Source organism: uncultured Shewanella sp., assembly GCF_947497935.1.
GTDB lineage: Bacteria > Pseudomonadota > Gammaproteobacteria > Enterobacterales > Shewanellaceae > Shewanella.
In genome coordinates, this window is record NZ_CANMIO010000008.1 from 57,672 (window position 1) to 115,342 (window position 57,671).

Annotated in this window: 49 protein-coding genes, 3 tRNA genes and 1 other RNA gene (2 of these 53 cut by a window edge); 19 read left to right on the forward strand and 34 right to left on the reverse strand. The window is 43.4% G+C overall.

Features of this window, described 5'->3' with window-relative positions:
• Nucleotides 1-551, reverse strand: the 5' end (the start) of a protein-coding gene (locus Q1A86_RS11225; RefSeq protein WP_299806534.1) for a DUF885 family protein. Its footprint begins 1,282 nt before the window's first position; the window shows 551 of its 1,833 coding nt (coding positions 1-551); it begins with the start codon at nucleotides 549-551; its stop codon lies beyond the left edge, outside the window.
• 340 nt (nucleotides 552-891) lie between these two features.
• On the opposite strand from Q1A86_RS11225, the gene Q1A86_RS11230 reads away from it, so the two are divergent.
• Nucleotides 892-1,398 (forward strand): diguanylate cyclase, encoded by a 507-nt coding sequence (locus Q1A86_RS11230; RefSeq protein WP_299806536.1) that lies wholly within the window; start codon nucleotides 892-894, stop codon nucleotides 1,396-1,398.
• 94 nt (nucleotides 1,399-1,492) lie between these two features.
• Here Q1A86_RS11230 and Q1A86_RS11235 read toward each other — a convergent pair whose 3' ends face one another.
• From Q1A86_RS11235 to Q1A86_RS11280, 10 genes are all read right to left on the reverse strand, one after another.
• Nucleotides 1,493-2,740 carry a tetratricopeptide repeat protein gene (locus Q1A86_RS11235; protein ID WP_299806538.1) on the reverse strand — a complete coding sequence of 416 codons (1,248 nt, stop codon included), beginning with the start codon at nucleotides 2,738-2,740 and terminating at the stop codon, nucleotides 1,493-1,495.
• 2 nt (nucleotides 2,741-2,742) lie between these two features.
• A complete protein-coding gene (locus tag Q1A86_RS11240; protein ID WP_299806540.1) occupies nucleotides 2,743-3,363 on the reverse strand; it encodes an energy transducer TonB in 621 nt (206 codons plus the stop codon).
• Nucleotide 3,364: 1 nt separating this feature from the next.
• Nucleotides 3,365-3,769: a biopolymer transporter ExbD gene (locus Q1A86_RS11245; RefSeq protein WP_028768254.1), complete on the reverse strand. Its 405-nt coding sequence runs from the start codon at nucleotides 3,767-3,769 to the stop codon at nucleotides 3,365-3,367.
• A gap of 13 nt (nucleotides 3,770-3,782) precedes the next feature.
• Nucleotides 3,783-4,307 (reverse strand): MotA/TolQ/ExbB proton channel family protein, encoded by a 525-nt coding sequence (locus Q1A86_RS11250; RefSeq protein ID WP_299806542.1) that lies wholly within the window; start codon nucleotides 4,305-4,307, stop codon nucleotides 3,783-3,785.
• Entirely contained in the window at nucleotides 4,307-5,662 is a 1,356-nt protein-coding gene (locus Q1A86_RS11255) for a MotA/TolQ/ExbB proton channel family protein (RefSeq protein ID WP_299806544.1), read from the reverse strand. Before Q1A86_RS11255 ends, Q1A86_RS11250 begins: the two co-directional genes overlap by 1 nt.
• On the reverse strand, nucleotides 5,662-6,444 hold the full coding sequence (locus Q1A86_RS11260) for a DUF3450 domain-containing protein (RefSeq protein WP_299806546.1): 783 nt from the start codon (nucleotides 6,442-6,444) through the stop codon (nucleotides 5,662-5,664). The genes Q1A86_RS11255 and Q1A86_RS11260 overlap by 1 nt, the downstream gene beginning before the upstream one ends.
• Before the next feature lie 617 nt (nucleotides 6,445-7,061).
• Nucleotides 7,062-8,852, reverse strand: a complete 1,791-nt coding sequence (locus tag Q1A86_RS11265; RefSeq protein ID WP_299806548.1) for a putative 2OG-Fe(II) oxygenase — start codon at nucleotides 8,850-8,852, stop codon at nucleotides 7,062-7,064.
• A gap of 119 nt (nucleotides 8,853-8,971) precedes the next feature.
• A complete protein-coding gene (locus Q1A86_RS11270; protein WP_299806550.1) occupies nucleotides 8,972-11,683 on the reverse strand; it encodes a TonB-dependent receptor in 2,712 nt (903 codons plus the stop codon).
• Nucleotides 11,684-12,534: 851 nt separating this feature from the next.
• Entirely contained in the window at nucleotides 12,535-13,746 is a 1,212-nt protein-coding gene (locus Q1A86_RS11275; protein WP_299806552.1) for a porin, read from the reverse strand.
• A 233-nt stretch (nucleotides 13,747-13,979) separates the two neighbouring features.
• Nucleotides 13,980-16,376, reverse strand: coding sequence for a DNA polymerase II (locus Q1A86_RS11280; RefSeq protein ID WP_299806554.1), 2,397 nt, complete (start codon nucleotides 16,374-16,376; stop codon nucleotides 13,980-13,982).
• A 100-nt stretch (nucleotides 16,377-16,476) separates the two neighbouring features.
• Here Q1A86_RS11280 and dinG point away from each other — a divergent pair, with 100 nt between their 5' ends.
• From dinG to Q1A86_RS11310, 6 genes are read left to right on the forward strand one after another with little or no spacing between them, the layout of a single operon-like run.
• Nucleotides 16,477-18,549, forward strand: a complete 2,073-nt coding sequence (gene dinG, locus Q1A86_RS11285) for an ATP-dependent DNA helicase DinG (protein WP_299806556.1) — start codon at nucleotides 16,477-16,479, stop codon at nucleotides 18,547-18,549.
• Between the two features lie 8 nt (nucleotides 18,550-18,557).
• On the forward strand, nucleotides 18,558-19,331 hold the full coding sequence (locus Q1A86_RS11290; RefSeq protein ID WP_299806558.1) for a TSUP family transporter: 774 nt from the start codon (nucleotides 18,558-18,560) through the stop codon (nucleotides 19,329-19,331).
• A complete protein-coding gene (locus tag Q1A86_RS11295) occupies nucleotides 19,328-19,990 on the forward strand; it encodes a primosomal replication protein (protein WP_299806560.1) in 663 nt (220 codons plus the stop codon). The genes Q1A86_RS11290 and Q1A86_RS11295 overlap by 4 nt, the downstream gene beginning before the upstream one ends.
• A 9-nt stretch (nucleotides 19,991-19,999) precedes the next feature.
• On the forward strand, nucleotides 20,000-20,713 hold the full coding sequence (locus tag Q1A86_RS11300) for a DUF2057 domain-containing protein (RefSeq protein WP_299806562.1): 714 nt from the start codon (nucleotides 20,000-20,002) through the stop codon (nucleotides 20,711-20,713).
• 29 nt (nucleotides 20,714-20,742) lie between these two features.
• Entirely contained in the window at nucleotides 20,743-21,657 is a 915-nt protein-coding gene (locus Q1A86_RS11305; RefSeq protein ID WP_299806564.1) for a histone deacetylase, read from the forward strand.
• Between the two features lie 43 nt (nucleotides 21,658-21,700).
• Complete coding sequence (locus Q1A86_RS11310) at nucleotides 21,701-21,961, forward strand: late competence development ComFB family protein (protein WP_299806566.1); 261 nt, start codon at nucleotides 21,701-21,703, stop codon at nucleotides 21,959-21,961.
• A gap of 231 nt (nucleotides 21,962-22,192) precedes the next feature.
• On the opposite strand, the gene Q1A86_RS11315 is transcribed toward Q1A86_RS11310, so the two are convergent.
• From Q1A86_RS11315 to Q1A86_RS11335, 5 genes are all read right to left on the reverse strand, one after another.
• Nucleotides 22,193-22,408 (reverse strand): hypothetical protein, encoded by a 216-nt coding sequence (locus Q1A86_RS11315; RefSeq protein ID WP_299806568.1) that lies wholly within the window; start codon nucleotides 22,406-22,408, stop codon nucleotides 22,193-22,195.
• A gap of 480 nt (nucleotides 22,409-22,888) precedes the next feature.
• A complete protein-coding gene (locus Q1A86_RS11320; protein WP_299806570.1) occupies nucleotides 22,889-23,824 on the reverse strand; it encodes a hypothetical protein in 936 nt (311 codons plus the stop codon).
• Between the two features lie 186 nt (nucleotides 23,825-24,010).
• A complete protein-coding gene (locus tag Q1A86_RS11325; protein ID WP_299806572.1) occupies nucleotides 24,011-24,169 on the reverse strand; it encodes a hypothetical protein in 159 nt (52 codons plus the stop codon).
• 212 nt (nucleotides 24,170-24,381) lie between these two features.
• An RNA gene (gene ffs / locus Q1A86_RS11330) (signal recognition particle sRNA small type) lies at nucleotides 24,382-24,478 on the reverse strand.
• Nucleotides 24,479-24,652: 174 nt separating this feature from the next.
• Nucleotides 24,653-24,967: a ComEA family DNA-binding protein gene (locus Q1A86_RS11335; protein WP_299806573.1), complete on the reverse strand. Its 315-nt coding sequence runs from the start codon at nucleotides 24,965-24,967 to the stop codon at nucleotides 24,653-24,655.
• A 387-nt stretch (nucleotides 24,968-25,354) separates the two neighbouring features.
• On the opposite strand from Q1A86_RS11335, the gene Q1A86_RS11340 reads away from it, so the two are divergent.
• Nucleotides 25,355-26,749 (forward strand): DASS family sodium-coupled anion symporter, encoded by a 1,395-nt coding sequence (locus tag Q1A86_RS11340; protein ID WP_299806575.1) that lies wholly within the window; start codon nucleotides 25,355-25,357, stop codon nucleotides 26,747-26,749.
• Nucleotides 26,750-26,838: 89 nt separating this feature from the next.
• Here the strand turns inward: Q1A86_RS11340 and Q1A86_RS11345 are convergent, their stop codons facing one another.
• The 6 genes from Q1A86_RS11345 to pspA form a co-directional block, all read right to left on the reverse strand.
• Complete coding sequence (locus Q1A86_RS11345; RefSeq protein ID WP_299806577.1) at nucleotides 26,839-28,020, reverse strand: PLP-dependent aspartate aminotransferase family protein; 1,182 nt, start codon at nucleotides 28,018-28,020, stop codon at nucleotides 26,839-26,841.
• A 279-nt stretch (nucleotides 28,021-28,299) separates the two neighbouring features.
• Nucleotides 28,300-29,397, reverse strand: coding sequence for a TIGR01620 family protein (locus Q1A86_RS11350; RefSeq protein WP_299806579.1), 1,098 nt, complete (start codon nucleotides 29,395-29,397; stop codon nucleotides 28,300-28,302).
• A 20-nt stretch (nucleotides 29,398-29,417) separates the two neighbouring features.
• Entirely contained in the window at nucleotides 29,418-30,863 is a 1,446-nt protein-coding gene (locus Q1A86_RS11355) for a YcjX family protein (protein ID WP_299806581.1), read from the reverse strand.
• Between the two features lie 76 nt (nucleotides 30,864-30,939).
• Nucleotides 30,940-31,332 (reverse strand): envelope stress response membrane protein PspC, encoded by a 393-nt coding sequence (gene pspC / locus Q1A86_RS11360; protein ID WP_299806583.1) that lies wholly within the window; start codon nucleotides 31,330-31,332, stop codon nucleotides 30,940-30,942.
• 65 nt (nucleotides 31,333-31,397) lie between these two features.
• Nucleotides 31,398-31,625 carry an envelope stress response membrane protein PspB gene (gene pspB, locus Q1A86_RS11365; protein WP_299806756.1) on the reverse strand — a complete coding sequence of 76 codons (228 nt, stop codon included), beginning with the start codon at nucleotides 31,623-31,625 and terminating at the stop codon, nucleotides 31,398-31,400.
• Between the two features lie 28 nt (nucleotides 31,626-31,653).
• Nucleotides 31,654-32,331, reverse strand: coding sequence for a phage shock protein PspA (pspA, locus tag Q1A86_RS11370; RefSeq protein WP_299806585.1), 678 nt, complete (start codon nucleotides 32,329-32,331; stop codon nucleotides 31,654-31,656).
• 175 nt (nucleotides 32,332-32,506) lie between these two features.
• On the opposite strand from pspA, the gene pspF reads away from it, so the two are divergent.
• The 7 genes from pspF to fabV all read left to right on the forward strand — a co-directional run bounded on the left by pspF (nucleotide 32,507) and on the right by fabV (nucleotide 40,540).
• A complete protein-coding gene (gene pspF, locus Q1A86_RS11375) occupies nucleotides 32,507-33,595 on the forward strand; it encodes a phage shock protein operon transcriptional activator (RefSeq protein WP_299806587.1) in 1,089 nt (362 codons plus the stop codon).
• A gap of 64 nt (nucleotides 33,596-33,659) precedes the next feature.
• A complete protein-coding gene (locus Q1A86_RS11380; RefSeq protein WP_299806589.1) occupies nucleotides 33,660-35,288 on the forward strand; it encodes an ABC transporter substrate-binding protein in 1,629 nt (542 codons plus the stop codon).
• Nucleotides 35,288-36,319 (forward strand): ABC transporter permease subunit, encoded by a 1,032-nt coding sequence (locus Q1A86_RS11385; RefSeq protein ID WP_299806591.1) that lies wholly within the window; start codon nucleotides 35,288-35,290, stop codon nucleotides 36,317-36,319. The genes Q1A86_RS11380 and Q1A86_RS11385 overlap by 1 nt, the downstream gene beginning before the upstream one ends.
• Nucleotides 36,306-37,196, forward strand: a complete 891-nt coding sequence (locus Q1A86_RS11390) for an ABC transporter permease subunit (protein ID WP_299806593.1) — start codon at nucleotides 36,306-36,308, stop codon at nucleotides 37,194-37,196. The genes Q1A86_RS11385 and Q1A86_RS11390 overlap by 14 nt, the downstream gene beginning before the upstream one ends.
• A 4-nt stretch (nucleotides 37,197-37,200) precedes the next feature.
• The gene (locus Q1A86_RS11395; protein WP_299806595.1) at nucleotides 37,201-38,208 is read left to right on the forward strand and encodes an oligopeptide/dipeptide ABC transporter ATP-binding protein; all 1,008 of its coding nucleotides are present in this window, start codon (nucleotides 37,201-37,203) and stop codon (nucleotides 38,206-38,208) included.
• Nucleotides 38,189-38,974, forward strand: a complete 786-nt coding sequence (locus Q1A86_RS11400; RefSeq protein ID WP_299806597.1) for an ATP-binding cassette domain-containing protein — start codon at nucleotides 38,189-38,191, stop codon at nucleotides 38,972-38,974. The genes Q1A86_RS11395 and Q1A86_RS11400 overlap by 20 nt, the downstream gene beginning before the upstream one ends.
• 363 nt (nucleotides 38,975-39,337) lie before the next feature.
• Nucleotides 39,338-40,540 carry an enoyl-ACP reductase FabV gene (gene fabV / locus Q1A86_RS11405; RefSeq protein WP_299806599.1) on the forward strand — a complete coding sequence of 401 codons (1,203 nt, stop codon included), beginning with the start codon at nucleotides 39,338-39,340 and terminating at the stop codon, nucleotides 40,538-40,540.
• 459 nt (nucleotides 40,541-40,999) lie between these two features.
• On the opposite strand, the gene Q1A86_RS11410 is transcribed toward fabV, so the two are convergent.
• From Q1A86_RS11410 to Q1A86_RS11450, 9 genes are all read right to left on the reverse strand, one after another.
• Nucleotides 41,000-42,865, reverse strand: a complete 1,866-nt coding sequence (locus Q1A86_RS11410; RefSeq protein ID WP_299806601.1) for a SurA N-terminal domain-containing protein — start codon at nucleotides 42,863-42,865, stop codon at nucleotides 41,000-41,002.
• Between the two features lie 216 nt (nucleotides 42,866-43,081).
• A complete protein-coding gene (hupB, locus tag Q1A86_RS11415) occupies nucleotides 43,082-43,354 on the reverse strand; it encodes a nucleoid-associated protein HU-beta (RefSeq protein ID WP_012155904.1) in 273 nt (90 codons plus the stop codon).
• A 257-nt stretch (nucleotides 43,355-43,611) separates the two neighbouring features.
• On the reverse strand, nucleotides 43,612-45,969 hold the full coding sequence (gene lon, locus Q1A86_RS11420) for an endopeptidase La (RefSeq protein WP_299806605.1): 2,358 nt from the start codon (nucleotides 45,967-45,969) through the stop codon (nucleotides 43,612-43,614).
• A 148-nt stretch (nucleotides 45,970-46,117) separates the two neighbouring features.
• Nucleotides 46,118-47,395 carry an ATP-dependent protease ATP-binding subunit ClpX gene (clpX, locus tag Q1A86_RS11425; protein WP_299806607.1) on the reverse strand — a complete coding sequence of 426 codons (1,278 nt, stop codon included), beginning with the start codon at nucleotides 47,393-47,395 and terminating at the stop codon, nucleotides 46,118-46,120.
• A gap of 84 nt (nucleotides 47,396-47,479) precedes the next feature.
• Nucleotides 47,480-48,091: an ATP-dependent Clp endopeptidase proteolytic subunit ClpP gene (gene clpP / locus Q1A86_RS11430; RefSeq protein WP_299806609.1), complete on the reverse strand. Its 612-nt coding sequence runs from the start codon at nucleotides 48,089-48,091 to the stop codon at nucleotides 47,480-47,482.
• Between the two features lie 89 nt (nucleotides 48,092-48,180).
• Nucleotides 48,181-49,485 (reverse strand): trigger factor, encoded by a 1,305-nt coding sequence (gene tig, locus Q1A86_RS11435; protein ID WP_299806611.1) that lies wholly within the window; start codon nucleotides 49,483-49,485, stop codon nucleotides 48,181-48,183.
• A 255-nt stretch (nucleotides 49,486-49,740) separates the two neighbouring features.
• A tRNA-His gene (locus Q1A86_RS11440) sits at nucleotides 49,741-49,816 on the reverse strand.
• Between the two features lie 8 nt (nucleotides 49,817-49,824).
• Nucleotides 49,825-49,901 (reverse strand) — tRNA-Arg (locus tag Q1A86_RS11445).
• A 63-nt stretch (nucleotides 49,902-49,964) separates the two neighbouring features.
• A tRNA-Pro gene (locus Q1A86_RS11450) sits at nucleotides 49,965-50,041 on the reverse strand.
• 459 nt (nucleotides 50,042-50,500) lie between these two features.
• Here Q1A86_RS11450 and folD point away from each other — a divergent pair.
• The gene (folD, locus tag Q1A86_RS11455; RefSeq protein WP_299806613.1) at nucleotides 50,501-51,355 is read left to right on the forward strand and encodes a bifunctional methylenetetrahydrofolate dehydrogenase/methenyltetrahydrofolate cyclohydrolase FolD; all 855 of its coding nucleotides are present in this window, start codon (nucleotides 50,501-50,503) and stop codon (nucleotides 51,353-51,355) included.
• A gap of 169 nt (nucleotides 51,356-51,524) precedes the next feature.
• Here folD and cysS read toward each other — a convergent pair whose 3' ends face one another.
• A complete protein-coding gene (gene cysS / locus Q1A86_RS11460; protein WP_299806615.1) occupies nucleotides 51,525-52,904 on the reverse strand; it encodes a cysteine--tRNA ligase in 1,380 nt (459 codons plus the stop codon).
• 311 nt (nucleotides 52,905-53,215) lie between these two features.
• On the opposite strand from cysS, the gene Q1A86_RS11465 reads away from it, so the two are divergent.
• Both Q1A86_RS11465 and Q1A86_RS11470 read left to right on the forward strand, forming a co-directional pair.
• A complete protein-coding gene (locus tag Q1A86_RS11465; RefSeq protein ID WP_299806617.1) occupies nucleotides 53,216-53,710 on the forward strand; it encodes a peptidylprolyl isomerase in 495 nt (164 codons plus the stop codon).
• Between the two features lie 10 nt (nucleotides 53,711-53,720).
• Nucleotides 53,721-54,437 (forward strand): UDP-2,3-diacylglucosamine diphosphatase, encoded by a 717-nt coding sequence (locus Q1A86_RS11470; RefSeq protein ID WP_299806619.1) that lies wholly within the window; start codon nucleotides 53,721-53,723, stop codon nucleotides 54,435-54,437.
• A gap of 44 nt (nucleotides 54,438-54,481) precedes the next feature.
• Here Q1A86_RS11470 and miaE read toward each other — a convergent pair whose 3' ends face one another.
• Nucleotides 54,482-55,270: a tRNA isopentenyl-2-thiomethyl-A-37 hydroxylase MiaE gene (miaE, locus tag Q1A86_RS11475; protein WP_299806758.1), complete on the reverse strand. Its 789-nt coding sequence runs from the start codon at nucleotides 55,268-55,270 to the stop codon at nucleotides 54,482-54,484.
• Between the two features lie 220 nt (nucleotides 55,271-55,490).
• On the opposite strand from miaE, the gene Q1A86_RS11480 reads away from it, so the two are divergent.
• Nucleotides 55,491-56,087: a Yip1 family protein gene (locus tag Q1A86_RS11480; protein WP_299806621.1), complete on the forward strand. Its 597-nt coding sequence runs from the start codon at nucleotides 55,491-55,493 to the stop codon at nucleotides 56,085-56,087.
• A 125-nt stretch (nucleotides 56,088-56,212) separates the two neighbouring features.
• On the opposite strand, the gene glnS is transcribed toward Q1A86_RS11480, so the two are convergent.
• Nucleotides 56,213-57,671, reverse strand: partial view of a glutamine--tRNA ligase gene (glnS, locus tag Q1A86_RS11485; protein ID WP_299806623.1) — the 3' portion only. It continues 212 nt past the right edge of the window; only the last 1,459 of its 1,671 coding nucleotides appear in the window; the start codon falls outside the window, past its right edge — the gene reads right to left on this strand; the stop codon is at nucleotides 56,213-56,215.

Consider the following 57,671-nt stretch of genomic DNA (forward strand, 5'->3'; position numbering starts at 1 on the left):
TCTATAAATCCCTGTAAACGTTTTTCCCAATTGCGGTAGTCTTCTACAGTATTAAACGGCTGAGCACTTTCACCGCTGCCTAGCTGGACCATGCTGATAACAGTGCTATAAAACTGGTTCATAGGCATAAAGTGATTAGGAAATGTCTCATCAGCCAAGGCGACGTTACGATCATAATTAAACATGTCATAGCTTAGCTGTAATTCGCTTGATAGCTGAGCGCGATCGATTTTTTTTACTTCTTTTAAATATTGAGTGTTAAGTTGGTGACGCTCAGTTAGATAAGCATGGGATAAGCCATCACCAAATTGGTCGTTATAGTCATTGACACCAACAAAAGTGGCGTAGATAGGTTCAAGCTTCAGTAAATCTTTGAAGTAATTATCCACTAACAACAGGTAAGCCTGCTCAGCAGACTGCTCTTGACCAGACTGATTAGGTGCTACTTGGGTCGTTTGGTCTTTTGACTGTGTTTGCTTGGCATCATTTTCACCACATCCCGCTAACCCTAAAATTGCGCCAATAGACAACGCAAGAACCGCCTTCCTCATTTTATTATTCCTTTTCTTTATTGTTAGTCTTATATCTTTTCTATACTTAAACCAGAGACAAATACCCAAACAACTTCACGATGCAGGATTCAGCATGTCGAGAAGTGACAGAGTTCAAGGCATGAAATTGTAGGACTAGTTATTCTAATTCAATATTTCATAACACAGAAAAATGTTGCTTCTCGCCGTGCCCTACGGGAGTTCCCGTAGAATACCTGCACTGCGTTAGTGATATCGGTAAGGGAATAACCATTATCCTCAATCACGGCCTTGCCCAGCTATCCTACGGGAGCTCTGAAACGAGCACCTTGAGGTAGCTTGGGTATATAAGGAGCCTTTAATGATCTATTCATTCAGCAACTCTGGCTTTAGGGATCCTCAAACAGGCGTATATAACCAAACCTATTTTATGGAAGTCTTTAATCGTGAATGGCATCGCCATATGCGCGACCATCAGAGTCTGGCCTTATTGTATCTATGCCCACACATTCATGAAACTATTTCTCAACCACAATTGTTAGAATTATTCATGAAGCAGGTACAACAAGCCCTATTGCGATCCACTGATCTACTTGCAAGACTCGATAATCAGGCATTCGCATTGGGAATATTTGAAGTCGATGACTGTGGCGCTCATGTGGTCATAGATAGATTAGAGCAAACTATCGGTGACTTTAATCATAACCTTAAGAAGCAGCAACACAGCGAAATAGAGTATGAACTGGGGGGGTGTGTTTGTAGACCAAATAAAGATCTTTACCTAGAAACACTATTTGAGACAGTGGAACAACACACAGAGCAGATGCGTTTGCCACAAACAGTTGAACATAGATTGATCCACCTCTAAAACTTGTAGGGAGTCTACGGTGATAAAGTATCATTCACTAAATTCAAAAATAAAAAAGCCCCAATAAAGGGGCTTTTCTTTACGGCTGACTAAATTAAAGGGCAACGTTATGTACGCGAGCCTTTTCTTTAATATAACCGATATAACTCTTAGCTGAGCGCTCTGTCTTCTTATCGTTAGCAGCAAGTTTTGCATACTTATATGCACTCTTATATTGCTTAAGATTCAGATAAGCCAATGCTAGTTCAAACTGAGCTTCACCAGGGTTTTTAACACCAGCATCAAGAGACTTTTTCAGTGCTGTAATGGCAGACTTATGCTGTCCATCTAACGCTAAAATACGTCCTTGTCTAAGGTACAATTTACCACTGTTGTTTATCTCGGCAGCTTTACCATATGTCTGAGCAGCTTGTTTCATCTCCTTAGCATTTTGGTAAAAACCAGCGAGTGAAGTCAGCGTTTTCTCGTCTTCTTTGATTAAGCCCGATTTCATATGCTTAGTCATGATTTTTGCAGCGTAATACGGCGAGCCATCTGCCGCAAGAAGCTGTGACAATCGAGTAATATTCCCCGCAGTCTCTAAAAAACCATTCTTATAAGCTAAGTCGTATGTCGCAAGCGACTTACTATTATCACCGGTCAAAAGATAGAACTGAGCTAACTGAACCCAAAGACGCTTATCATCTGGAAATAATGGCACCATTATTTCCAAGACTTTTACTGAGTCTTTGTATTTCTTCTGGTTGTAGTACGCTGTCAGCTTTACCTGATATAACGTCTTATCAGGCTTTTCTGATATGGCTAGGCCCTTATCAGCTACAGCAAGTACTTTATCCCACTCTTTTTGCTCAGAATGTGCAATCGCTATACGTTTATAGACTTGTGCATCTTCTTTACAAGTAAACTCCATCCACTTGTAATACATTGGAATAGACTCTTTAAACTTCTTATCTCCAATCAGGAGATCAGCGTAGAGTCGTAGAGTTTGAGCGTGGTCAACACCGCCGAGGACATCCGCATCAACTGCAGACTTAAGGTACTTAATAGCCGTACCCATCTGCCCTTTTTCCGCATAGAAGTTACCTAACATACGGGCGATATAAGCTTTATCGAAATCGTTCTTGGCATTAGCCTCTAAGAGAATCGCAATTGCTTCATCAACATTACCTTCGGTATATGCTTCAAAAGACTTTTGCACTTTTTTAGAAGCGCTCTGACCAACGGCTTTCGATTTACGCTTTTCAATCGGGCACTTCTCTGCAGCATAGGCAGCTGGAGCTACCGCTACACTTCCACCTAAACAAAGTATTAGAGCGGCAGCAATTGTATTGATTTTAGCCATAATTATCTGCCTCCTTTGTCTAGTGTGAAATCAAGTTGAACTGTCATGCCAGGTTGTTTAAGGGCTTTGCCATCAACAATCTTTGGCTTGTACTTCCACTTTTTAAGTGCGCGACGAGCTTCTTTGTCAAATAAACGTTTAGGTTCAGCTTTGATGACTTTAACGTCTTCAACACCACCTAACTCGTTAATCGTAAAGCTAAGCTGTACCCAACCTTCTTTACCATCACGTGCCGCTTTAATTGGATACTGAGGCTCAATTCGAACGATAGGTGTAGCATCACCATCTCGTGTCATCATGTTGCCTAGCTTAAATCCAGTGTTTGCACCACCGGCTTCAACTCCACCCATGTTAAATGACATATTTGTATCAATGTCAGATGAACTATCTGGTGGCGTAGTATCCGGCTTTGGCGGCTGCTCTGGGGGTGTAGGCGGTTTAGGCTTAACCCTTGGCTTTTTCTGCGCTGATGCATCATCTTTGTTCATGGTGATTTCAATGACAGGTGTTTCTGTCGAGGAATCGTGGCGGGTTGGACCGCCACCTACCAAAAATGCCATGAAGACAAACAAAGCAAAAGTCACAGCAGCACCAATTATCAGTGATACTATTCCTCTCAGCATATTATTCGTTCCCCGCCGATACAGATATCTTATCGATACCCGCAGCTTTAACGTTATCAAGAACCTTAACCACTAAACCGTGTTTAGCTTCTTGGTCTGCTTGAATCAATACTGCAGCCTCTGGTGCTTCTGCAAGCATACGTTCTACGTTTGCAGTTACACGTTCGATATCAACTTGACGGTTTTCCATCATAATGATGCCGGTCTTGCTCACACCAATAAAGATGTTAGCTGAAGGCTTCTTCGTCGCTTGTGACGCTTCAGGCTTGTTATAGTCAAGGCCTGATGGCTTTACAAACGATGTTGTTACAATAAAGAAGATAAGCATAATGAACACGATGTCGAGCATCGGGGTCATATCAATCTCAGCTTCTTCTTCTACGCTTGAATGCTTTCTACGTGCCATGTTCAATCTCTCTCTAGTGGTGCGGCATGCTGTCTTTTAGCTTCGCTAAACTGATTTTCATTTTTGCATCAAGACGCGTACTAAAGAATACGCCTGATAATGCTGCAACCATTCCCGCCATTGTCGGCATGGTCGCCATTGAAATACCAGCTGCCATCATACGAGCATTACTCGTTCCATGAACTGCCATCACATCGAATACTGAAATCATACCGGTTACGGTACCTAGTAGGCCTATCATAGGACAGATTGCTACTAAGGTTTTAATAATCAGCATACGTGCCGTTAAATCTTGCTTCGCTTGGGATACCCAAGCTTCACGGATGCGGTGTGCATACCAAGAGGTTGAATCCTCTCGTGCTTCCCATGCGCTTATGATTGCTTTGTGCTCTTTTGGTGATACCCAATTTAGATACCAGTAGCGTTCAAGCATCAATACCCACATAACAAACAATACACCAGCCACTAACCAGAGGACGTCGCCTCCGGAGGCCATGAAGCCCCTGACGGAATCCCAGATATCCATCAGGAATAACATTAGGCTTTCCTCTTCTCAGCGTGTGAAGCAACAATACCTGCACTTTGCTCTTCAAGCACTTGTACGATTGACTTGCTACGTGCAATAACAACTGCATGCATAAGCATTAGTGGTAGAGCAGCAACTAGACCTTGAACCGTTGTCATCAGTGCCATAGAAATACCACCAGCCATTAGCTTAGGATCACCAGTACCGAATAGCTGGATGCTTTGGAAGGTTGCAATCATACCAGTTACAGTACCAAGTAGACCCATCATAGGTGCGATAGCCGCTAGAACCTTGATGATAGAGATACGCGTCTCTAGTGCTGGAGTTTCTTTCAGAATTGCTTCATCAAGTTTCAGCTCTAGGGTTTCAACGTCTACATCTTTGTTGTCTTGGTAAGCTTTAAGTACACGGCCAAGTGCGTTGTTACCTGGATTCTCGATATTCTTACGCTGAGCCTTAACCTTAGCACCGACAACACCTAGAGTGACTAGACGCTCGATTGAGATTAATGCACCAAGAACAAGTAGACCGATAATGATATAACCGATTGTACCACCCGCTTCGATACGCTCTTCAATGGTTGCTTTACCAGTGAAGATATTAAGCAGCGTACCTCTGATAGGATCGATATAAAGCTTTGATACACCAGATGTTGCAGCTTCAAACGCAGCGATAGGCTTTGTTTGGTAACCGTCAGGCTGCTGTGAAAGTTCCTGTACTAGGCCAAGCTCTGCGTTGTAAACAACATACTTGCCATCAGCTAATAAGTTAAATGGACCAACACGAGTAATGGTTGTGTTATTCACGCTACCATCGATACCCGTAACTGAACCTTCAAACTTAACAACTTTTCCAGACTCAGCCATTTCAAACAGTGCTTCTTCCCAGAAACGCTCTAGCTCATCAATTTTTGGAAGTTGCTTACGTGCACCAAGGTCTGCAATAAATACATCACGACCAGGATACTGTGCCGAAATGTTTGAGCTTGCTAGTTTGCCAGCGAAATCGCCCGCATCACCTTTAACAACACCAAACATCTCTCCCAAGTCACCTTGAGCAGTTTTTAAGTCTTCTTCTAACTGACCGATTTTACGCTCGTTATCCAAAAACGCTTGGTTTAAGTCTTTTCCGCGTTGACGCTCTGCTGCTAAAGCATTCTTTTCGCGCTTTAGCAATGCAGCTTTATCGCCACGTTCATTTTTAAACTCTTGCTCACGCTTTGCGTTTGTCTTAGATGCATTAGCACGATCAACTTTTACTTGGTTAAGTAGTTGGTCGATTGTTTTTGGTGCATCTGCAGCGCTAGCAATACCGGCCGATAATGACAGGCTCGCAGCAACGATTGCTGTAGTGATAAACTTCTTCATTATTGTGCAGCCTCCGCAGCAGGAATTGGTAACGAGAATAGATCCGGTGCGCCCTGTTTACGAGCGATACGGATACCTTTAGTTAGTTCGCGTAGGTAGCTATCATCTAGCGGATCCCAGCCTTTAGTTTCATCGTTATACATCCAAGCAGACTTACCGTCTAAGCTTTGTGCATATAGTGCAACACGACCTAGGTTAAAGAAGTCTACAAGTACTTCTTTACCGTCAAGCTCTAGCTGACCCGTTTTAACTGCAACGAAGCTGCCGTATTCACGCTCAATAGAATAAGCATCTAGAATTAGACGATACTTTTCAGCAAGCGTTACTTCTGCACTATTTAGAAGGTTTTTAAGGTTGTTAACACGCTCAACACGTGTTTCAGTGTTAAATGGAAGATCAAGAGCGACAAATTGCTCTAGAGCATCAACCATCTTGAACATCAATGGCACTACGCCTTGACGTAATGCATCAACGCCGTTGATGTCACCTTGAATAGATTTCATGGTAGCTTCTTGGTCTGCAACCAGACCTGCTACGTAATCGTTATAAGATTTTAGTGATTCACGTTCATCAGCAACTGAACCGTACTCGAACAACATGTCCTGAGCCTGGTCAAAATACTTATCAACTTTTTTCTGAGACGTTGCAGCTTCAGCGTGAATTTTAGCGTCAGCTTTCTGAGCGTCAGAAAGAGGATCGGCAATCACTAAGTTGCTGCCTGCTAAGGCTAGTGCGCCAATGAGCGCTGTAGCGATTTTTGTTTTATTGCTTACCTTGGACATAGTTCCCAACCAATTTGAAGTGATTAAAAAAGCTTTAACTTATCGACAACAGGGTGCATGCGCTTATTTTGCTTTAGTTCCCTATTGCCTAAGCCTGTCTTTCTATTGTGATTGTTAATTATTATCTTCCCTTTTCTACATCTTCGAGGATGTAGACCCGCTGGCATCATTTCACAAAATGTTGACCTGTGTCAACATTTGAGCAAGCCCAAAACTTGTGAAAAAGGAGTCTAAAGGATGAAAAAGCAACCGAAGGCTGTTTTTTGGACAAATGTGTAATTGAAATATTAAAAAACTAGCGCGATGCAACCCCAAGTAAAACAATTAAAAGCTTGTTATTTATAACGTTACCAACAGATAAGCCAACAGCACACCAGTTAACAAGGTGTTAACAATTGGGCTCGATATTAAAACGATTTCAACTACATCGACACACGAACATCCAGAGCAATCATTACCCAAACCCGAGAATCAAAAATGAACTATAAAATCAGATCCTCAGCATCAAAGAACAACCAAAGATTAATTGATAGAAGTAAGCTACTCGACAGTCAATTTTAACTTTAATGATGTTTTAAGACTTTGCAACCCTTGAAAATTATGATGTCATCCGATGACTATGCTCTAGCTTTAATATCAAAAGCTATCGTCGTTCGTTCACTTTCCTCAATCAACGGATTAGTACCATGCCACATATAGGAAGGAAAAATAATCAGACAGCCAGGTTCAGGTTTAACGCAAAAGTCAGGCTCTAAATTCAACCACCGGCTTAATTCAGGCTGACCTAAATTCAACCACCCCTGTCCATTTCGATTTACAACATCAGGAACTTCTACATAGTAACAAGCGCTAAATGTGCCTTCACTATGGAAATGATTTTGATGGTGCCCACCTTGCCTCAGCAAAACAGACCATGATCCAGCAAAGGAAAAACTCTCTGATATATTTTGTAAGTATACGCCCTTATCTTTAGAAGATAGTCCGTTCAGAAAGGTTTTGACCTCAATAGCTATCTCCTCTCTTAGCTCTTCAACTAACTTTATATTCATATTAAAAAGCTGCCCTTGAGTTTGGGTACCTTTTCTTAACGATTGATCTATGGGGTGATTTTTCGTCTTATGTAATATGTCTAGTTCCATTTTTAGTTTCTGATTAAAATTACTATCAATGATAGAAGATAAAGGTATAAATTTTATCAAGCTCTGATAATTATACAGTTGCCCGTATTCTTTTACATTACCGTTTAACTTTAGGCTTGTCGCAAGTAATGCTCTTCCGCCTTGATTATTAGGATATAACTCAAGCAAGAGCTTTGAGACTCTTACAGCGTCTGAAAACTGATTAAGGCACAAGTAAGTTACAGCTTCTTCATATAAAGCTGGAGCAAGAGTCTGGTCTTGTAGATGAATGCTCTTTAAGGTTTTTAATGAGGCTTGAAAATCTCCAAGCTCTCGTTCTAGGTGCCCTTTAATCATTAGCGCCTCTGTATAGCTAGGACTACTACAAAGAAAGACCTCTATCTTCCTAAGTCCCAATTGTAATTCATCATTTTTTATAAGTTTCTTAACTAACTCGATGACTAAACTATTTGCAGGGTCAGACTCACAGGCTAGCAAATAATATCTAAATGGTTCACTCATACCGTTTAACCAAAGAAGGTTAAAAAGTACATCATGAACATGGTGATCGAAAGGAGTTTTCTCTAGCATAGTAATCAGTACGCTCACAGCGTTATTTATTTTACCAAGCCCTTGTAATACTTTCGCATATTCAAATGAGTAATCTCGATTATCAGGTGATAATTCGATACATTTTAAAAGAGCAACTTCAGCAGCTTCTTTATTATCTTCTTCATACAAAGACGCTAGAGAGTAGAGCACTTTAGCAGTATTCGGGAAGTTGACTAAAAAATCTTGGTAAATGGATATAGCCAGTTCTCTATTATTCATTTGTACTAAACACTGTCCATAGCCTAAACAAGCATCTGCATGTGACGGGTTAAGTCTAAATGCTTTTAAATAAGAGTCCCTAGCCTCTTCGTAAGAGCCTGTAATCTGTTTTGCTCTTCCTAAGTTATAATGAGAATCAAAGTAATTAGGGTCAATATCTATAGATTCATTGAGTAGCTTTTTTGCCTTTGAATATAACTGTTCATCTATAAGCATGTTTGCGTAGGTACAAAAATAGCCAGGATGCTTATGTGCGCTGATCAATTTATCAAAAAAGATCGTACTCTTTTGTATCTGTTTCAGTTGCCTGTAGTTCTGAGCTATAAATAGCAAGGAATTAGGCTCTCTTGACGCAATGCTATGAATTGGAAGTAATAAAGAAAGTGATTCTTGGTGGAGCCCTTTTTTATACAAGCCTATACCTGTATGTAGATTTTGATTAGCACGAGTTCGATCCATATTAAGTACTCGGTAGTTACATTTCACGGTTCAAATTTAAACCCACCTCAAGACGGACAGACAGTGTCATAAAAAAGGCCAGCATATGCCTGGCCTTTTTATCTCGAACGACTAACAATTTAGAAAGTTACATTAACTCTCGCATACCAATACTGACCAGCAGTATCGTACGACACAGGAATAGTGTTCATATCTTGGTTGTTAGTAATATAAGGCGCTTCTTCATCAAACAAGTTCTTAATACCCATAGTTAATGAAGTATTATCAAGAACGAAGTAAGTAGCTTGGATATCATGATAGAAAATTGCATCTGCAATATTATCTAGGTTATCTTCACTTGCGAAGTAATCTTCACCTTCAGACTGATAACGAGTCTGCCAAGTTACGCTCCAATCGTCCATTGCATAGTTTAGAGTCAAGTTGGTACGCCACTGAGAGAATACCGCAAGTGTCGTTTCCCACTGATCCGCAGCAACTTTACCTGCTGTTTCAACTTGTTCAGCCCCATCAAATGGTGTGTAGTTATACTTATCTAGGTAGGTACCATTAAGTACTGCACCGAAATCACCAGAACCAATTTCTGTATTATAAGAGATATCGAAATCAACACCGCTTGTTTGGAACGTTGATAAGTTAGCATTTGTAAGAACAACGCCAGCAACGGGACCTAATGCGGTACGGTATGGAGATGTTGCGTGAGGAGCATCACCGGTACGTCCTGGACCTTCAACAAAGTCACATAGTGGGCTAGAGAAGTTTGCACTTTCCCAACAACCTGATACGACATTATCAGTACCTGCCGTACCAATACCATTAGTGATTTCGATATCGAAGTAATCAATACCGATACTGAATCCACTGTCATGGCTATAAACCATACCAACGGTCAAACTATCAGACTCTTCAGGCTTAAGATCCGGACTACCACCAACAATGGTACTTGACTGGTTAGAAGATAGTTCGAAGTCTCCTGGCAGACCTTCAGCTGCACAGTTAGCTTTAACTGTCGCACTTTGGCTTCCGCTTCCATATCCTTCACATGGATCGTTATAAGCTAAGTTCGTTTCAGATTGTGGCGAAAATAGTTCTGACACGCTTGGTGCACGGAAACCAGTAGCTAACGTAGAACGAAGTAGTAAACCTTCGATTGGAGCCCATTCTAGACCAAACTTAGTGTTTGTGGAGCTATCGTCTAAGAAATCAAAATCAGAGTAGCGAACTGCAGCCGTAAAGCGTAGAGACTCAGCAAAAGCTACACCTGATAGAATAGGGAAATCCATTTCTGCATAAAGTTCATCTACTGAGTATTCACCTTCGGTAGCTTCACCTGCCACACTATAGATCTGGCCAATTGAAGCTGCGCCATCCGGAGTGCTTGAGTATTCTTCCCAACGCTTCTCATAACCAGCACCAAACATAACCTCGCCGCCAGGAAGTTCTAGTCCAAATAGGCCACCAGAAATGTTTGCTTGTAGTTGACGAGTCTCACCACGAACGATTGGAGAGTTCGGAACGAATGCGTAGTTGATCATATCTTCTGTGAGCGTACCCGCTTCAGTAATATTCCAAATTCCTGGACAGTCAGAATCAGCATCACATAGCGCTGGATCAAGTAACGTATCTACACGGTCAGGGTTTACACGACCTTCATCTAAACGCGCATCAACGTATCGAGCGAAATTATAAGAAACATCCCAGTCAAAGTCATCGAATACAACGCCTTCTAGACCCGCAACCATTCTGTAATCAGAAAAATCCTGTGTAAATGCACGACCAGCAGTTTCACGTAAACGACGAACTACGAAAATATCTTCCCCTACAGGGTTGTAAGGGTTAGTTGCTGGCATAGTTGGTCCCCAGAAAGTCCCCTCTGGTGCCATAAGCTGATCTGATTTACGGTTTGTGAAACCACCTTCCATGAAGGCAGTTAAAGTATCTGAAATATCGAAATGACCCGAGCCATTAATACTAAATACTTCTTGAGGAGTTACCATGTAACTAGTTGTTGCATAGTTAAAGCCGTCAATTGCTTGGTCAAAAGGACGAACTTCACCAGTCACAGGATCTTTTACATGACCGCTGTAGTTATCATTGAAGAATTGACCATATGGGATGGTACCAGAACCACCACATACTTTCTCGCCATCTCGCTCAAATATCGGGCATTCAGAGAAATCACGATCACCCTGAAGAATTTTCTTACGGTCTGTATACTGAAGAGATAGTACAACGTTACTGCGGTCGGTTGATGCCCCAGTTGTCATAGATAACAGTGACTTTTCACCATCACCTTCACTTGTCGTATCATATTGCGCTTGGAATTGAACACCTTGGAAATCTTGCTTAGTAATAAAGTTAATCACACCCGCAATAGCATCTGAACCATAAATTGTCGATGCGCCATCACGTAAAACTTCCACACGTTCAACATAAGCAGTTGGAATTGAGTTCAAATCGCCAGAAGCGAAACGGCGTCCGTTAATTAGAATAAGCGTACGACCAGAACCTAAACCACGAAGCGATGCAGTTGCGAAACCACGGCTACCATTGTTAACTGAAGAACCTTCAGCACCACCGTTAATAGCAGGAATAGTCTGTACGAAATCCTCCATTGTAGTGACACCTGTTGCGGCGATATCGGCTGCTGAGAAAACTGAAATTGGACTAGCGGTTTCAAGGTCAGTTCTCTTAATACGTGAACCAGTAACTTCAATACGTTCAACTGAATCTTCTTCTGCAGCGTAAGCAGCAGGAGCGGTAAATGCAGCTGTCATTGCACCACTAACAAGTGCTAGGCGCACTGAGTTTGTTAGAAAGTTATTCTTATACATTGTAAATCTCCCTGGACTCTCTTTTATTTTTTTAGCAACACGCTTATTAATAAAAAGTTGCACATTTGCGCATTTGCACACAAATAAAAACACACTGGAAACATATTTACAACATTTGAAACGCGTGAAGCGCGTAATGTTACAACTAGATGGGGAATGACCTCATTTAGGCAGGTATTGCTTGAATTTGCTGCAAGTGCTGCTGGCTAACTTGCTCTATGGATTTTAGAAATAAATGTTCATGTCTAGCTTCATACCACCATTGACTAATAGACAAATACAGGGAAATCAAATTCCCGAAAAAACAATGTGTTATTTAAAAGGTGAGTCGCAAAAGGATTAAAGCTAAAGCTCTACAACTTGATTTATTTTGATCGCAACAGATGAGAACAAAACAAAAGTATTAACCAGAAAAATTGAATGGTTAACTAGTTGTAGAGGCTATTTTTGTTCGGAATATGTTTAAATATTAGGTAGGAGGGTTGGAGGTGTAAACTATTATTTCCAGCTAACCATGTCTGAACAAAACGGATAACTATTAAGTAAGCCGTTGATTTTAAACAACATAAGCATTCATTAAAAGCAAAAAGGTGTTGAGCGAAAAAAAATATTGAAAACAAGTTAAATGAGCACTTTTCAAACAGAATCATGAATTATCTGTTCAACAATGTGGATACCAACACTAAACAGTTGAATATTACCGAGCCCGAAGCTCTTCAACATTTCCACGTTCAAAATACAATTTTCCAATCATTTATAACTAGATTGAATAAACAGATGAATACTCCAACAAAGTTGAAGCCAAAAAAAAGCGCCTTAAGAGGCGCTTTAATCACTTTAAAAGAGACTTATTAAAGTGTGTAACGGATACCAATTGCGATACCGTCATCTTCAGAAACTTCCATCGCAGCTTGTTGTTGCTTATCAGCGCTAGTGAAGTCACTAAAATCTTTACGACCTTCTATATAAAGAACTGTGCTTGAGTCCCAAACATAGTGAACGCCAGCAACGGCAAACTGACGCTTAAATACATCACCATTGTAAGCCGCTTCGTATTCGTCGCCTGCTTCTAGGATGTTATAAGAAACGAAAGTACGGATACCGTTATCGAACTTGTAAGATGCGATTGATTCTAGACCCCATGCATCTTGGATCATACGGTTTAGGTTATCAGTATCGTGGAACTCTTGCTTGTTTACGTTAAATGCTGCGTATACACCTTCACCGCCCCAGTTACCCCAGCTCGCACCTAGACCATAGATAGAGTCAGTTTCAGTTAGACGCTTACCTGTTGAAGTTGTTGCTTCAAACTCGCCCAAGTTGAAACCAGCTGTAACTACTAAGTTTTCAGTTACGTTGTAAGTCGCAGAACCACCGTATGTGTTGTTATATTCAACTGTTGTTACAGCATCTGAATTGTTAACACCTGCTACTTTAGCTGGTGATGGGAATATTGCGCTTGCACCAGTAGCAGTTTCATTTACAGTAAACTCGTCCTGCTTTAACTGAGCTTGTAGAGCAAAGCTAAAGTCACCGAATGCATTACGGTATTGAACAGTTTTGTCGCCGCGACCCGTACCGTTTACAGCACCGTCAGCTTTGTTGTATGTGTAAGTACCTGACGCGTTACCATCCCATACGAAGCCGTAGTTAGTGTTATAAACTACGTCATACCATGCGCCCCATTGCTTACCAATAGTGATAGAGCCGTATGTGTCGTGTGCAAGACCTACATAGCCTAGACGGTTATTTAAGAAATCACCGCTTTGAGATTCTAATGTGCTATCGCTATTGTAAACAATGTCGGTATTACCGAATGGGTTAACACCCCACTCTAGTTTTGTAAAAGCTTTCCAGCCATCAGTCATCTGGCGAGTAAACCCGAAATTAATACGTGAAGCGCCATTAACCACTTCTGTAGCACCTTGAGTGTTGATGATACGTGCATCAACATAACCACCAATTTCTACTGCGTTTTTGTCATCTTTATAAACTTCAATTGCTGATGCTGTTGGTACAAATATCACTGCGGCTAAAGCCGATGCTACTAGAGTCTTTTTCATTTATTTGCCTAACCTTAATGTTGTTCAGTCTGCTTCATTCTATTTGTCTTCCTTTCCGTTGTTTTCTTTCTATCCTGATAGAATTCGAGATTAACAAAAGATTAGTAATCACTCAAAGACGAACATCACACTATTTGCCAGATTTTGCACCTAATTAACTAGCAAACACACAATGGACAAAGGATTAAACCATTCTTTAACATTTAATTAGCAGTAAATTAATGAGCCCCGCCTTAAATTAACGACATCTGATTTGTCGCAACCTCACTGAAACTGGTTTTCAGAATTGAAAGGATAGGCTCGGCGATTGGCTCTAATTGGCGATAAAGATAATAGTCGTAATCAATTAAACTCGACGTTTGTTCAGCGGGTTCAGCGCCATTTAACGTCATGACATATTCAATTCGTGCCCCACGCTTGGCAAAGCGTTGATCTTGAGTGATGTCACATAATGCACGGGCAACTTTTAAATGCGGCGCAGATTTAGCCGTATAATCCTCAAGGTTACGTCGCAAATGCTTAGTAAAAATAAGCTCATCATCAAGCTCACCGCTGTGTAGCCTATCGATAATTTCTCTAAGGTAAGTTTTTACATCCAGATGCAGAAACAAGCGCTCGTAAAGTTCATATTGAACCCGCCGTGCTAAGGGGGACCAATCACTACGCACCTGCTCCATCCCCTTGAACACTAATCCTAACTCCCCCGTAGTTTGGCGCTTTGTTCCAACATAACGTTTCTTAGAGCCTTCTACTGAACCTCTTAGTGTCGGCATGAAGAATTGTTCAAAATGGGTTTCGAACTCTAATTCTAAAAAGCTCTCTAACTTAAACTCTTGAGTCAGTTTGTCGCGCCATAATTGATTTACTTTGGCAGCTAAAGATTTGCCCGTTTGTGCAACCTCATCTTGCTTAAAGTCATCGCCTAACCAGACGAAGGTCGAGTCAGTGTCACCATAAATAACCTTATAGCCTTCTGCCTCGATCCAACTTCGGGTTTGCTTCATGATTTCATGACCACGCATGGTAATCGAACTCGCAAGCCTTGCATCATGAAACACACAGCCCCGAGAACCTAGCACACCATAGAGGGAGTTCATGATGATTTTTATCGCTTGCGATAAAGGACCATCATTATGCGCCTTAGCCAGCTCTCTTTGTTCAGACAAGTTTTTGATCAGCATGGGGAGAATTGGCTTTTCACGACTAAACTGAGCGCCAAGAAAGCCGCTAACAGTTTGCTCTTCTGCTTGCGTGAGCCCTTCTACCAAGCCCTTAGGATCGATCAAGAATGTACGGATAATAGAAGGATACAGACTCTTAAAATCTAACACTAAAATATGCTGATATAAGCCCGGAACCGAGTCCATCACATATCCACCGGGGCTCTCTATGCCATCGCTGGCGGGTTTACTCGGCGCGACATAACCCGCGCGGTGCAAGTGAGGCAGGTACAAGTTATTAAATGCCGCCACCGAGGCCCCAACTCGCCCCAGTTCAAGACCTGTCAACTTGGCTCGTTCAATCGCAAAATCAAATAGGTGCGTTTTTTCAAAAATATCCCACACCAGTCGACAATCAGTGAGGTTATAGTGCGCCAGTGCAGACTTATTGTTTAAAAAGAGATCGTTGATTTCATCCATACGATTATCAACATTGTGAATAGCCTTACCTTCATCTAGCAGTGCTTGTGAGACGAACTCTAATGAATAGCGGTCGAATTGATAAAAAGCCGCTTTCAGCCAATCAATTCCATCTAAAACCACTCGTCCTGGTAACGAAAGCGTTTCAGGCCGATATTTATCTTCGACCTTCCAACCCAGAGGGTGATTATCACGCCCTATGGTTAATGCAATACCATGGTGTTTAGCTCGGCGATAAAGCAGTGCGAGATCGAAAGACACCACTGACCAGCCAATAATGATGTCGGGATCGTACTCCTGAAACCATGCTATAAGGCGAGTGATTAGTGCCGCTTCGTTCTCCACCCACTCAATGTAATCTTGCTTGGTCTCTTCCGCCTCGCCAACCATAATGACCTTTTGATAAACGCAAGCATCTGTCGTTTGGCCATACAGCCCTACGGAATACAGCTCCCCAGAGAAGCTACACTCAAAATCTAAAGAGATTGCATTGAGCTTTATCGACGAAACAGCCTGACGCGCTCGGCTGGCGATAAACAGTGGCTGCTTTTGAGGTAAAGAGTCTCCGGCTGTTTCAACAAAATGACCATAAAACTCTGCATCTAAAGCGATAAAACGTTCGACCAGAAAGCGATGCTCCACTTTGATATCTGACTCGAACAGCTCTATATCGAGATCTTTCGCTGCTCGATTCAAATTCCGCTGCTGACGACCATCGACACAATAGAGTGCCTCAACGGGCGTGTTCGCAAAACTGTTAAGCGCGACCGAGCTTCGGCGAACGCCTCTAAGATCAGGGCTAGCCAATAACGAATTTGCATCAGCCTCATGCACAAAACACACATGTTCTTGGTTAGGGATTTCAACTGTCACCGGGCCGTTCTCAGTCTGGACAAAATACTGCAAGTTCAGGCAACCTTGACGGTTAATCCCGTGGCGGGTTAGCACTCGCCCCTTGATAAGTTGTGGTTCAGCCGCAGCAGGTTTCATACTTTATACTCAATTAAATACACTATTAATCACTAAACGCTTCTTAGGCTAAGTAATCACTGTTATTATGTACAGCACTATTTATTAGCTTAGTGCATTCATGTTATCCGCAGACGTTAAAACTCAAATTCGTACTATATATAAAGGCATTTCTAACTCTTTGCCTAACTTTCGCCCTCGCCGAGAGCAGAACTATATTGTTGCGGAAATATCAAAAACGCTTGCGGGTGAGTACGACAAAAATCGCCGCATTATTGTGGTTGAAGCGGGCACAGGTATCGGTAAGTCGCTGGCTTATATTCTGGGCACCATACCACTAGCACTCGCGAGTAAGAAAAAGGTTTGTATCGCCACCGCTACTGTTGCCCTGCAAGAACAGTTACTACATAAAGATCTGCCATTTTTCCTGCAACAATCTGGACTCGACTTTACCTTTGGCTTAGTTAAAGGCCGCCAACGTTATGTCTGCTTATCTAAACTAGAGATGCTCGTTGGCCCAGATAACAGCACTCAAATGGCGATGTGGCAAACTAAACCCGACCAAAGCCAAGTGGATATGCTCGAAGCTCTACTTAAGGATTACCACTCAGGTGTATGGAATGGCGAGCGCGACACGCTAACCAAGCCGATCCCCGATCATTTGTGGCAGCAGATAGCCTGTGATAAGCACAGTTGTCATCGCCAACTTGCCAGCCACCGTAACTGCCCTTTCCACAAGGCGCGAGAAGATATCGACACTTGGGATGTACTGATTGCCAACCATAGTCTGCTTTTTGCCGACTTAGAACTGGGTGGCGGCGTTATTTTACCGGATCCAGAAGATCTGTTTTACGTTATAGACGAGGCGCATCATCTTCCTATTGTTGCTCGAGACTTTAGTAGCGCACAGGCAACGGTGCGTGGTGCAAACGACTGGCTTGAAAAGCTCAGCAAGACCACCAGCAAATTACAAAACCAAATCAAGAGCAATAACATTATTGCTCCAGCACAAGCCATGCTGGATCATATTGGTGATATCACAGGCCTGTTAAACCAAGTGGCCCAGTTTTGTGATACCCAATCGGCAAAGTTTGATAATCCAGAAAATCGTTTTAGGTTCGAACACGGCAAGTTACCGTCAGCTCTATTAGTGCAAGCCGAGAACCTTGCGACTGCATCAAATGTTGCGCTAAAGCAGTTTAATAAGATGCTGAGCTTACTCAACGAAGCAATAAAAGACGGTGATATTCCAAAGCATCAGTCGGAAGCCTTGCTATCTGAAACAGGCTTTATGTTGCAACGCTTAGAGAACCTGCAGAAACTTTGGAAGATGATGGCCAAAGAGGATAGCCCCAAAGGTGCCCCTATGGCCCGCTGGATTGAACAGCTAACCGGTAAACAGTCCGATTACCTGTTTAACGCTTCGCCCATCGAGGTCGGCTTTATGCTGGAAAATCTGTTATGGGATAAAGCTGCAGGCGTAGTCCTGTGTAGTGCGACACTAAGAGCGCTAAATAACTTTAACCATTTTACCCATCAAGTTGGCTTGTCCATCAATGACGGGAGTCGTTACTTAGCCTTAGACTCGCCGTTCGATTTTGAACAGAACGCGACGCTCTTCTTACCGAAAATGGACAGTGAGCCAACGGATGATAAATATACCGATGAGCTAGCCAAGCATATTATCGCTTTGGTGGAAGATGAGATGGCGAGCTTAGTTTTATTCGCCTCATACTGGCAGATGGAAAAAGTGGCCGACTTGGTCGAAACTAAGATTAAGACAGGCCTGCTGATCCAGGGAACGGCACCAAGACAAGAGATCTTAAAGCAGCATAAAGCTCGCTGCGATGAGGGCAAGCCGAGTATTATTTTTGGTACTGGTAGCTTCTCGGAAGGACTCGACTTGCCGGGTGACTATCTGACAAACTTGATCATTACTAAGCTACCTTTTGCGGTTCCAACCTCACCGGTTGAACAGGCGCACTCGGAATACATCAAAATAAAAGGCGGAAACCCATTTTTACAGCTGACTATTCCCGATGCTTCACGCAAACTGGTGCAAAGCTGTGGTAGATTATTACGTAAAGAACAGGATTACGGTCGGATCTCAATTTTAGATCGACGTTTAGTGACTAAACGTTACGGTAAGTCTTTACTCGATGCCCTACCGCCTTTTCGCCGTGTGATTGAATAGGACAAGTTTTGGATTTACTTCTAGACCCTAGTAGCTGGGCCATACTCGCATTAGTGGGATTTATTGCTGGATTTATCGATGCCGTATCGGGCGGCGGTGGGTTACTGTCGATTCCAGCATTACTCACTATGGGCGTGCCTCCTCACCTCGCGCTAGGAACGAATAAGCTGGCCGCGAGTTTTGGCTCATCGATGGCGGCTTACACTTATTATAAGCAGAGGCTATTTTCTCCCTCTTTGTGGTACCACACCTTTATTGCCACCTTTATTGGCGCAGTGATGGGTACCTTTATCGTTTATCTTATCGATAATCAATGGCTAGAAAAGTGGCTGCCTATCATGATCATCGCCATCGCTCTCTATACCCTGTTTCAACCTAATGCTATGGGCGATAGCAACCATAAAATTCCGCAGAAGCCAAAAAGCAAAGTCAAACAGTGGCTGCAGGGATTACCGCTGGGTTTTTACGACGGCTTTGCAGGACCAGGTATCGGCGCGTTCTGGACAGTATCGAGCACTGGGTTACACAAACTGCCTTTGCTATATAGCTGTGGACTCGCTAGAGCCATGACCTTTACCAGTAACCTAACCTCCTTAATTATTTTTATCGCAGTAGGCAAGGTGAATTTCGCCATAGGTTTGTCTATGGGTATTTGCATGATGGTTGGCTCTTATATCGGTGCTCATTCGGCAATTAAGTTTGGCCTGCCCTTTATTCGCCCGATCTTCATTACCGTTATACTATTAATAGCAGCGCAGTTAGTTTGGAGTGCTTGGTTATGACAACCGACCAATTAGTTCAAAAGCTCAAGTTACAACTCAAACAACTAGAGCAGGAAGTATTGCAGCACGACTCTCGCTTGCCACCGGGTCAGCGAAAGATGATGCAGGATGTCGAGCGTTTCAATAATGAGCTATTTATTCAGGTAGGCAGCCAACTCCAACCATGTATCGACCAACTCGCGAAAAATATCGCCCAACTAGAGCAGCTACTCAAGGCAAAGCGCTCGCCTTACACCATAGTGTCGAGCTGCGAGAAAATACAAGATAGATTCAGCGCTCTCAGACGCGCTCTTTCAACCACAGGCATTAACATTAAGTCGATTGAGCAAGAAAAGCGAAGCCGCAGATCCTATGCAATTAAGCGTGGCATTAAATCTCATAACGACAGTGGCTTCAGTTGGATCGCCTCCAATGTGATGCAAAATAGCCATCAACTCTATGAAGAACTTAATAAACATTTGAACTGGGCTAAGATTATTGAACAAAAAATTGAAAATTTGCAATCTTCACTTGAAAACTGTCATAGTGCTGACAAAATCAAACTGCAGAATGAAATCCTTTCGCTGCACAGTCGTCTAGGTAAGTGTCGGCAAGCTACCAGCTATATTGAAGATCGCATCCAACTATTCGAGCGACCTTTTAAGAGTCAAAATCGTTAAGGAACAAAAATGAAACCACGTTTAACCGTTACCGCACTTCTTGCTCTATGTGGTTCTTCAGCAGCCTTTGCCGCTGACTTCAACATCCCAATGGCTTTCGAATACATCGCAGTTGATGGTCAAGAGGTTAAGACTAGCCTTTTCAATCATAAATCTGAGATTGAGCTTGATAAAGGCACTCACAAAATCGCCATCCGTTATAACGACTTAGTAGAAGACGATTTCAGCGACAGCGAGAGTAATGTAAAGTCTAACGCCTTTATTGTGACTATCGATGTCGACGGTGATTATAGCTACCAGCTAAAACCTGCCGATGGCGAATTTGTCAAAAACCCAAAAAGCTTTGCTAAGTCGCCACAAGTTGTAATTACTCGTGAAGACAAAGGCACCGTTAGTTACAAAGTCACGCAGACTAACATAAGTGAAGAATCTTTCGTGTCTCGCTTATTCAGTGGTAATGATGCCACCGACGTCGATGCCGAAGCCGCTGTTGCTACAGGCGCAGCTGTTGCCTCTGCAGCATCAGTGCCTACTGCACCAGTAAGCAAGCCATCACCCGCTGCCGCAGCGACCATGCCAGCTGTTGCTGCTACAAGTCCAACAGCACCTGCGACTTCAGCTGAAGATGCAGCCAAAGCCGAGCAGATGCTGCAATATTGGTGGTTACACGCCGATGAGCAGACTCGAAAAGAATTCATGAGCTGGGCAATTAAACAGCTGTAGTTAGCAGCGGCTCTACTCTAGATTTGAGTATGATCCCTCTAATCTATCACGCCAGCTACTCTAAGCTGGCGTTACCTTCTACTCATCGCTTTCCTATTACCAAATACCAGGCTCTATATGATTACCTGCTTGAGCAAGGTATTGCAGAGCCATCGCAATTTATCGCCCCAGAAAGTGCCTCAACTCAAAACCTTAAGCAGTTACACCAAGCCAGTTACGTCGATGATTTCATTAATGGCACCATTGAGAGTAAAGACTTACGCCGAATTGGTTTTCCGTGGAGCAAAGCGTTAGTTGAACGAACATTATATTCGGTAGCTGGCACCGCACTCACCTGTGAGCAAGCGATAACCCATGGCTGCGCTATTCATTTAAGCGGCGGTTACCATCACGCCCACCAGCAGTTTGGTAGTGGCTACTGTATTTTTAACGATCTTGCTTTAGCCGCTAATGCTAGCTTGCAACTAGACCATATTGAGACCGTGCTGATTTTCGACTGTGACGTGCACCAAGGTGACGGCACTGCCACGGTTGCACAATCATTAGAACAAGTCATCACTTGCTCTATCCATTGCCAACAAAACTTTCCCGCACGAAAGCAAGTATCAGACTATGACGTAGAACTCCCTCAGGGCACCCAAGATAAACACTACTTAGAAGCAGTCAGCCAAACACTTGCTTACCTTATACGCCTGCATAAACCCGATCTGATCATCTACGATGCCGGAGTGGATATTCATAGTGATGACAACTTAGGGTATTTAAATATCAGCACAGATGGGATCTACGCGCGAGACTTAGAAGTCATCCACCAAGCTAAAACAGCGCAAATACCCATTGCGTGTGTCATTGGAGGGGGCTACAGTAAAGAGTCAACACAGCTAAGTGTGCGTCATAGCCAACTGTTTATTGCGGCTAATAATATCTGGCAGTCAGCAAGTTAAACCTCATGTAGTGGCTTTATTGCCATCAAACAAGGAGCGTTATATGCAATTAGAGATAAGAAACTACTACGAAGTGCTACTACTCGAACTGCTTTCTGATGAAGGCTTGCTAGACGAACTCCCCGAAGATTATTTAGCCGATCTATGTTGTGTCACTCTCAACCAACTGCCCGTACGCTATATCAGGCATTTAGTCGACACCTACTTCTTTGAAGACTACAACGAACTACATCAGATGAAGGCCGAAATTCAGCAAGCATTAGAAAAATCACGCGCGTTCTTAAAAGAATCTAATAAGCAGTAGTCGCTTCGCAGAGTTTGAGCCACGACTTTTCGCACGTTTCAAAATATCACAAAATTGTCTGAGGTCTTTTAATAATAGGGCCTCAGCTAGTTGCCCCCTTCCCCTTTCGATGACAGACACAAAGGCAAACCTTTAGCTTTATTCCTTTAACCTGTAGACATAAACACTAAAGCAACCAAGGCCCAGACCTAAGAATCACTAGGTTCAACAAACCAGCGTTAGATGTCAGCATCATAAGTGACCACCAGCCAGTATCAACAAGTTATCCGTAGGCTTTAGTGAACTGACAATCATTAATGACGCTTTATAAAAGATACGACGATTAAAGCCCAATAGGGAGCTGCTTGATATTGAACGAGCAAGGATCTGCAGCAGGGATGCTGTAGTTAAGCCCTCAGGGATGAGTTCATGGCGTCTTGCGGAGTCAATATCCTGCGGCTTGAACATTCAGAGCCAAATTAAGAATCTAATTTAGATACAGGTTCAGGACAAGCTAATGCGATTGTTCAGGTGAGGTGGTACACACGAATTGTACAACTAGGGCTACTTATATGAAAAACACGATATAAAACTGAAAAGGTCAGTCAAACTAAAATTAAAAACAGAATGAAAACAAAGAGATATATTTGAGGTGTTACAAAAAGGGGAGTTTTGGAGGCTCCCCTAGAGCCGCGTTTTGAAGATATTAACCACATGAGTCACTTGCTGCGGTTGCTCTCTTCCAAAGAGGAGACAACTCAAACAAGCTGCCATTGCAGAAGACGCGAGGTAAGCACCCATTAACTAGTTCAGAAATGACCCAAGTTGGGTTAAGTCGTTAATGTCGCACTATATGTATCACTCATTTATACTCTAGACAAGTAGATCGGTAGACAGTTTAATGTATATATGAAGCTGTAACTGCATTATTACGGCAGCTTTCATTAATTATAAGTAACCATTAAACTCCCACAAACCATAATCCACAGCTCTTCCATTTTTACATTGAAGGTAGTCAGCAACTTTGTACCAGCTTAGGTCGAGATGGAAAAGACTTACTTCCCTGTGATTTTCCAGAACATCAATAATTCGTACAGTTGCTTCAACCAGACCCTCACTAACAATGACTTTACTTTCAAAGTCTTTTAAGACCTCTTTAGCCTTTCCGACTGCTTCAGTTACCAAAGTCCGATTTAGAGTATGGAAGGTTCCCAATGCATAAACGTATCCGTCTAATATCTTATGCAGGTCAGGTTTAAAATCTTCATGCTTTAGAACTTTATCTAAAGCTCTTTTATCGGATTTAAGTTGAACGAGAGGAGCAACTTTATTCATGTCAATTGGAATGGAGAAACTTGAAACAGCCTTATCCTTCAGATTCGCTCTAGAGATACCCGATCTAAAGTTTTCTACAGGCAACAAGTGATGTTGAACAACATTTCTAAGAACACCTCCAAAGGTGTAATACAAATTATTTTCATAGGCTACTTTTCTTTGCCTTACAACCTCTGCATGTCTTTGTTTATCTTCCGTCAGGTTAAGAACAAAGGACTTAGTTTGATTTTCGTAGCAATGCTTATCGAGATAGAACTTACTTAAGTTGAATAAATTAAAGGCTATTCGGTTTAAGTTACTGCGCAATTCATGCATTTCTTCATAGCCACGGTGACCACCACTTCTCAGTATTCTTATATTTGACTCCTTCATTTTGCCTTTGAAAGACGTGAATTCCTCCATGATCTGGTCATACGTTATTTCCATATCGAGCATGTCTACGAGTGTCTTGCGCGCGCAGGTCACTTCATCAAAGATATCCTCATCTAAAGGAACCCTTATCTCTTCAAATATCCCATTATTAATACAACCAATTACAGCCATTTTCATTGCTCAATACTCTCCTCCATTATATCTCAGAGACTATATACAGGATTAGGCAATTGAAACAGTTAGTAAGCAATTAAGTTACTCTTAAAATATCACAAAATTGTCAGAGGTCTTTTAAACACCCTCCACTATGGTTCCTATCGCTAAGGCTTAGAATTCAATACCACGAGGCTCGGCCAACCAGCGTTAGATGACTGCATCATTAATGATTAAATAGGGCACGGGCTGTTTCAGCCCAATGAGGAGCAGCTTGATATTGAACGAGCAAGGATCTGCAGCAGGGATTAAGCCCTCAGGGATGAGTTCACGGCGTCTTGCGGAGTCAATATCCTGCGGCTCGAACATTCAGAGCCAAATTAAGAATCTAATTTAGATACAGGTTCAGGACAAGCTAATGCGATTGTTCAGGTGAGGTGGTACACACGAATTGTACAACTAGGGCTACTTATTGAAAAACACGATATAAAACTGAAAAGGTCAGTCAAACTAAAATTAAAAACAGAATGAAAACAAAGAGATATATTTTAGGTGTTACAAAAAGGGGAGTTTTGGAGGCTCCCCTAGAGCCGCACTCCGGCACATGAGTCACTTGCTGCGGTTGCTCCCTTCCAGGCCTGGCCGAGTTCACAAGTTATCATTGCGGAGGGACCCTAGGGTCACCATAGATTTCTTAAGGAGTGTTACTCCAAAGAACGGCTGCATTATCTATCATGCATCCCCAGCAATCAAGTGATTATCACCTAAGTTTAGTAAGATATGGTTCAATCGATGATTCTATAAACAAAAGCCCTTAAAAAAGGGCTTTTTCTGTGTGAGTTAGCTAAAAATTTACAAACTCAATTGGTTTCTGTTTTTCTCAATCAACTTTTCACCAATCCCTTTGACCTCAGTTAGCTGTTCGACAGAACTGAAATTACCATGGGTTTTACGATACTCCACGATTGCGGTAGCCTTAGCCTGTCCAATGCCGTTAAGCATGGAGAGTTCTTCAGCGGTTGCACTATTGATCTTAATCAGCTTAGATTGAGTGGCTTGAGACTGACTGGTTGGCTGAGAGGATGGTTTCTCAGCGGTTGTAGCCTCTGCAACAGGGAATATTAATAAACTAGAAAGGCATAAAACAGACAAAAACACTTTATACATAAAAATCTCCTTTTATTTATCCTTAAATGTATGGCCGCAATCCTTTTTCCTTGGCCACGGTTCTAATGTAGATCATCAGCTCGCTTTTCGCCAATAACCGACAACCATCACACCCACAAATCAACTAAAGAGATCGCGATCACATTAAAGATATATTCATTAACTTTCAGCAGCTTGTTGCACTAAGGACATTAATCGCTTTTTGACCTAAAAAATTCGGAATATCAAAACAAAGAACAGCCGAGCAACTCGCAATAATTGAATATTTGAGACGCTAAACACCAAAGTGCAGTGTCAAAACTGAAAGTTTTTAACCATGAATCATATTTTGTAGTTGCGCAATCCTGAACTAGAGTGAGCCAACTTAAAATAATAAGAGACATGCCAATGTCATTTGAATCAACCAAAGTACCTGACAATACCGAGGGTAAAATGTCAAAACAGCAGAAGAATTTGATCATTCTAGCTGCTGATATCCTATTGTTATTTTTGATGTATAACTTTCTTCCCTTCGACCAAGGCATCAACACAGGTTTAGCGATGCTCGTTTTCGCGGCAATATTATGGCTAACTGAAGCGATTCATATCAGTGTCACCGCCATTTTAATCCCTATCTTAGCGGTTCTATTTGGCGTGTTCGAAACCCAAGCGGCCATGAGCAATTTTGCTAACCCTATTATTTACCTGTTTTTTGGTGGGTTTGTGCTCGCAGCTGCGCTAAACCATCAAGGCATTGATAAGTTAATTGCGCAAAAAGTGCTAGGAGCCTCGAAAGGCCGTTTGTCTGTTGCCTGTGTGATGTTATTCGGGATCACGGCGGGTCTTTCTATGTGGATCAGCAACACGGCAACAACCGCTATGATGCTGCCACTCGCACTTGGGATCTTGCATCAAATCGATATCGAAAAGCATAAGAGTACCTACCTGTTCTTGCTATTGGGTATCGCTTACTCGGCAAACATTGGTGGTATTGGTACCTTGGTGGGCAGCCCACCTAATGCGATTGCCGCGGCTCAAGTGGGTATTTCATTTGCCGATTGGTTGGAGTTCGGCCTGATCACCGTCGCCATCATGCTGCCTATGATGCTTATTGCACTCTATCTGTACTTTAAGCCTGATCTCTCTATGATCTGCGAAGTCAAAACTGAGAAGCAATCGCTCACTTTCCAAGGCAAGCTCACACTACTTATCTTTATCACAACTGTATGTTGCTGGATCTTCAGTAAACCTATTGCTCAAGCCTTAGGCGGGATCGCTAAATTCGATACCATTGTGGCACTCGGCGCAGTCGTATTATTAGCGGGTCTTGGCTTAGTAAAGTGGAAAAAAATTGAAACCACAACGGATTGGGGCGTGCTCATTCTGTTCGGTGGTGGTTTAACGTTAAGTGCCGTGCTAAAAGCGACTGGCACGAGCGTTTTCTTGGCGCACTGGATAACAGACATTTTCGGTAATACCCATATGGCACTATTCACCTTTGCAGTGATTGCTTTCGTCGTCATGTTGACAGAGTTTGCCAGTAACACCGCCAGTGCTGCATTGTTGGTCCCAGTGTTTGCAGCCATAGCCGAAGCATTGGGCCTCTCTCCTGTGATGCTCTCGGTATTGATTGGTATCGCCGCCTCTTGCGCCTTTATGCTGCCTGTTGCGACGCCGCCGAACGCCATCGTGTATGGCTCTGGCTATATTAAGCAATCTGAGATGATGAAGGCGGGTGTGATCATCAACTTTATCAGTATGGTCGCGCTCTATATCATCGCTCATACTTTCTGGGAAATCTAAACCCTAGCTTCAAACTATTAGCCCTGCCTTTCTTTGTCAGGGCTAATTTTTTGCTTCACTACTTGCGTACTAAGTGTTCACTATCTCCGCTACTCCACATTCACTAAAGCGTCATCCAGAGCCTGAATAATATCTTCGACAGACTCTAGGCCAACGGAGATCCTCAGTAAGTTGTCTTTAATTCCCGCCTTAATGCGCTCCTCTTCGCTGTAGGGAGAATGTGTCATTGATGCAGGGTGCTGAATTAACGACTCGGCATCACCAAGGCTGACAGCGATAGAAAACAGTGATAACCGATTGATGAAGGCAATTGATTGCTCTAGGCTTGCCTCTAACTCGAACGCAATGACGCCTCCAGCCCGGCGCATCTGGGTGCCTATCAACGCATGTCCTGGATGACTTTCAAGGCCGGGATAGTAAACATTAGAAACTTTGCAATGACCTTCTAGATAATTTGCCACTTTCTCAGCATTATCGCAGTGCCGGGTTACCCGTACGTCTAAGGTTTTCAGTCCACGCAAAATCAACCAAGCATCGTGGGGAGAGATCACCGCACCAACATCTTTAAGCACTTCAAACTTAATCACTTCCATCTGCTCATTGCTGGCACAGATAAGCCCAGCAATCACATCGCCATGGCCATTGAGATACTTTGTTGCACTGTGAATTACAATATCGATCCCATGTTTAATAGGTTGTTGCAATAGTGGCGTCATAAAGGTGTTATCCACCACACTCACTAACTTATGTCGCTTGGCGACGCTGGCGATCACATCGAGATTAAACACATCGAGGTGAGGATTGACTGGTGTCTCGCAAAATATCACTTTGGTATTGGGCTTTATTGCAGCTTCAATCGCGGCCTCATCAGTAAAATTAACTAACGTCACCTCGATACCAAACTTAACGAGTTGCGAGGTCATAAGGGAAAAAGTGCAGCCATAAACAGCGTGTGATGCGACTAAGTGGTCGCCATGGCTTAAGTTTGCCAACAGAGCCGCCGAAACTGCCGCCATCCCCGATGCCGTAGCCGCAGCAGCATCGCTGCCCTCGAGTGCGGCAATTTTACGCTCAAGTTCTGCCGTGGTCGGGTTGCCTAATCGGGTATAGATATAGCCTTGCTCATCACCCGTAAATCTAGCTCCTCCCTGCTCTGCGGTATCAAACACAAAGGTCGCACTCTGGCACAGAGGCGTCACCAGTGCGCCGGACTCATTATTCTCACGCCCGGCGTGGATCACTTTTGTGGCAAGTTGCCATCTATCTTGCATAATGCTCTCCCAACTTGGTAACAACTGACCTTGTAATAGTTGTTAATGTCAGTGGTGGTTCTGCGATTCTCGGCCGTATTAATCAAGCACTTCAACAATTGAAATAACCTAGGCTGGCTTTTAGTTAAGCTGTCAAGATGACCTAGTTAGGTCAAAGTTTAAACTCTTGGGAGATAATTGAAGATAAGCGACTTGTAAACTGGTTGTTACAAGCCACTTAAAATAAAGCAAGGGGGAAGGATACAAACTCTCGTTAAAGGGGGATAACAACAAGGATAATTATTTTGAACTAGGCGATTTTTCTGCCTTAACCGTCTTCGACAAAACGCTTGCTGATAGCTCCTTTAGGCTAAGGAGTAACTCTTTATGGATCCCGGACAGCTTAGGTTTTGATTGCTGGTTAAACTCAAGCGGGCGACAAAGTGCCATCGCTTGATAACCTAGCCTTGCAGTTAACAGTCCACCACCTAGACCTTGACCCAGCCTCGCCGATAACTTACCAGACATCTCGACCGACAGTAACTGGGTGCCTAAGTCGGTGATAATCTCACTGGAACCTGCATAGATAATATTGCCAATAATACTACGAATAAGCTTTATTCTGCTCCAGTAACCCAACTCTATGCCATAGCAATCGGCAATTTTATTGATCATGCTCTGGTTACGCCAAAGAATGATCGCCATATCCAATACTGCAAGAGGACTCGCGGCCAATAGCAATGCTGACTCTTGGGCAAAACGGCGCACGATTTTCTTCGCAACTAGGTCTCTTTCCGTTAACACTATAGAGTCGAACAGCATCAATTTCTCGGCATCGTTATGCTCTGAGGTGTTATTTAGTTGGAACTTGGTCAATGCAGCTGTCTTTGGCAATTTAGCGACAATTTCATCGATAAAGGGATCAGCCTCCCCCATCTGCATACTGTGCACTAGACGCTTACCCACTATTTGGGTGTCTTCGATGTTTTTTAGTGCCTTGAGCTTACGCCATTCAACAAAAGTCACTTTGCCAGCCCAAAGTAGCACTAATCCGGTCACGGTGGCATAAAGCCCAAATAACCAGCTACTTTGTACAAATGCAGCCTGTAGACTAAGAAATGCTTCTACCGCGACAACCACAGCAATGCCTGCTAAACACACTCTCGCGAGCCAGTTACGCGGAGTCTTAGCGGGTTTATCTTGCTCTAAATCAACGGATTCAAAACCGGAGTACCCTTCATCTATAAGGGTTTCAAGTTCAGGATCGACCATCATTTCTGTTTCAATAAATTCGATTTTTGACTCGAAACTAACGCTATGAGCAAGTTTAGATTCGGGCTCTTTGACGTCGCCGTCAAATCGCTGTTGCTTTCTTATGGAATTATCACCTTGTGACATAATCACTCACTTACTAAAAATCACTTTAACTTATCGCCCAGCAGATACTGCAACACATGATCTAATCGAATATGTTCAAAATCGGCATTACTACGCTGGGTATTTTGATTGGTTGCCGGGGCAAAGTTAACAAACTCAAACCCCTGTTTATCCCAAAAATCGGCAGCGGGCAGAGACTTAGGCACCTCACCTGGAAACAAAGTCACTGACTGACGTTGACCAAGTTCTGTCCCGCGAACCACCTCAATCTCTTTGCCGTCTTGCTTCACCATGCCATGGCTGGTCGATTTAATAGCACTGATAGCCATCGTCTCGACTTCGCAGCCTTCAAATTTAGCGTACTGCTGGCTTTGATGCACAAGCTGAGTCAACAGTGACAGTACATTGCCCTGCTGATCACGTGTCACATGATCCACCTTACTCGCGGCAAACAGCAATTTATCAATTTTGGGTGCAAATAGTCGTTTCAACAAACTCGACTGCCCGAAATGAAAACTCTCCATCACAGCGTGGATAGCCGACTTCATATCATCAAATTGGGCTCGACCACGATTTAACGGAGTGAAGCAGTCGACCAATACCAGTTGTCTATCAAACTTTGCAAAATAGTCCTGATAAAAGGGTTTAACCACCCTTGTCACGTACTCTTTATAGCGCTGCTTTAATGTGTGGTAAAAACTATTGGCTACTGATTGCTCCAGAGACTGAAACGCTTCTTCGTCTAAATTGAGCAATGGAAATAAAGCCAGTACTGGCGTGCCATCTAACTCTCCAGGCAACAGCAAACGCCCCGGTTGAGCATAATAGAATCCATGATTATTGACGCAGTCTTGCAATACTTTCTGGTAAAGGTCGGCGATCTCCTGCAGCTTAAGTTCATCCGCTGGACTGGCAAGGTCCACGGTATTTAGGGCCTTGGAGAATGCGCAAAAATGTTCCGAACGTTCAAATACAGCCTTTCGCTGCACTTGGGTATTTGACCACTGCTGGAATGAAAGCTTGAGCATGGGTAGATCCAGTAACCACTCACCTGGATAATCGACAATATCTAAATACAAGGTTGCGCTATCGGTCAGTTTCGACAACAGGCCTTTGGCTGGGCGATACTTGATAGCAAGTCGTAACTCACTAATATTACGTGTGGAAACTGGCCAAGTCTGCGGCTCGCTAGTTAATGACTTAACGGCCGCGTCATAATTAAAACTTGGAATGGTCAAGTCAGGCTGCATATCGCGTTTAACACCATAGAGCCTGCCATCTCTAGCGACTCGCCATAAAGGCAGCTGCGAGCTTGTTTCTGCAATACCTGAATGTAGCAGTTGATTGACTAAGCCTGTAATAAAGGCAGTTTTACCCGCTCCAGCTAATCCAGTAACCGCTAATCGTAAATTTCTATCTGTGGTTCTTAGTGCAACGGCTTGAGTATTCTTTCCGAGCTTTTTGAGTGACTGTTTAAGACTCGCCATAAAATGATGTGAAACCCGTCTGAGGAAGTTCTAGGGCAGTATAACCTGCCCCTTGATTGAACTATAAATTTTAGCGCTATAGATTATTAATTTGATCTTTAAGATCGTAGTTATCAGATGTCACATGACGCTCTAAGTTCTGTAATCGAACTTCTAACGACCTAAACTGGCTATTCACATCCCTTAATGCCATTTTAGCAGGTTCACCTGACTGCCAAATCTTCTTCTTTAGTCCAATTTCTTTATTTAAAATTTCGTTTTTACCTGTGCCTGGTTTGATATCCAATATCATCCACAGCAACACATAGATAATCAGTACAATCCCAGAGCCACCCAATAAGAAAATTGAAGCGGCTAACACTCTGACTAACCAAGGTTCGAAATTAAAGTAATCTGCTATGCCTGCGCAAACACCCGCAATTTTACCTGACTGAGGAATTCGATATAACGTTCTATTGCCTTCGTTCATCTCTACTTCCTCCTTGTTATTTAATTAAATGGTGACACGTATCTACAGTATTAAGTCGATGTAGTTTAATCATTGCGACTTCTCCACTGCGGTGCCTCACTGTCTAAGATAGCTTCTAAGGTCTCGATGCGATGCGACATCTTGTCAGCTTTAGCAATCAACTCATTTAACTGGCTAAACTCTTCTTCAGTAAGTCCCTGGCTAACCTGTTTCTTACTGCGGTAATGAAGAATTAGCCATATTGGAGCCACAAATATTAAAAATATAATAATTGGGGCCATCAAAATATCCATGTTCATAACTCACCTCTGATCTTATCTATTACTTAGCTTTAGTCTTGCTTCCCTTCATTTTCGCCTTAAGCGCTTCAAGCTCTGCATTGACTGAATCTTCAGCTTCTAGCGCTGCAAACTCATCATTAAGCGTCTTCTTATTACCCAAATCGTAAGAATCGACCTGCGACTCTAGGCTTTCTACGCGGCGCTCATATTGCTCAAATTTACTCATCGCATTATCAATCTTGCTTGAATCAAGCTGCTTTTTCACTTCTAAACGAGATGAAGCAGTCTGCTTGCGCATGATAATCGTCTTTTGACGGGCTTTAGCATCGGCTAGCTTTTCTTGAAGTAAGTTCACTTCGTCTTTAAGACGTAGGATGTGCTCTTCAACTACAACCAACTCGGCAGCTAGAGTTTCGGCTAGGTCATTGGCTTTTTGCTTTTCAACTAAAGCAGCCTTAGCAAGATCTTCACGGTCTTTAGACAAAGCTAATTCAGCTTTGCTTTCCCAATCTTGTACTTGCTCTTGTACTTTTGCGATACGACGAATGATCTCTTTTTTCTCTGCTAATACTTTAGCTGAGGTAGAGCGCACTTCTACTAACGTATCTTCCATCTCTTGGATGATCAGACGAACCATTTTCTCTGGATCTTCAGCCTTATCAAGTAATGCACTGATATTCGAGTTAATGATGTCTGCAAAGCGTGAAAAGATTCCCATAATGTTTTCCTCTAATTAACGTTGGATTCGATAATTACAATCCATATTCCGTGCCAACTTTAACTTTTCAATACTATACAGCTACTTAAACAAATATTTAACTTTTTCTTTCATTTATAAACTGAGCATCATATTATTATTTTCACCAATAATTAGCGTGAAAGACTAAATTACTGTGAGAAAGCAATTTCAACAAGATAACCTTATCGGTCAATCCAATGCTCTTTTAGAAGTCTTAGAGCACATTTCACAAGTTGCTCCACTGTCTAAGCCAGTGCTAATAATTGGTGAACGCGGCACAGGAAAAGAGCTTATCGCCGAGCGATTACACTACTTATCAAAGCGTTGGGATCAGAGCTTTATCAAACTTAACTGCTCGTCCTTAAGTGAAAACTTACTCGAAAGTGAGCTATTTGGCCATGATGCAGGTGCATTTACAGGAGCCAGTAAGAAGCATGAAGGTCGATTTGAGCGCGCCGACGGCGGCACGCTGTTTTTAGATGAGCTAGCCAATACTTCAGGGCTGATTCAGGAAAAACTATTACGAGTCATTGAATACGGCGAATTTGAACGAGTCGGTGGTAGTAAAACAGTACAAACTGATGTGCGTCTAATCTGTGCCGCCAACGAGGACTTACCCACTCTTGCCGATGCCGGTGAGTTTAGAGCCGATCTGCTCGATAGACTGGCTTTCGATGTGATCACCCTGCCGCCCCTGAGACACAGAAGCGAGGACATCATGCCGTTGGCCGAATATTTTGCTATAGGCATGGCAAGACAGTTAAAACTGGAGCTCTTTGAGGGTTTTAGCAACAATGCTATCGAACAGCTAATGGAATATCAGTGGCCAGGTAATATCCGTGAGCTTAAAAATGTCGTCGAGCGTAGCGTCTATCGAAATGCCGAAACTAATGCCGCAATCGATCAGATCATTATCGACCCATTTGCTTCTCCCTATCGCCCGACTAAACGGGTCAAGACCAAAGAGCGGCAACAAACGATTTCACCCGAGGTGGATTCAGCCGCGACCAATAGCAGCGCTGAAGTAAGTGCTAACATAAGTACTAGCAATAGTGCAGCAACTGATGTGGGTGTTAGCTTTCCTATCGACTTTAAAACCCATTGTGAACAGGGTGAAGTAAGGATCTTAAAACAAGCATTAGAAGCGGGTCAGTTTAATCAAAAGAAAACCGCGGAACTGCTAGGACTAAGCTACCATCAACTGCGCGGGATCTTAAAGAAATACAACTTGCTGGATAAATAATTGCTGTTAGCTAGCGGGCACTGTTAAAATAGCTAATATCGTTCAGTTCAAAAATGACGGCTTAATGAAACAGCTGCTTAAGAGAATAAAGTTAATCACTGGGGTCTCTTTGATTAACTTGTTACTCACCGCCTGTGGTCCACAGCAAGTTCCGACGGGTTTAGTCTATTGCTCAGAAGGCAATCCAGAGACTTTTAACCCGCAATTGGTGACCTCTGGCACCACAATTGATGCCACTTCACAGCAGTTATACGACAGTTTAGTCGATTATGACCCAGTATCTGGTGAGATAGTGCCTGCCCTCGCTACCTCATGGGAGACGTCTGCTGATGGTCTAAGCTACCGCTTTAAATTGCGCCATGGGGTGCAGTTCCATCAAACACCGCTATTTACCCCAACTCGTCTCTTTAACGCCGATGATGTGCTGTTCTCTTTCAATCGCATCATAGATAACGATAATCCTTATCATAGGATCTCAAAAACAGGTTATCCCTTCTTTCAGAGTATTGGCTTCAATCAAACGGTAAATAAAATTGAAAAAGTCGCCGATGATGAAGTGGTATTTCACCTAACTCAAAGCGACGCGTCCTTCCTTTCCAACTTAGCAACCGGGTTTTCAGTCATTCTTTCTAAAGAATACGCCGATAACCTCTTGGCTCAGGGAACACCGGAATTGTTGGACAGAAAACCTGTGGGTACCGGCCCTTTTCAGTTAGTCAAATATGTTAAAAACGAGCTGATCCGCTATCACCGCAATGACAATTTTTGGCGTACGCTACCTGAATTTGAACAGTTAGTGTTTAACATCACGCCGCAAAGTAGTACCAGATTAACTAAGCTGATCACTGGCGATTGCAGCGTATCGGCCCTGCCGAAGGCGGGAGAATTACCCGTCATTAAAGAGCATCCTAATCTTGAACTCGACACTCAGCTAGGCTTCAACGTCGCATTTTGGGCATTCAATACCAAGAAAAAACCTTTCGATGACGTACGGGTGCGCCAAGCCTTAGCCTACGCCGTCGATAAGCAGAATATCTTGCGGGCGGTATACCAAGAAACGGCCATAAAGGCGACTGGCATGCTGCCGCCTCAATCTTGGGCCTATCATTATAATAAGAGCACTTATCAATATAACCCTGAAAAGGCTCGTTCATTATTAGCCGATGCGGGCATAGAAAACTTAAATATCGATATCTGGGCGATGCCAGTCGCTCGCATATACAACCCCAATGCATTGAAAACCGCGGAGTTAATTCAAGCGGATTTAGCCAACATTGGTGTGAAAGTGAATATCGTGACCTACGATTGGAGTGTGTTCAACCAAAAGCTCAGTCTTAACGATTACGACTCGGTACTGATAGGCTGGAATGCCGATAATAGCGATCCCGATAACTTCTTCTCGCCTATGATGAGCTGTGATGCATTAAAATCATCGAGTAACCGTGCTCAATGGTGTAATCTTGAGATGGATCGTATCTTAGCGAAGGCCAAAGCCACAACGTCAGAGACAGAGCGAAAAGCCCTGTATCAACAGGCCGAGTCTCTGTTTATCGAACATGTTCCTATGATGCCTTTTGCTCACGCCACGCAGCTAACCTTTAAGAGCAAAAATATTAAGCAAACTCAGCTTACTCCTTTTGGTGGGATCTCATTTGAGCGAGCCAAGAAGATAACATCAGAGGAGGAGCTATAATGGGCCGCTATCTTCTACGCAGATTAAATCTGTTTATAGCAACGAGTTTCGTCCTAATAGCTGTGTTGTTTGTAACCACAGGTTATTTCCCTACCAATAAAACCGTTGCACTAACTGGGATCTCTAACCCAACGCCAGAGCAACTTCACGATATCGAAGAGACTTATCAATTAAATGAGAGTCAGCTAGAGCAATTTTTTGCCTATACCAAAACGCGTTTAAGTGGCGACCTAGGGCTATCTGTCACTTCGCAGCGCCCGGTTATTGAAGAGCTGACTCAGGCACTTCCCGCATCATTTGAACTTGCTATCGTATCTGGCTTAATTGCGGTATTTCTTGGTGTGCCACTTGGAGTGTTTGCTTCACTCAGTAAGAACAAGGTCACCCAGCACAGTATTATGGCAATAACTTTAACCGGTTACTCGATTCCTGTTTTTTGGCTAGGACTAACGTTATCGTTATGGTTTGGCGTTAAGCTTGGCTGGCTTCCGGTTTCAGGACGAATCAACCTGTTATATGAAATAGAACCTGTGACAGGCTTTATGCTGATAGATACCTTACTCTGGGATTCTGTCTATCGTTTTTCCGCTTTTAAAGATGCATTGTTCCATATCATCTTACCGTCCATAACCTTAGCGGTGCTGCCTTTTACTGTGGTCGTACGTATTACTCGTGCCGCCATGCTCAACATCATGGAGCAGCCCTATATTAAAGCCGCTGAAGCTAGAGGCTTGCACACCAGCACGATTGTGCTGCGTCATGCGCTGCCTAACGCATTGATCCCAGTTTTAAAAAATATGGGCCTCATGCTAGGTACCTTTGCCAGTTATGCCATGATTGTTGAGGTTATTTTCTCATGGCCAGGCGTAGGTAGCTGGTTAGTATCTGGCATATACCAACGAGATTACACCGTTATTCAAGGTGGCGTGTTGGGCGTTGCACTGACCATCATATTCTTGAGTATCTTAATTGAAGTCATACATAACGCTTATAATCCGCTAAGCAGGAAAGAGATCTATGCCGCGAATTAGGATCTACCAAGAAGACCATATACTTTCTCCAACCCAGAAAGTGTGGCAAGCATTTGCCGATAACCCTTTTGCACTTATTGGGCTTTGGGCTGTGTGTTGTATGCTTACCTTAGCCGTTTTCGGACCTTGGATTGCGCCTTTCTCACCAGAGCAGCAAGACTCGCTCGCGTTACTCTTGCCGCCCTCGTGGGATGCTAGCGGAACGGTTGAGCACTTCCTAGGTACCGATGACTTAGGCCGAGATATTTTCAGCCGCCTGCTCCATGGTGCCCACCTAACATTTGGTATGGCGCTGGCAATCGTACTGGCATCATTAGTCGTTGGTTTTATCATCGGCTCAATATCCGGCATGATGAAAGGACTAAAATCCTCGATATTAAGTCACTTACTGGACGCGCTGTTATCTATCCCTTCGTTACTGCTAGCCATTTTAGTTGTGGCGATAATGGGGCCTGGGCTTGAAAATGTATTTTGGGCGGTAGGTATTGCTCTAACGCCACAATTTGTTAGGGCTATTCACCAAGCAGTACATGAAGAGTTGCAAAAAGACTACGTAACAGCAGCTAAGCTAGATGGTGCAAACTCAATTCAAGTTTTTTGGTACGTAATTATGCCTAACGTCTGGGAAACCGTCATTATTCAAACTACCTTGGCAATTTCTGCCGCAATTTTGGATATTGCCGCGTTGGGATTCTTAAACCTTGGCGCTCAGGCTCCTAGCCCAGAATGGGGGGCGATGGTGTCACAAGGGCTGGATAACTTATTGACAGCGCCTTGGACGGTAACCATACCTGGTGTTGCCATTTTATGTAGCGTACTGGCTATCAACTTAGTTGGTGACGGTTTGAGATCGGCGTTATCGCCCATCAGAAATTAATACTATGCCATTACTCGATATTCGTAATCTCACCATTGAACTCGATACGCCCCACGGCCGAGTCAAGGCGCTAGAGCGAGTCAGCTTAACCATTAACCCCGGCGAATTACATGGCCTAGTGGGTGAATCAGGTTCAGGCCGCACCCTGCTGGCCCGTGCTATTTTAGGGGTGCCAGGACATAACTGGACAATAACCGCCGACCGCATGATGTGGGATGGGCAAAATTTAATGGACATGTCGGCTAAGCAGCGACGTAATTTAATGGGCAGTGAAATAGCCGTTATTTTCCAAGATCCGACTGGCAGTTTAGATCCTGCTATCTCTGTAGGCAGTCAACTTATTGAAGCCATGCCAATCGATAAGCAAGTCTCATTCTGGAAACGTAACAAGGCCCGTAAGGCCACGGCTCAAAAGTGGCTGCATAAAGTCGGTATTAAAAACACTGAAGAAGTGATGAGCAGTTATGCGTGGGAGCTCTCTGCTGGTGAATGTCAAAAAGTTATGATTGCGATGGCCATTGCCAACCAGCCTCGCCTGTTAATCGCCGACGAACCCACCGACTCTATGGAGTTAAGCACTCAAGCGCAAATATTCAGGCTTCTGGGTAAACTCAATCAGCTACACAGTGTTTCAATTTTATTGATTAGCCACGAGCTAGAAACACTATCAGGCTGGTGTGACCAACTAACGGTTTTATACTGTGGTCAGGTTATGGAGTCAGGCCCTACAGCTGAATTATTAGAGCAACCTTTTCACCCTTATACTAAAGCGTTACTCGATAACATGCCTGATTACTCTGGCGGATTGGCTCATAAATCAGTAATGCAAACATTGCCAGGCTCTTCGCCTGCGTTGCAGCATCTGCCGATTGGCTGCCGACTTGGGCCCCGTTGCCCACAGGCACAAAAACGTTGCGTCAGTAAACCAAGCCTATGCCATAAGAAAGACCGCTATTTTGCTTGCCATTTCCCATACCACAGTGAGCCATGTAATGACGACTCCACTTCTTAAAGTTACTGATCTCAGCAAAAGTTATTATGCTGGCTACAAGCGTTTTAAGCGACAATACAACCATGCTTTATCACCGGTTTCATTTGAACTAAACCGTGGTGAGACCTTGGCTATTGTCGGCGAAGCAGGATCCGGTAAAACCACCATTGCCCGTATTTTGGTAGGTGCAGAGATTAGAAGTGGCGGTGAGATCTTCTTTGAAGGAGAGCCGTTGGACAAACATGATTTAAAGCAGCGCTGCCGCCTGATCCGCATGATCTTCCAAGATCCTAATACCTCACTCAATCCAAGACTCACTATTGGTGAGTTATTAGATGAACCTTTAAAGTTCAGCACCAATTTAGACAGCTCTGAGCGAAAAGCACAGGTTATCGATAAACTCAGAAAAGTCGGCCTACTGCCAGAGCATGCTGAATTTTATCCCCATATGATTTCTGAAGGCCAGAAACAGCGTGTCGCTGTAGCTCGAGCCTTGATGCTAGATCCTAAAATCATCATTGCAGATGAAGCTCTAACGGCTTTGGACCTTTCGGTTAGATCGCAAATTCTTAATTTACTGCTAGAGTTGCAGCAAGAGATGGGGCTGTCTTATATATTCGTATCTCATAATATGAATATCATTCGCCATGTAAGCGATAAAATTATGGTGCTTAAAAAAGGGGTTATGGTTGAAAAAGCAACTACAGAACAGCTATTTAACCAACCTCAACATGAGTACACTCAGAGGCTAATTCAAGATCAGAGTCTGTTTATACGTAAGAAGTAATACCAATCAGTATAAATATTTGATCGCTCAGCGAGAGTTTAACGCTTTTGAGGCAAGGTCAATAAATGCTCCGGTATTAATGACATTACCACATCTGACCTCCAAGGCCTTAAGCGTTCCATACGCTTTGAAGGCATTTCCCATATCCCTATGGGTCAGTGGAGGAAATATCTTATGTATGTCTGGAACATACAAGACCATGTGGTTTGCAACGAGTGAAGAGTATAGTTGAACTTAGTTTAAGCTTGTTAACAAGTAAACTGCTCCAACCACTGATAAAAAGACCGTTTTTTCATAAAAAAAAGTGCCATTTGATGTCGGTTTAATTATCCTAGAGACAATTTTTTAAGAGAATCAAAAAATATGATCATCAAACCTAGAATCCGTGGTTTTATTTGTACTACGACCCATCCTGTTGGCTGTGAAGCTAATGTCCTTGAGCAAATCAACTTTACCAAGGCAAAAGGCAAAATTGCTAATGGCCCTAAAAAAGTCTTAGTTGTCGGCTCTTCAAGTGGATACGGTCTTTCGTCACGCATTACAGCTGCCTTTGGTAGTGATGCCGCCACATTAGGTGTGTTTTTTGAAAAACCTAGTACCGAAACCAAACCTGGCACTGCAGGCTGGTACAACTCAGCTGCATTTGACAAGTTTGCAAAAGCTGAAGGACTTTACTCTAAGAGCATCAACTGCGATGCCTTCAGCCACGAAGCTAAGCAAAAAGCCATTGAGCTTATCAAGCAAGACCTAGGTCAAGTGGATATGGTGGTTTACTCACTGGCTTCTCCTGTTCGTAAAATGCCTGATAGCGGTGAAGTTATTCGCTCAACTCTTAAGCCTATCGGTGAGACTTACACTGCGACAGCTGTAGATACCAACAAAGATCTCATTATCGAAGCTAGCGTAGAGCCAGCAACCGAACAAGAAATTGCCGATACCGTTACTGTAATGGGCGGTGAAGACTGGGAACTATGGATGCAAGCGCTGTCAGAAGCTGGCGTACTTAGCGATAACTGCAAAACAGTTGCTTACAGCTACATTGGCACCGAGCTAACTTGGCCTATCTACTGGCACGGCGCACTTGGCAAAGCCAAAATGGATCTAGACCGTGCAGCACAGTCACTTAATTCAAAGCTTTCTGTAACTGGCGGCAGTGCTAATGTTGCTGTACTAAAGAGTGTTGTGACTCAAGCAAGTTCTGCCATTCCAGTTATGCCATTATACATCGCTATGGTATTTAAGAAGATGCGCGCTGAAGGCCTACACGAAGGTTGTATCGAGCAGATTAGCCGTATGTTCAATGAGCGCCTATTTAAGGCTGACGGCACAGCGGCCGACGTAGACGATTCAAATCGCCTACGCCTAGATGACTGGGAGCTTCGCGAAGAGATCCAACAACATTGCCGTGATATGTGGCCACAAGTCACCACTGAAAATCTAGCTGAGCTGACTGATTACCGCGAGTATAAAGAAGAGTTTCTAAAACTGTTCGGTTTCGGTATCGAAGGTATCGACTATGAAGCTGACGTTAACCCACACGTTGAGTTTGATGTCGTTTCAATCTAAATCACCTCGTGAATTAGCTAATACTATTCTGTATTAACGTAAACGCCGCAATATTTTATTGCGGCGTTTTTTATTGCGCCTTCGCGACCTCTATCAGCCCACTGCGTGCCTAGCTGACTTTGTCGTCAGGCCTATCACTGAGTACCCTTGAAATTATACCAATCAGTATAAGAAGTTGATCTACTCAGAGCGTTTTTGGCAAACTAATTCAAGGCGAATAACTGAAAGAATGGTTGCTCCCTTGTGAAGTTATTCAACGCAGAAGTAGGCAGCCAAAAAACAACGAGGACAGCAAGAAAAGCAGTAAGCTTTTAATCTTTATCTTCGTGATCTCCGAGAAAGCAGAGCGCTTCATAGTGTGGGAGTTTATTCAGCCCATAAAAAAACCGGCCTAAGCCGGTTTTTATTGCCTCAGTGAGGCGCACTGCTATTTATTTAATAGTGCTTATTCAGCAATTCTTATTCAGCAACAGGGTAAAGAACTTCACCCTTAGCCTTTAGTGATGCGATCACCGCACGGTAATCGTTTTCACTGTATTGTGAGCTTAAACGCTGCTTAAGTGAATCAAGAAGATTAGCATCAACACCTTCAGCGGCATTAACTTGCTTCAATACAACTACCGCGTAACCATTTGCTAAAGCAACAGTATCAACTGAAGGCTTGTCGCTTGGTTGAGCCATCGCGAACGCCTTGTTCACAATCGCACCATCCACGTCTTGTGCAAAACGAGCAAGCTTATCTTGAACGATATAGTCAGTTGTCACACCAGAAGCTTCAACTGCAGTCATGGCTTCTTGTGCTTGCTTACGCGCCGCTTCGTTAGCTTGTTCTTGCTTGAGACGATTAGCAATTGCATTACGAACATCAGCTAAATCCATAGTGCCAGCAGCTTTATGCGTATTGACACGAATCACAACTACGTGGTTAGGCTCAACTTCTAAAACATCACTGTTCATGCCATCAAGCAGTACATTTGAAGAAAATGCTTCTTTAAGTACATCTGGAGCGGTGAACAACTCAGGCGGATTAGAGCGAGTAAACTCTGGTGTTGTTTTAACTTCAACACCTAAGTCTTTAGCCGCATCGACTAAGGTATCAGGTACTTCATAACTAGTATCAGCCAAAACTTGCTGTAGCTCGTAGAACTTGTCTACCGCTTGCTTGTCTTTAAGCTGAGCAAGGATCTTCTCTTTTACGTCAGCAAACGGCGCCTGAGCACCAGGTTGAATATCTAATGCCTTGATGATGTGGTAACCAAAGTTTGTTTTCACAACATTTGAGTATTCGCCTTTATTAAGCGCAAACAATGCAGTGTCAAATTCAGGCTCCATAACACCCGCTTCGAACCAATCTAGTTGACCACCTTGCTCACCGCTAAAGGTATCTTCAGATTCAGTCTTAGCAATTTCGGCGAAATCAGCACCGTCTTGAAGTTGCTTGTAAATCGCTTCAGCTTTCGCTTTAGCAGCATCTTCATCATCACCTAGTTGCACTAAGATATGTGCAGCTAAACGCTTCTCAGCTTGAGTGTAGTTCGCTTTGTGCTCATCGTAATAAGCTTGAGCTTCAGCATCGGTTACTGCGATATCTTTAGCTAGATCTTTCGCATCAAGCTCGATGTAGTTCAGGCTCACCACTTCAGGACGAATGAACTGATCTAGGTTTGAATCGTAATAGGTTTTGATCTGCTCATCGGTAACGCTGATATCAGCAAGGAATGGAGTCGCATCGATAACCTTGTAATCAATATCACGAGTCTGACCTTGAAGATCGGCTAAATACTTAGCTTCACCAGGAAGAACAAATTCAGAACCCACTAAGGTCGCAACAAGCTGACGGCGAGTCATATCGATGCGCATCATGTCTCTGAAAGAGTTAGCTTGGTAGCCCAGCTGACGTAAAATAGCTTGATAACGGTCATTATCAAATACACCGTCAGTCTGGAACGCAGGTTCAGTCATGATTGCAGCTTTAATCTGTTCATCAGATACGCGTAGACCAAGCTCTGCAGCATTTTGGTCAAGTAGCTTATCGGCTACTAAGCGCTCTAATACACTTTGCTTAACACTCTGCATATAGTTGTCATCAGCAGACAAAGTGGCAAACATATCACCTAACTGTTGCTCTAAGCGGCTGCGCTCATTTTGATAGGCTTGTTCTAACGCAGAGTTGCTGATCTCTTCACCATTTACGGTAGCAGCTGCAACCTCAGTTGAAGAACCTAAATAACTACTTACACCGGTAAATGCAAATGAAAGTATCACAAGGATTAATATGCTTTTAGCAATTACACCTTGCGAGCCTTCGCGAATCTTTTCTAACATCAGACTTCTCGCTTGTTGCGATTAATAAAATAAAAAGGCGCATCACTGTTTGATGCGCCTTTTTGTAATTTAAAGGAGGTGAAAATAATAATATTCTCTGGCTCCTGCTGGCAAAATTAAGGTGATACTTAACTTATGCCCTCTCTATTTGTAAAAAGCACTGTTAAAACAGTGCTTTCTTACAATAGCCTTACAAAGGCTGCATTGCTAACTTTCTTAGTTAACAGCGTCTTTTAGAGCTTTACCAGCTTTAAATGCTGGAATGTTCGCTGCAGCGATTTTGATCTCTTTACCCGTTTGAGGGTTACGACCAGTGCGCTCTGCACGTTGACGCACTTCGAAAGTACCGAAACCAACAAGAGCAATCTTATCGCCTTCTTTTAGGCCTTCAGTTACTGCGCCGATGAAAGAGTCTAATGCACGGCCAGCAGCAGCTTTAGAAATGTCAGCACCAGAAGCGATTTTCTCGATTAGTTCAGATTTGTTCATGTCATCCCCTTGAATGTAATTTTTGCGCCGCACCCAAATCCTTGTCTAGAGCGGTCTGCGGAGGCTTTTTATAACAAGCTTAGAACCAAAGTTCAAGCCTTATAGGAAAACCAAAGAAATAAATTAGGATACTACTCAAAACCAGTCACTCCAAGGGCTGGAGCGACTGACTCTCCACAGACTTAGGCTACCACAGCTTGATACTTAGGTAAGCCCCTTTTTACTGTTTTTTTAAAGCAATCCTGCAATTTATTGCGTTAGTCCACGTTTTCTACTACTTCGAAGCCTTCAACTGGTCGTTCAAGCGCCAATTTCAATACTTCATCGACCCATTTCACTGGATAGATTTTTAGATCGGCAATGACATTTTGAGGAATTTCTTCCAAATCACGTTCATTTTCTTTTGGAATTAGAACAACTTTCGTACCGCCACGATGTGCAGCTAACAGTTTTTCCTTCAATCCACCAATAGGTAAAACTTCACCACGTAGGGTAATTTCACCCGTCATGGCAACATCGGCACGAACTGGATTGCCAGTTAGGCTAGAAACCAATGCAGTACACATTGCCGCACCCGCTGATGGGCCATCTTTTGGCGTTGCCCCTTCTGGTACGTGAACGTGAATATCACGCTTCTCGTAAAAGTCAGGATTAATGCCAAGTTGCTCGGCGCGAGCTCGAACAACGGTCATCGCCGCTTGAATCGACTCTTGCATCACATCGCCTAGCGAACCGGTATAAGTCAGCTTACCTTTACCCGGAACAGAAGTAGCTTCGATAGTTAACAAGTCACCGCCAACTTCTGTCCACGCCAGACCAGTTACTTGACCAATCTGGTTGTTCGACTCTGCCTTACCATAATCACAACGCTGTACGCCAAGGAATGACTTAAGGTTGTCTTGGTTAACTTCAACATGCTTAATAGTCTTATCAAGCAAAATTTGCTTAACCACCTTACGGCAGATCTTCGACAATTCACGCTCAAGCGCACGCACGCCTGCTTCGCGGGTGTAGTAACGAATAATGCCGATAATTGCACTGTCGTCGACAGTCACTTCTTTCGCTTTTAGGCCGTTACGCTCAATTTGCTTAGGTAGCAGATGTTGCTTGGCGATATTGAGCTTCTCATCTTCGGTATAGCCCGACAGACGAATGACTTCCATACGGTCAAGTAGAGGACCTGGAATATTCATCGAGTTAGATGTCGCAACGAACATTACATCAGATAAGTCATAGTCGACTTCCATGTAGTGATCGCTAAACGCTGAGTTTTGCTCTGGATCTAATACCTCAAGTAGCGCTGAAGCTGGATCGCCTCGCATGTCGCTGCTCATCTTATCGATTTCATCAAGCAGGAATAACGGGTTTTTAACGCCAACTTTAGACATCTTCTGGATGACTTTACCTGGCATAGAGCCAATATAGGTACGACGGTGACCACGGATCTCCGCTTCATCACGTACGCCGCCTAATGCAACACGCACATACTTACGGCCTGTCGCTTTAGCAATTGACTGCCCAAGTGAAGTCTTACCCACACCAGGCGGGCCTACTAAACAAAGGATCGGACCTTTAAGCTGCTTAACGCGGCTTTGAACCGCTAGATACTCTAAAATACGCTCTTTAACTTTTTCGAGACCAAAGTGATCGGTATCGAGTACATCTTGTGCCTTAGCTAAGTCACGTTTGATTTTAGAGCGCTTGTGCCAAGGCACTGACACCATCCACTCAACGTAACTTCTCACCACAGTTGCCTCGGCAGACATAGGTGACATCATCTTAAGTTTATTAAGCTCAGCGGAGGCTTTTTCTTTTGCCTCTGCAGGCATCTGCGCTTCTTCAATCTTCTTGGCTAAGCTTTCAAATTCATCATGAGACTCGTCAATATCACCAAGTTCTTTTTGAATAGCCTTCATCTGCTCATTCAAATAGTACTCGCGCTGACTCTTCTCCATCTGCTTTTTCACACGGCCACGAATGCGCTTTTCAACCTGAAGAAGGTCAATTTCCGCTTCCATCATCGCCATCAGATACTCGATGCGCTCGCTTACATTCACCATCTCAAGCACAGACTGCTTGTCTTCAAGCTTGAGTGGCATATGCGCAGCCATGGTGTCAGCAAGCCTTGCCGCTTCGTCGATCCCAGACAGTGAAGTTAATACCTCTGGTGGGATCTTCTTATTGAGCTTGATATAACCTTCAAACTGACCAACAGCTGAGCGAACCAAGACTTCCTCTTCTTTCTCTGAAAGAGGTTCTGACTCAAGATAATGTGCTGTCGCTTGGAAGATATCTTCCTGATCGATATAATTATCGATGCAGACTCTTTGCCCGCCTTCGACTAATACCTTTACGGTGCCATCAGGAAGTTTTAATAACTGCAGGATTGACGCAACAGTACCGACATCGAAAATGTCATCGCTGGTTGGGTCGTCTAACTCAGCATCACGCTGAGCGACTAAAATGATTTGTTTACCTTGATCCATCGCTTTTTCTAAGCAACGAATAGATTTTTCTCGACCGACGAATAACGGAATTACCATGTGGGGATAAACCACCACATCTCTTAGTGGTAGTACGGGTAGTTCGATTCGCGCATCACGCTCTAGGGTCATAGCTCGATTCCGTTTTTTATGATTACTTATGAGTATATTGGGATGATTCGATAGGTTTCAATGGCGAAAAAAAATAAATTGGAGAACTGCATAAAAAAGGAGCCATATTGGCTCCTTTTAAACTCACTATCTAATTCTAGACGAGAGATTATTCCGCTGTTGCGGTTTGTGCTTCGTTATTCGCGTAGATCAGGATCGGGCTAGATTCACCTTTAACCACTGATTCGTCGATAACAACCTTAGCCACGTCATCAGTCGATGGTAGATCATACATGATATCGAGTAAGATCCCTTCAACGATAGAGCGAAGACCACGAGCACCGGTTTTACGGGTTTGTGCTTTAAGAGCAATCGCCTTTAACGCATCGTCTCTAAACTCAAGCTCTACATTTTCCATCTCAAATAATGCAGCAAACTGTTTAGTGATCGCATTTTTTGGTTCAGACAAGATCTGAATCAATGCTTCATCGTCAAGTTCAGACAGTGTCGCAAGTACAGGTAGACGACCAATAAACTCAGGGATTAGACCGAACTTAACTAAATCTTCAGGTTCCACTTCTAACAGCGTATCAGAGATAGTCTTCTTATCAGCTTCACCTTTGACTTCAGCGCCAAAACCAATACCCGTACCGACATGAGCGCGTTGCTCAATGACTTTTTCAAGACCTGCGAATGCACCACCACAAACGAACAAGATCTTAGAAGTATCTACTTGCAAGAACTCCTGCTGCGGGTGCTTACGTCCACCTTGTGGTGGCACTGCTGCGATAGTACCTTCAATCAGTTTCAACAGTGCTTGCTGAACACCCTCACCGGATACGTCACGAGTGATCGATGGGTTATCAGACTTACGGCTGATTTTATCGATCTCATCGATGTACACGATGCCGCGCTGCGCTTTATCAACATCATAATCGCACTTTTGCAGTAACTTTTGGATGATGTTCTCTACGTCTTCACCAACATAACCCGCTTCGGTTAGCGTAGTTGCATCAGCCATAGTAAAGGGTACATCAAGCACTCGTGCAAGCGTTTCTGCTAATAAGGTTTTACCACTACCGGTTGGGCCAATTAGCAAGATATTACTCTTGCCAAGTTCTACGCCATCTTTAGGGGTAGCATTTCTAAGGCGCTTGTAGTGGTTATACACTGCGACAGCAAGAACCTTCTTAGCCTTATCTTGACCGATTACATAATCATCCAAGTGTGCTCTTAGCTCATGAGGCGTAGGCAACTTGTCTTGATCTTGCTTTGGTGAGATCTCTTTAATCTCTTCTCTAATGATGTCATTGCAGAGTTCAACACACTCATCACATACATATACAGAAGGCCCAGCAATGAGTTTTCTTACCTCATGCTGGCTCTTGCCACAAAAAGAGCAGTACAGCAGTTTTCCGCCGTCACCGTTACCTTTGTCTTCACCCATTACTTTACCTCTGTTTGCAGTAATTCTACTGCCTAAATCTTTTCGTTACTTCATATTTGAGCATAGCTCAGAGCGAAGTAAAAATCAGCCTCGTTTTGCTATCACTGAATCGACTAATCCGTATTCAGCGGCTTCTGCAGCACTCATGAAGTTATCACGGTCTGTATCACGTTCAATCACTTCAAGAGGCTGGCCAGTATGCTCTGCAAGCATAGAATTAAGTTTATGCTTAATACCTAAGATCTCTTGTGCATGAATAGCGATATCCGACGCCTGTCCTTGGAAGCCACCTAAAGGCTGATGGATCATCACGCGTGAGTTTGGTAAGCAATGACGTTTGCCTTCTGCACCGCCTGCTAACAAAAATGCGCCCATGCTCGCCGCTTGACCAATACACACAGTGCTCACGTTTGGCTTAATAAACTGCATTGTGTCATAAATCGCCATACCAGCAGTCACGCTGCCGCCTGGTGAATTGATGTATAGGTAGATATCCTTATCTGGGCTCTCTGACTCCAAAAACAGTAACTGAGCAACGATAAGGTTAGCCATATGTTCTTCAACTTGACCAACAAGAAAGATCACTCGCTCTTTCAAAAGGCGAGAATAAATATCATATGAACGTTCACCTTTAGCCGTCTGTTCGACAACCATAGGAACGAGTGCGTTAAGTACTGATTCTGGCGCTTTGTGCATGATTAACTTCCCTAAATAAAAATGGCCCGCATGAGGAACCTCATACGAGCCATTATAAATGGCTAATAGCCATTTAAGTCAAGCGATGGTTACGCGCGACCTGTAGCCTTGTTCATAAATTCTTCAAAGTTGACTGCTTTTTCAGTCAAAGTTGCAGTTTTTAACAAAGCTTCAACTGCTTGCTCTTCTAGAGCAACGTTGCGCATGTTTTGCATTAGCTCTTCGTTACCATTGTAGTAAGCTACAACTTCACTTGGATCTTCGTAAGCAGAAGCCATAGAAGCGATCAAACCTTGAACACGCTCGTCTTCAGCTTTTAGCTCGTTAGTCTTGATCACTTCGCCAAGTAGTAGACCTACTTTAACGCGACGTGCAGCTTGCTCAGTGAACAGATCAGCTGGTAGCTCAGGCATGTTTGCAGCTTGGTCGCCGAAACGTTGCATAGCTTGCTTACGCAATACTTCTACTTCGCCGTCGATTAGTGCTGTTGGCAATTCGATGTCGTTTTGCTCAACTAGACCATTAAGAACTTGCTCTTTAACGTTTGCTTTAAGCGCTTGCTCAAGTTCACGGCTCATGTTCTTGCTGATTTCGCCGCGTAGTGCGTCGATGCCACCTTCGGTAATACCGAATAGTGTAGCGAACTCGTCGTTAACTTCTGGAAGGTTAGCCGCTTGAACTTCGTTAAGAGTAATAGCGAATGTCGCTACTTTACCCTTAAGGTTTTCAGCGTGGTAATCTTCTGGGAAAGTCACTTCGATGTTGAACTCTTCACCCGCTTTGTGACCTTCAACGCCAGACTCGAAGCCTGGGATCATACGGCCGCTACCTAGTTGAAGTTCGAAATCGTCAGCTTTGCCGCCTTCGAACTCTTCGCCATCGATAGAACCAACGAAGTTGATCTTAGCTTTATCGCCTTCAGCAGCTTCACGCTCAACTACTTCAAAAGTAGCGTGTTGGTTACGTAGCGTTTCAATCATAGCGTCAACGTCTGCTTCAGTTACTTCAGCAGTTGGTTGCTCAACAGTGATTGACTCAAGACCTTTTAGCTCAACTTCTGGGTAGATTTCAAAAGTAGCTACAAACTCAAAGTTCTCGCCTTCAGTTGAACCAGGAGTCAATGTTGGTGCGCCAGCAGGGTTTAACTTCTCAGCAATGATTGCTTCAACGAAGTTGCGCTGCATCACTTCACCCATGATATCTTGACGAATAGCTTTTCCATAACGCTTATTAATAACGCTTACAGGTACTTTTCCTGGACGGAAACCTGGGATACGAGCACGCTTAGCTTCGCTTTTTAATGCTTCTTTAACAGTGTTTTCGATCTGCTCAGCAGGTACAGAAATTGTTAGGCGACGCTCTAAGCCTTGTGTGGTTTCTACAGAAACTTGCATTTTTTTACCTCGAAATATGTCTATCGTCCTTTGCAATAGTCGAAAAATCAACTATTCAGGTATTCGTTTCTTGATCCATAAATTTCACCAAAATGCCCATAAATACTGACGATCGGCACAGGTATCTTTTAGTTGATAATTATCAAGACGCGACATTATAGCTATGGAATGCGCCAGAGTCGAGCCTCAAAGCGTGATTTACAGGCGTAAAAAAAGCGACCTAGGGTCGCTTTCTTTACTTCTTTGCAGAATGAGTGGGGTGACTGATGGGGTTCGAACCCACGACAACCGGAATCACAATCCGGGACTCTACCAACTGAGCTACAATCACCACAAAAATGGTACGCCCGGCAGGATTCGAACCTGCGGCCACCCGCTTAGAAGGCGGGTGCTCTATCCAACTGAGCTACGGGCGCTCGGTAATGAAAATAAATTCATTTCCTGAACTGGGCAACTAACGTTTCACGTTAGTTTAAATTTGGTCGGTGATAGAGGATTCGAACCTCTGACCCTCTGGTCCCAAACCAGATGCGCTACCGGGCTGCGCTAATCACCGAAATTTGAAACCTATTGTAAAGTACGTTTTCACGTTGGGACACCTTTACTGTTTCTGGCTCTCTAAACAACTTCTCGCTGCTCGTTGAGAACGGAGCGCATAGTAGCCCCTCTTCTAAAAGTCGTCAACGCCTTTTTTCAAAAAAGATGTCCATCTGTCTATTTAACAGCCCGATAGATTTAGTTTTAACCTTATCGCAGGATTAACCAGCAAAGATAACCCTATAGCCGAAATAAACCGCTGACTCTACGTATATTTCTTAATAGCCAACTTTAATCACTAAGCGTTGATGACACCGACTCTTTATAGAGCAATTGCTTTCTATGCAAGATAAGCAGTAAGTCATTATCCGTATATTAGAATTGTTTGTTAACAGTCTAAATCAATGACACCTTTGGCCCGTCCTGTTAAAATGTCGCCGTTTTCCATTATCGCGCCGTATAAAGGACACCAACCCCAATGACAGCCCAAAACATCGATGGTAAAGCTATCGCTCAAGCCATTCGAACGCAACTCAAAGATAAAGTAACCGCCCGCAAAGAGGCAGGAAAAAGAGTCCCTGGTTTAGCCGTAATTCTTGTTGGAGCCGATCCAGCATCACAAGTTTATGTCGGTAGCAAACGTAAGGCCTGTGAAGAACTCGGTTTCATCTCTCGCTCTTATGATTTAGACAGCAGCACTTCTGAAGACGCGCTCCTATCATTAATTGATGAATGTAATGAAGATCCAAGCATTGATGGCATCTTAGTCCAACTGCCGTTGCCTGAACATATCGAAGAGTCAAAAGTCATTGAACGTATCCGTCCCGATAAAGATGTCGATGGTTTCCACCCTTATAACGTGGGACGCTTAGCCCAGCGCATACCAGTACTTCGTTCATGCACGCCGATGGGGATCATGACACTAATCCAATCGACCGGTGTTGATACCTTTGGTTTGGATGCCGTTGTTGTTGGCGCATCGAATATCGTCGGCCGCCCAATGTCTCTAGAGTTATTATTAGCAGGTTGTACCACCACCACTTGTCACCGCTTTACTCGCAACCTTGAAGATAAAGTAAGACAAGCCGATCTGGTCATCGTTGCCGTAGGTAAGCCTGGCTTTATTCCTGGAGACTGGATTAAGCCTGGCGCTATCGTTATCGATGTGGGGATTAATCGTTTAGAAAGCGGCCAGCTTGTGGGAGATGTGCAATTTGATGAAGCTGCAGAGCGAGCAAGCTTTATCACCCCAGTACCTGGCGGTGTCGGCCCAATGACGATCGCTAGCCTATTAGAAAATACCCTATATGCCTGCGAGCAGTATCACGATTAAGAGAAGGTTCTAGGTTCTAGCAAAATGCTCCTGACCTAGCGAGTAAAAAGATACCACACCTTTCCATCCATGGGGTGTGGCATAAGTGCTCCAGACCTAGTTACTAAAAAAAGAAAAGCCTGCATTAGCAGGCTTTTTTGTGTCTAGTTATGCGGCTTATTGCAAAGCATTACTTCTTGCGCCAAGTGGTACCTTCTGGACCATCTTCTAGAATGACACCTAATGCATTTAAACCATCGCGAGCGACATCGGCCGCAGACCAGTCTTTCTCGGCGCGAGCACGGTTACGCTCTGCAATTAACGCTTCAATCTGTGCCACTTCGTCATCACTACCTTCACCTTTAAAGAAAGTATCAACGTCTTGACCTAAAATGCCTAGCACATCTGCAAGTTGTTTTAGTGCCACACCTAGAGCAGAGGCCTTAGCCATATCGGTTAGTTTTAGGCGGTTGATTTCACGCACCATATCAAACAGTACTGAATAAGCTTCAGGTGTATTGAAGTCATCATCCATTGCAGACTTAAACTTAGCGACAAACTCTTCAGCTGGTGCAGCCTCCACGCTTAGGTCTAAATCTTTGAGTGCTGTATAAAGGCGCTCGAGGGCAGATTTAGCCTGCTTTAAGTTGTCTTCTGAATAGTTCAGCTGACTGCGGTAATGGCCAGACAACAAGAAGTAACGTACCGTTGCGGCATCGTAATGGCCTAACACATCACGGATGGTGAAGAAGTTATTCAAAGACTTTGACATCTTCTCTTTATCCACCATCACCATACCTGTATGCATCCAGTAGTTTACATATGGTGTGTCATGGGCACAGCAAGACTGAGCAATTTCATTCTCATGGTGCGGGAACTGTAGATCAGAGCCGCCGCCATGAATGTCAAAGTGATTACCTAAATGTTTGCTGTTCATTGCAGAACATTCAATGTGCCAACCTGGGCGGCCTGGTCCCCATGGTGATTCCCATGTTGGTTCGCCAGGTTTTGACATTTTCCAAAGCACAAAGTCCATCGGATCGCGTTTAGTATCTTCAACTTCTACACGAGCGCCCGCTTGCAGTTGCTCAAGATTCTGCCCCGATAAACGACCATATTCTGGGAATGATGAGACACTAAAGAGTACGTCACCATTTGCAGCTACATATGCATGCTCACGTTCGATAAGTCTCTCAACCATATCGATGATTTCTGGCATATGCAGTGTCGCACGAGGTTCATTATCTGGACGCGCCATATTCAATGCATCAAAGTCTCTGTGCATTTCACCAATCAAGCGCTCTGTTAGTGAGTCACAACTTTCCTTGTTTTCATTAGCACGCTTAATGATTTTGTCATCGACGTCAGTGATATTACGCTGAAAATTAACGTCGTATCCGCTGTATCTTAGATATCTAACAATCATGTCGAAAGATACAAATGTACGTCCGTGGCCAATATGACATAAATCATAGATGGTCACCCCACACACATACATGCCAACCTTTCCTGGTTGTAGTGGCACAAACTGCTCTTTTTGGCGGGTCAGACTATTGTAAAGCTTCAACATTGATAATTCTCTTCAACGGCAATATTTAAAAATTAGTTGTTCAGTCTACCATTGCAAAAGTCGCTGTTCCAAGCTGTTTTCGTGTTGATAGTTCGCAAAAATGGGCAGATATAGCGCATCTGCATCAGTTTACGATCTTATGCCTATACTCATTAGGCTAATTCTTCGGTTCGCTGCTTAAATTCAGTGCAAACACTCTGCATAACAGATGTTAATTGGCGAACCTAAACACACAGTGCTTTATGGCGTTCGGCAATTACGTTAGAATCCTGTCATAATCGACAACGTATTAAATAACGAGAGTTTTAAATATGATCACATTGCATACCAACCACGGCGAAATCAAGTTAGCCCTTAATGCTGAAAAAGCACCAAATACTGCGGCTAACTTCGTTAACTATGTTAAAGAAGGTTTCTACGACGGTACTGTTTTTCACCGTGTAATCGACGGTTTCATGATCCAAGGTGGTGGATTCACTGAAGATATGGGTCAAAAACGCCCTAACGAAACAATTGCAAACGAAGCTAATAACGGTTTATCGAACAAAATCGGTACTATTGCTATGGCTCGTACTTCTGATCCTCATTCTGCGACTGCTCAGTTCTTCATCAACGTTGGCGACAACACTTTCTTAGACTTTAAGTCTGAGTCAGCGCAAGGCTGGGGCTACTGTGTATTTGGTGAAGTTGTTGAAGGTATGGACGTAGTCAACAAGATCAAAGCAGTTAGCACGGGCAACCGTGGCATGCATCAAGATGTTCCTCTTGAGACAGTTATCATCGAAAAAGTGACTATCGAAGAGTAATAGTACTTCGATGCGCACTCTATTTGTGGGCGATTTGCACTTAAGTGCCGATCGCCCCGATATCACCCAAGCTTTCCTTGAATTTCTCGATACTCAACTTCACGATACCGACGCTTTATATATCCTTGGCGATCTTTTTGAAGTCTGGGTTGGCGATGATATTGCTGAGCCTTTTGTCAACCAACTAGCCGATGCGATTAAACACGCCTCTAAAAAGCTACCGGTTTACTTTATTCACGGCAATAGAGACTTTCTGATTGGTGAAGCTTTTGCAAAACGCTGCGGTATGAAGCTATTACCCGAAGTCTATAGCTTAGACTTATACGGCGTGTCTACGGTCATTCTACACGGCGATAGCCTATGTACCCTCGATAAACCTTATCAACGATTTAGAAAGTTTCGTAATATGGGCTGGGCGAAATGGCTCTATGCTCACTTACCAAAATCTAAACGTCTCTGTATTGCGGCAAAGCTTCGCGCTAAAAGCCAAAGCAGTAATCAGCAAAAAAGTTATACCATTATGGATGTTGAATCTGATGCTGTAATCGCTCTGCTCGATACGACTCAAACTCAACAGATGATCCATGGCCACACTCATAGGCCCGCGGTTCATCAACTCGCTCACGGTAAACGTCGCATCGTCGTTGGCGACTGGTATGAGCAAGGCAGTATGCTAAGCGTCAGCCAAGACAGTGTAGAACTGATTGAACTTCCTTTCGGCAAGTAATCGATAACTTGCCGTTATTTTGCTTACTCTTGCCTAACGCTTACTTAAGCGACCTCAGTATTAATAGCCGTAACGGGTGAGCCACTATGAAACTTAAAGTCCTCATCACCTGAAGAGATCAACTCTGCTTCGACTTGGGCAAAATGCGCGACCCGATCACTGATGTCAGTATCTGATATTGCTTGTGCAAGAGTTAAGTAGTCTTGATAGTGACGGGCCTCAGAGCGCAAGAGTGATATATAAAACTTGTTAAGTTCATCATCTAGATGCGGCGCGAGTTTGGCAAAACGCTCGCAAGAACGCGCCTCAATAAAAGCCCCAACAATCAGTTTATCGACTAAGGTAACTGGATCATGAGTTCTAACTTGTTTCATCATGCCTTTAGCATAACGGCCGGCTCGTGCACTTTGGTAGTCAATTCCTCGATTATGCATAATTTCTAACACTTGCTCGAAGTGATGAAACTCCTCTTTAATTAGCCGCACCATTTTAGCTATCAAGTCTTCGCTATGGGCAAAGTCACTACGTCCAATTAACTCCGCTGCTAACTCATTCTTTTTACTGTTGTTAGCTAAGAAAGTCTCTACATTTCTATCTTGGCTGTAGACAAAGTCAGAATAAGGCTTAGCCCAATCTTGCAATACTTGGCCACTTTGTTCATCAACAGCATATTTACGAATGACAAACATCGCAGTCTGAGCGGCTTTTAATTCACAGTTACAGTGATCAATTAATAGCCCTTTTAATCGCTCAGGCTTTTTAGCTTCATCAATCCAACTATCCGGTGTTTCACATTTCAAAAAAGTATTAATTGGCGCTAATAGTTGCTGCATAGCTAAGTTCATGTTGGGTCCATCGTGACGCTGACAATAGAGGGGGATTTTATCAGCTATTTTATGCAGAGTCTTAGCTTAACATCTATGCTTAATTCGATAGGCTTGACTCTTAGCAGATTTTGTTCAATAAATAACCTTAGAGCTGTAACAAGTTCGTCTGCAGTTTGGCGAGCCTAAATTTAATATAAAAGTTAAATGCTAAACGAGGATAACTATAATGATATTGAATCACTTAATGGGGCTATACACTCATCCAAAAGAAGAGTGGCAAACAATTGAAAAAAACCACGAAGCATTACGCAGCAGTTTGAGTCACATCATCATCGTCGCGCTCATCCCTGCTATCTGTTCTTTTATTGCCACATCGCAAATAGGCTGGGATTTAGGTGTTGGCGATCGCCAGTTTTTAACGGTTCAAAGCGCGCTCTTTATGTCCACAGGGATGTATTTCGGTCTTATTGCCGGAGTCTTCGCCCTTGCCTATCTTGCTTTCTGGATGGCAAAGACATTCGATGCTAAACCTAGCTACACCCAAGCGCTTGAGCTTGCAGCCTATACAGCTACCCCTCTATTTATGGTGGGCCTAGCAGCACTTTATCCAACGCTTTGGTTTATTATGGTCATTGGCCTAGCGGGTCTTGCCTATTCGGTTTACCTACTTTACACAGGTGTTCCTATCATAATGAATATCCCTGAAGAGAAAGGTTTTATTTATGCCAGCTCAGTGGTTACCGCAGGATTGGTGTTATTAGTCGGGCTCATGGCTTCAAGCGTCATCCTTTGGAGCATTGGTTTCGGCCCTATGTATCAGTAACTAAATTAAAACGACATAATACACTTGTAAATACAGGCAACAAAAAAGCCGACATCATGTCGGCTTTTTTAGTGTTGAGACAAGTGGCTATCGCCTATCTAACTCAAATTTACTCGAACTTAAGCTTACTCAAAAGAGTCTCTTAACGGAACCGTTAGGTTAAATACTAACGCATCTGCAGATGAGTCTTTACTGTCGGCGCAGAAGTAGCCTTCACGCTCAAACTGGTAAGCTTTTTCGGCTTCAGCCGTTACAAGACTTGCTTCAACTAGACCATGCTTAACAGTCAGTGAATGTGGGTTTAGCACTTCATCAACAGATTCTGCAGCAGCTGGATTTGGATCGCTAAACAGACGCTCGTATAAACGGAACTCAGCAGATTTTGCTGTAGTCGCTTCAACCCAGTGAATAACGCCTTTCACTTTACGACCATCGCTTGGGTTTTTACCCAGAGTCTCGTCATCGTAAGTACAGAAGATAGTGGTGATGTTGCCATCAGCATCTTTCTCACAGCGCTCAGCCTTAATTACGTAAGCATTACGAAGACGAACTTCTTTACCTTGTACTAAACGCTTGTACTTCTTGTTTGCTTCTTCACGGAAGTCATCTGCATCAATAAACAATTCACGACCAAAAGATAGCTCACGCTTGCCCATCTCTTCCTTGCTCGGATGATTAGCTGCGTTGATGATTTCAACTTGGCCTTCTGGGTAGTTTTCGATAACCACTTTAACAGGGTTAATCACAGCCATCGCACGTGGTGCAAAGTCATTTAGCTCTTCACGGATACAAGCATCAAGCATGGCCACTTCAACCATGTTATCTTGTTTAGTCACACCAATACGCTTACAGAATTCACGAATAGAAGCTGCGGTATAACCACGACGACGGTAGCCCGCGATTGTTGGCATACGCGCATCATCCCAACCTGTTACCAGGTTACGAACGACCAAATCATTAAGCTTACGCTTAGACATTAATGTGTATTCAAGGTTTAGTCTTGAAAACTCATATTGACGTGTTCTATTAGGCGCTTGGAAATCATCTAAATGATCTAATACCCAGTCATACAATCTACGGTTATCTTGGAACTCAAGCGTACATAGAGAGTGAGTGATATTTTCAATCGCATCAGAAATACAGTGAGTGAAATCGTACATTGGGTAAATGCACCACTTGTCACCTGTTTGATGATGATGAGCAAAACGAATACGGTAGATGATAGGATCGCGCATACACATAAATGGTGATGCCATATCGATCTTAGCGCGCAGTGAACATTCACCTTCTTTAAACTCACCTAAACGCATTTTCTCGAATAGCGCTAAGTTTTCTTCAGGTGTGGTGTCACGGAATGGGCTGTTTTTACCAGGCTCTTTAAGCGTGCCACGGTACTCACGTGTTTCATCACCGTTTAGGAAACATACATAAGCTAAGCCTTTGTTGATTAGCTCAACAGCGTACTGATGTAGTTGATCAAAGTAGTTTGATGAATAACGAATGTCACCATCCCACTGAAAACCGAGCCACTGCACATCAGCCTGAATAGAATTTACGTAATCGATATCTTCTTTTTCAGGGTTG

Excerpts from the sequence above, each read along its gene's own strand:
- Q1A86_RS11230 (WP_299806536.1), top strand. The coding sequence starts at position 892 with ATGATCTATTCATTCAGCAACTCTGGCTTTAGGGATCCTCAAACAGGC.
- Q1A86_RS11235 (WP_299806538.1), bottom strand. The coding sequence starts at position 2,740 with ATGGCTAAAATCAATACAATTGCTGCCGCTCTAATACTTTGTTTAGGT.
- Q1A86_RS11240 (WP_299806540.1), bottom strand. The coding sequence starts at position 3,363 with ATGCTGAGAGGAATAGTATCACTGATAATTGGTGCTGCTGTGACTTTT.
- Q1A86_RS11245 (WP_028768254.1), bottom strand. The coding sequence starts at position 3,769 with ATGGCACGTAGAAAGCATTCAAGCGTAGAAGAAGAAGCTGAGATTGAT.
- Q1A86_RS11250 (WP_299806542.1), bottom strand. The coding sequence starts at position 4,307 with ATGTTATTCCTGATGGATATCTGGGATTCCGTCAGGGGCTTCATGGCC.
- Q1A86_RS11255 (WP_299806544.1), bottom strand. The coding sequence starts at position 5,662 with ATGAAGAAGTTTATCACTACAGCAATCGTTGCTGCGAGCCTGTCATTA.
- Q1A86_RS11260 (WP_299806546.1), bottom strand. The coding sequence starts at position 6,444 with ATGTCCAAGGTAAGCAATAAAACAAAAATCGCTACAGCGCTCATTGGC.
- Q1A86_RS11265 (WP_299806548.1), bottom strand. The coding sequence starts at position 8,852 with ATGGATCGAACTCGTGCTAATCAAAATCTACATACAGGTATAGGCTTG.
- Q1A86_RS11270 (WP_299806550.1), bottom strand. The coding sequence starts at position 11,683 with ATGTATAAGAATAACTTTCTAACAAACTCAGTGCGCCTAGCACTTGTT.
- Q1A86_RS11275 (WP_299806552.1), bottom strand. The coding sequence starts at position 13,746 with ATGAAAAAGACTCTAGTAGCATCGGCTTTAGCCGCAGTGATATTTGTA.
- Q1A86_RS11280 (WP_299806554.1), bottom strand. The coding sequence starts at position 16,376 with ATGAAACCTGCTGCGGCTGAACCACAACTTATCAAGGGGCGAGTGCTA.
- dinG (WP_299806556.1), top strand. The coding sequence starts at position 16,477 with ATGTTATCCGCAGACGTTAAAACTCAAATTCGTACTATATATAAAGGC.
- Q1A86_RS11295 (WP_299806560.1), top strand. The coding sequence starts at position 19,328 with ATGACAACCGACCAATTAGTTCAAAAGCTCAAGTTACAACTCAAACAA.
- Q1A86_RS11300 (WP_299806562.1), top strand. The coding sequence starts at position 20,000 with ATGAAACCACGTTTAACCGTTACCGCACTTCTTGCTCTATGTGGTTCT.
- Q1A86_RS11305 (WP_299806564.1), top strand. The coding sequence starts at position 20,743 with ATGATCCCTCTAATCTATCACGCCAGCTACTCTAAGCTGGCGTTACCT.
- Q1A86_RS11310 (WP_299806566.1), top strand. The coding sequence starts at position 21,701 with ATGCAATTAGAGATAAGAAACTACTACGAAGTGCTACTACTCGAACTG.
- Q1A86_RS11315 (WP_299806568.1), bottom strand. The coding sequence starts at position 22,408 with ATGTTCAAGCCGCAGGATATTGACTCCGCAAGACGCCATGAACTCATC.
- Q1A86_RS11320 (WP_299806570.1), bottom strand. The coding sequence starts at position 23,824 with ATGAAAATGGCTGTAATTGGTTGTATTAATAATGGGATATTTGAAGAG.
- Q1A86_RS11325 (WP_299806572.1), bottom strand. The coding sequence starts at position 24,169 with ATGTTCGAGCCGCAGGATATTGACTCCGCAAGACGCCGTGAACTCATC.
- Q1A86_RS11335 (WP_299806573.1), bottom strand. The coding sequence starts at position 24,967 with ATGTATAAAGTGTTTTTGTCTGTTTTATGCCTTTCTAGTTTATTAATA.
- Q1A86_RS11340 (WP_299806575.1), top strand. The coding sequence starts at position 25,355 with ATGTCATTTGAATCAACCAAAGTACCTGACAATACCGAGGGTAAAATG.
- Q1A86_RS11345 (WP_299806577.1), bottom strand. The coding sequence starts at position 28,020 with ATGCAAGATAGATGGCAACTTGCCACAAAAGTGATCCACGCCGGGCGT.
- Q1A86_RS11350 (WP_299806579.1), bottom strand. The coding sequence starts at position 29,397 with ATGTCACAAGGTGATAATTCCATAAGAAAGCAACAGCGATTTGACGGC.
- Q1A86_RS11355 (WP_299806581.1), bottom strand. The coding sequence starts at position 30,863 with ATGGCGAGTCTTAAACAGTCACTCAAAAAGCTCGGAAAGAATACTCAA.
- pspC (WP_299806583.1), bottom strand. The coding sequence starts at position 31,332 with ATGAACGAAGGCAATAGAACGTTATATCGAATTCCTCAGTCAGGTAAA.
- pspB (WP_299806756.1), bottom strand. The coding sequence starts at position 31,625 with ATGGATATTTTGATGGCCCCAATTATTATATTTTTAATATTTGTGGCT.
- pspA (WP_299806585.1), bottom strand. The coding sequence starts at position 32,331 with ATGGGAATCTTTTCACGCTTTGCAGACATCATTAACTCGAATATCAGT.
- Q1A86_RS11380 (WP_299806589.1), top strand. The coding sequence starts at position 33,660 with ATGAAACAGCTGCTTAAGAGAATAAAGTTAATCACTGGGGTCTCTTTG.
- Q1A86_RS11385 (WP_299806591.1), top strand. The coding sequence starts at position 35,288 with ATGGGCCGCTATCTTCTACGCAGATTAAATCTGTTTATAGCAACGAGT.
- Q1A86_RS11390 (WP_299806593.1), top strand. The coding sequence starts at position 36,306 with ATGCCGCGAATTAGGATCTACCAAGAAGACCATATACTTTCTCCAACC.
- Q1A86_RS11395 (WP_299806595.1), top strand. The coding sequence starts at position 37,201 with ATGCCATTACTCGATATTCGTAATCTCACCATTGAACTCGATACGCCC.
- Q1A86_RS11400 (WP_299806597.1), top strand. The coding sequence starts at position 38,189 with ATGACGACTCCACTTCTTAAAGTTACTGATCTCAGCAAAAGTTATTAT.
- fabV (WP_299806599.1), top strand. The coding sequence starts at position 39,338 with ATGATCATCAAACCTAGAATCCGTGGTTTTATTTGTACTACGACCCAT.
- Q1A86_RS11410 (WP_299806601.1), bottom strand. The coding sequence starts at position 42,865 with ATGTTAGAAAAGATTCGCGAAGGCTCGCAAGGTGTAATTGCTAAAAGC.
- hupB (WP_012155904.1), bottom strand. The coding sequence starts at position 43,354 with ATGAACAAATCTGAACTAATCGAGAAAATCGCTTCTGGTGCTGACATT.
- lon (WP_299806605.1), bottom strand. The coding sequence starts at position 45,969 with ATGACCCTAGAGCGTGATGCGCGAATCGAACTACCCGTACTACCACTA.
- clpX (WP_299806607.1), bottom strand. The coding sequence starts at position 47,395 with ATGGGTGAAGACAAAGGTAACGGTGACGGCGGAAAACTGCTGTACTGC.
- clpP (WP_299806609.1), bottom strand. The coding sequence starts at position 48,091 with ATGCACAAAGCGCCAGAATCAGTACTTAACGCACTCGTTCCTATGGTT.
- tig (WP_299806611.1), bottom strand. The coding sequence starts at position 49,485 with ATGCAAGTTTCTGTAGAAACCACACAAGGCTTAGAGCGTCGCCTAACA.
- folD (WP_299806613.1), top strand. The coding sequence starts at position 50,501 with ATGACAGCCCAAAACATCGATGGTAAAGCTATCGCTCAAGCCATTCGA.
- cysS (WP_299806615.1), bottom strand. The coding sequence starts at position 52,904 with ATGTTGAAGCTTTACAATAGTCTGACCCGCCAAAAAGAGCAGTTTGTG.
- Q1A86_RS11465 (WP_299806617.1), top strand. The coding sequence starts at position 53,216 with ATGATCACATTGCATACCAACCACGGCGAAATCAAGTTAGCCCTTAAT.
- Q1A86_RS11470 (WP_299806619.1), top strand. The coding sequence starts at position 53,721 with ATGCGCACTCTATTTGTGGGCGATTTGCACTTAAGTGCCGATCGCCCC.
- miaE (WP_299806758.1), bottom strand. The coding sequence starts at position 55,270 with ATGCAGCAACTATTAGCGCCAATTAATACTTTTTTGAAATGTGAAACA.
- Q1A86_RS11480 (WP_299806621.1), top strand. The coding sequence starts at position 55,491 with ATGATATTGAATCACTTAATGGGGCTATACACTCATCCAAAAGAAGAG.